The organism is Streptomyces sp. NPDC003943, assembly GCF_053605265.1.
Window position 1 is genome coordinate 1 of the sequence record NZ_JBSGIW010000028.1, and the last position, 56526, is coordinate 56526.

Consider the following 56526-nt stretch of genomic DNA (forward strand, 5'->3'; position numbering starts at 1 on the left):
GGGACCGACTGGTCCCGGCGGGCCTCCGCCGTGTGTCCTCCGTGCGCGGGTCAGCGACCGCCCGCACCGGCTCCGTTCCCGGCGCCGTCCTTCTCCTTGGCGGCGGTCTCCTCGCCGGCCTCGGCGTCGTCCGTGTCGTCGGCCGTGTCCTCGGCCTCGGAGTCCTCCGGGGACCGGTCCCCGACGGCCTTGTCCTCCGCGGACTCGTCCGCCTTGCCCTCGGCACCCTTGACGCCCTCGGCGCCGTCGTCACCCTCGGCGGACTCGGCTTCGGCGGTCGCCTTCCGCGGCTCCACGACCTCCTCGCGGCCCGGGCGCAGCTTCGACGAGACGATCATGTACACCACGGCGAGCAGGCCGACGACGATCGCGGTCCACACGTTCAGGCGCAGGCCGAGGACGTGGTGCGCCTCGTCGATGCGCAGGTACTCGGTCCAGACGCGGCCGGAGCAGTACGCGGCGACGTACAGGGCGAAGGCGCGGCCGTGGCCCAGCTTGAAGCGGCGGTCGGCCCAGATCACGAGGAAGCCGACGGCGACGTTCCACAGCGACTCGTACAGGAAGGTCGGGTGGTAGAGGCCGGCTTCGCGGTTGGGGCCCTCGGTGATCTTCAGCGCCCACGGCAGGTCGGTCGGCTTGCCGTACAGCTCCTGGTTGAACCAGTTGCCCCAGCGGCCGATGGCCTGGGCGAAGGCGATGCCGGGCGCGATCGCGTCCGCGTACGCCGGGAGCGCGATGCCGCGGCGGCGGCAGCCGATCCAGGCGCCGACGGCACCGAGCGCGATGGCGCCCCAGATGCCGAGGCCGCCCTCCCAGATCTTGAAGGCGTCGACCCAGTTCTCACCCTCGCTGAAGTACAGCTGGTAGTCGGTGATCACGTGGTAGAGCCGGCCGCCGACGAGGCCGAAGGGCACCGCCCAGACGGCGATGTCGGCCACGGTGCCGGCGGTGCCGCCCCGGGCGATCCAGCGCTTGTTGCCGAGCCAGACGGCGACGAAGACACCGATGATGATGCAGAAGGCATAGCCGCGCAGCGGGATCGGTCCGAGGTGGATCACGCCGGTCGACGGGCTGGGAATGTAGGCAAGGTCCATGGCAACACCGACGCTACCCTGCCGGGCGGGCCGTGCGGCAGCCAGCCCGGCAACTTCTCCGTAACTACCTGAGGGACGTCAGTGGCGGGCGGGGGATCCGGCGGCCGGAGAGGCGGTGCCCGACTGCTTGCCCTTGTTGGCCTCGGCGACCCACTTCTTCAGGTTCTCCGGGGAGATCTGCTCGTTCCCCTTCTGCGGGAAGATCGATTCTCCGTTGAGCAGAACGGACGGGGTGCCGGTGAAGTCGCTCTTCTTGAAGGCGTCCTGCGACTTCTTCACCCAGCTGTCGTGCGTGCCGTCCTCGACGCAGGCGCGGAAGGCGGGCGTGTCGAGGCCGGGGACCTGCGCGGCGAGCTCGATGAGCTTGGCGTTCTTCGCGTAGGCGTCGTCCGTCTCCTGCGGCTGGTTCTTGTAGAGCACGTCGTGGTACGCCGTGAACTTCCCGGCGTCCTGCGCGCAGGCCCCGGCGTTGGCGGCGCGCAGCGAACCGCTGCCGCCGAGGTTGCCGTCGATCAGGGTGACCAGGTGGTACTGGGCTTTGAGGGCGCCGGACGCCTCCAGCTGGTGGATGCTGTCGCGCATGACGCTCTCGAACTGGGCGCACGCGGGGCAGCGGAAGTCCTCCCAGACGGTGAGCGTGGACGGGGCGTCCGGGCGGCCCTGCGGGATGGCGGGCTTGTCGCCGGGGATGGCGCCGGTGGGTTCGACGACGGGACCGGCCTTGTCGGAGGTGCCCTTGCCCCCGCTGTTGGCGGCGATCACGCCGACGACCGCGGCCAGGCCGAGGACACCGACGACCGCGGCCGACACGATGAGGACACGTCGCTGCTTCTCGCGGGCCTTGTCGCGCTCGCGCTGGTGCCTGAGGCGCTCCCGCGCGCTCTGGCTTCCGTCTCGGTTCTTCTCGCTCACGCCCACAGCAACGAACCGGGGAGGCACGCGCGTGCCTCCCCGGTGACGAATCCACCCGTATGGGTTACGAGGTGCGGCGCACGCCCTCGGCGAGTTCGGCCGCCAGTTCCCTTACGGCACCGAGCGCGGCGGCCTCGTCGCCGTCCGCGTCGAGCATCCGCTTGACGAAGGCGGAGCCGACGATGACGCCGTCGGCGAAGCCGGCGACCTCGCGCGCCTGGGCGGCGTTGGAGACGCCGAGGCCGACGCAGACGGGCAGCTCGCCGGCGTCGGCGTCCCGGGTGCGGCGGACCAGGTCGGCGGCCTGCTCGCCGACCGACTCGCGGGTGCCGGTGACGCCCATCAGCGAGGCGGCGTAGACGAAGCCGGAACCGGCCTCGGTGATGGTGGCCAGGCGCTCGTCCTTGCTGCTGGGCGCGACCACGAAGACCGTGGCGAGCCCGTTCCGGGTGGCGTGCTCGCGCCACACCGCGGACTCCTGGACCGGCAGGTCCGGCAGGATGCAGCCGGCGCCGCCGGCCGCGGCGAGCTCCTCGGTGAAGCGCTCGACGCCGTAGCGGTCGATGGGGTTCCAGTAGGTCATCACGAGGACCGGCTTGCCGGTGGCCTCGTGGGCCTCCTTCACCGTGCGCATGACGTCGGCGATCCGGACGCCGCCGCGCAGCGCGATGTCGTCGGCGGTCTGGATGACCGGGCCGTCGAGGACCGGGTCGCTGTGCGGCAGACCGACCTCGACGACGTCGGCGCCGCCGTCGAAGACGGCCTTGATGGCGGCGATGCCGCCGTCGACGGTCGGGAAGCCGGCCGGGAGGTAGGCGATGAGCGCGGCCCGGTTCTCGGCCTTCGCCTTGGCCAGGGTGTCGCTCAGGAGCTGGATGTTGCCCCTGGTGGATGCAGCGCCGGTCACTTCGCGTCCCCCTCGATCTCGGCGATGTCGGCGGCGTCCGCGGCCACCTCTGCGTCGGTGTCGTACAGCCCGAAATAGCGGGCGGCGGTGTCCATGTCCTTGTCGCCACGCCCGGAGAGGTTGACGACGATCAGCCCGTCAGGGCCGAGCTCCTTGCCGACCTCCAGGGCGCCGGCGAGGGCGTGCGCCGACTCGATGGCCGGGATGATGCCCTCCGTACGGGAGAGCAGGCGCAGCGCCTGCATGGCGGCGTCGTCGGTGACGGCGCGGTACTCGCCGCGGCCGCTGTCCTTGAGGTAGGAGTGCTCCGGGCCGATGCCCGGGTAGTCGAGGCCCGCGGAGATCGAGTACGGCTCGGTGATCTGGCCCTCGTCGTCCTGCAGGACGTAACTGCGGGAGCCGTGCAGGATGCCCGGCTCGCCGGCCGTGAGGGTGGCCGCGTGCTCACCGGTCTCGACGCCGTGGCCGGCCGGCTCGCAGCCGATCAGGCGGACGGAGGCGTCCGGGATGAACGCGTGGAACAGGCCGATGGCGTTGGAACCGCCGCCGACGCAGGCGACGGCCGCGTCGGGCAGCCGGCCCGCGCGCTCCAGGATCTGGCGGCGGGCCTCCACACCGATCACCCGGTGGAAGTCGCGGACCATGGCGGGGAACGGGTGCGGGCCCGCGACCGTGCCGAACAGGTAGTGGGTGCGGTCCACGTTCGCGACCCAGTCGCGGAACGCCTCGTTGATGGCGTCCTTCAGCGTGCGGCTGCCGGACTTCACCGCGACGACCTCGGCGCCGAGCATGCGCATGCGGGCGACGTTGAGGGCCTGGCGCTGGGTGTCGATCTCGCCCATGTAGATGGTGCAGTCGAGGCCGAAGAGGGCGCAGGCGGTGGCCGTGGCGACGCCGTGCTGGCCGGCGCCGGTCTCCGCGATCACCCGGGTCTTGCCCATGCGCTTGGTGAGCAGCGCCTGGCCGAGCACGTTGTTGATCTTGTGCGAGCCGGTGTGGTTCAGGTCCTCGCGCTTCAGGAACACGCGGGCGCCGCCGGCGTGCTCGGCGAACCGCGGCACCTCGGTGAGGGCGCTCGGGCGGCCCGTGTAGTTGACCATCAGGTCGTTGAGCTCGCGCGCGAACTCCGGGTCGTTCTTGGCCTTCTCGTACTCGACGGCGACCTCGTCGACGGCGGCGACGAGGGCCTCCGGGATGAACTTGCCGCCGTAGGCGCCGAAGTAGCCCTCGGCGGTGGGGATCTGACCCTCCGGGTCGGGAATGAAGAACTCGCTGGACATGCGGATGCGCTCCTCGCGGGGCGGGTGCCCCGGGTGACGTGGGTTGATGGTCACGGTATGCGCGCGTGCCACTCACGTACGGCAGCCGCCACCTGGGCGTGCCCGCGCCGAGCCCGGGCGACGCGCCCGACCCGTCGGGACCTCCGCCAGGCGAGCCGGCCCGCCTGGCCGGTCGCGCGGTGGGCCGCGCGGGGCTTCGCCACCCCCGTCGTGGGCAATCGTCCCGCAGGGCAGGACGGGTGGACACAACGGGACGACGCCCCGTGCCGGGCCCAGGCTCCTCGCGCGTTGACGCCCGCCCCGACGGCCACGCGGTCGTGGTGCGGGTCCAGGCACAAGGGGCGGAGGCGCCGCCGAGCGCGCCGTCCCGTGTGCCCACCCGTTCCGCCCCAGCGGAACGAATGCCCACACGGAGGGGCGAAAGGCGCGGGACGGCGGGCGAGGCATGCACGTGGGCGTCGCCCCCATAGGGGCGGCGGCTCAGGCTTGGGTGCTGTACGTGAGAGTGCGCGCTCGGCGCGCGCGCCATCGCATGCCGTTGACCTGGCCCGGCTCGTCGCCGATCACATAGCGCACCCGGCGGCCGTGGACGCGGCGGGCGGGCGCGCGGCAGCCGCGCGGGCGGCAGCCGCGGGCGAGCGGGGCGTGGCGGCGGTCGCCTCCGTCGGCGCGCACGTCCGCGGCGCACCGGGCGCTGGGGCCCGGTACGTGCGGCGTGTCGTGACGGAGGCGGAGGTACATGCCGGGTCAGCCCCGCCCGTGGCGCAGGGCCGGGTGGGCGCCGGCGGCGACCAGGTCGGCGACGGCGGCCTTGGGGTCGCGGCCGGTGACCAGGGACTCGCCGACCAGGACCGCGTCGGCGCCGGCGTTGGCGTACGCGATCAGGTCGTGCGGGCCACGGATGCCGGACTCGGCGACCTTGACGATGCCGGCCGGGATCTCCGGGGCGACGCGCTCGAAGGTGGAGCGGTCGACCTTGAGGGTCTTCAGGTTGCGGGCGTTGACGCCGATGATGCGGGCGCCGGCGTCGACGGCCCGCTCGACCTCCTCCTCGTCGTGGACCTCGACGAGCGGGGTGAGCCCGATGGACTCGGCGCGCTCGATGAGGGAGACGAGGGCCTCCTGCTCCAGGGCCGCGACGATGAGCAGCGCGAGGTCCGCGCCGTACGCCCGGGCCTCCCAGAGCTGGTAGGCGGTGACGATGAAGTCCTTGCGCAGGACCGGGATGTCGACCCGGGCCCGTACGGCTTCGAGGTCGGCCAGCGAGCCGCCGAAGCGGCGCTGCTCGGTGAGGACGGAGATGACGGCGGCACCGCCCGCCTCGTAGTCGGCGGCGAGACCGGCCGGGTCGGCGATGGCGGCGAGTGCGCCCTTGGACGGGCTGGAGCGCTTGACCTCGCAGATCACCTTGACGCCGTCGCCGCGCAGCGCGGCGACACCGTCCTTGGCCTGCGGCGCCTTTGCGGCGCGCTCCTTGAGCTCGTCGAGGGAGACCCGCGCCTGCCGCTCTGCGAGGTCGGCGCGCACGCCTTCGATGATCTCGTCGAGCACACTCACGCGAGAGGCCCCCTTCCGGGATTCGATGAACACGGTTCAGCCAGGTCGATGGTATCCGCAGGTGGGCCCCGGACCCGCATCGATTGGAGCCGCGTCCCATTTGCTGGGACTTCCCGCGCTGGTCAGGGGGCGAGCGCGGAGCCGAAGGGGAGGTTTCGTACGAGGGTGAATGCCCCCAGAACCGCACCGATCGCCCACCACCAGGCCGGGGAGATCGCGAGTCGCATGGGAATGCCCCGGATGGCACGAATCAGCCACAGGGACATGACGACGGCGAAGACCCCGTAGCCGACGACGGCGAGGGCGTTGTAGCCGAGGGCGGCGCCGAGGTCTCCGTGAACGAAGGCGTGGGCGCTGCGCAGGCCGCCGCAGCCGGGGCAGTAGATGCCGGTGAAGCGGAGCAGCGGGCAGACCGGGTAGTGCCCCGGTTCGCCCGGGTCGACGGTGCCGACGTACGCGAAGGCCGCGGCGACCCCGGCGAGCACGCCGAGCGGCGCGAGCAGCCGCCGGGCCGTCGGCCTGGGCGGCGAAGGGAGGCCGTAGGGCGCGTGCGGCGGATACGGCGCGTGCGCTGCGTAGGGCGGCGCGTACGCCGCGGACGGCGCGTGTGTTGCGTGCGCCCCGTGCTGAGCCTGCGCGGCGTGCGCCGCGTGAGCCGCCACGTCTTGCGCGTGCGCCTCGTACGCCCCGTGCGCCGGGTACGACTCGTACGCGGGGCCTACGGGCTCGGGTACGGCCGCCGCCGTCGGGTTCGGGTCCACCCGGTGATTGTCGCCGTAGACGCGCGAAGGCGCAGCCCCGCGTCGCGGGACTGCGCCTTCCGAGCGATCCGGTGCCTCAGGCGCGGCTCTGCTCCAGGACGCGGGCGGTCGCGGCCTCGCGGGCGGCGACGACGGCGGCGGACTCCTTCGGCATGCCGAGGCCCGCGATCTTCATCGCGCCACCGACGACACCGCCGAGGAGGATGACACCGATGCCGGCCCAGAAACCCGGACCGTTCGCCGCCACCATGAAGACTCCGGCGACGCAGAAGCCGATGAAGGAGATGATGACACCGGTCCAGGCGGCCGGGGTGTGTCCGTGGGCGCTGCCCGCCATGAGTTGCTCCTCGTTGATGTTGCTCGGTGGTGACGTCTCAGTGACGTCTCATTGTTCCGCACATGCGGCCGCGGCGGTGAATCGGGGTGCCCGAACGATCACGCGTCGCACCGAAGGAGCTGCCTCCGTCGTCGCACCTAGTCGCCGTGCGTCGGGTCCTCGCCGCGGTCGAGGGCCTTCCACAGATCCTCGGGGCGCTCGGGGTCGACGGCGGCGGCCCGGCCGCGGCGGGCGGGGCGCGGGGCGCCGGAACGCTCGTAGCGGCCGCCCATCGCGGGCCAGGACTTGCCGAAGCGCAGCGCGAAGAGCCCGGCGACCAGGATGAGCAGGGCGCCGGCGGCGGCGACGTACGGCCAGACGGTGTGGCTGAGGCCGCCGACGGCGGCCGCGGTGTTGCCGCTGACCCTGGCCGCCTCCGCGTTCAGCGCGTCGCTGTCGGAGGCGCCGAGGACGGCGGCGAGGGCCGCGCCCGCGCCGCTCAGGGCGAGCAGGGCGGCGACCAGGGTGCGGCCGGCCCGGCGGACGGCGAAGACGGCGACGAGCGCGGCCAGGCCGACGATCGCGAGGGCGGTCGGCACGCCGGTGACGGCGCCGCCGTCGGCCGTGACGGGGACGGAGCCGCCGCCGACGGCCGCGGTGCCCTCGGCCCACTTCTGGCCGGCGGAGAGCAGTACGACGGTGGCTCCGAGGGCGCCGAGCAGCAGGGCCACGGCCAGGCTGCGGCGGGCGCCGGAGGAGGCGGCGCCGCCCGGACGGGCGGCTCGGGGCTGGGGTACGGGTACGGCACTCACATACCCCACTATCCCCTACCGACCCGGCGGCGACTCATCCGGTCGCGGTCAACCCGTGGTGACGTTCGCCGTCATCCGGTTGGCGGTGTGGACGGCGCGGAGCACCGCCGCCGCCTTGTTGCGGCACTCGTTGTCCTCGGCGACCGGGTTCGAGTCGGCGACGACACCGGCTCCGGCCTGCACGTACGCCGTTCCGTCGCGCAGCAGGGCGGTACGGATGGCGATGGCCGTGTCGGAGTCGCCGGCGAAGTCGAGATAGCCGACGCAGCCGCCGTACAGGCCGCGCCGGGACGGCTCGAGCTCCTCGATGATCTGCATCGCGCGCGGCTTGGGCGCCCCGGAGAGGGTGCCGGCCGGGAAGCACGCGGTGAGGACGTCGAAGGCGGTCCTCCCCTCGGCGACCTTGCCGGTCACGGTGGAGACGATGTGCATGACGTGCGAGTAGCGCTCGACCGACATGAAGTCGACGACCTCGACGGAGCCGGGCTCGCAGACCCGGCCCAGGTCGTTGCGGCCGAGGTCGACGAGCATGAGGTGCTCGGCGCGCTCCTTGGGGTCGGCGAGCAGCTCCTCGGCGAGGTCGTGGTCCTCCTGCGGCGTGGCGCCGCGGTGCCGGGTGCCGGCGATGGGGTGGACCATCGCGCGGCCGTCCTCGACCTTGACCAGGGCCTCGGGCGACGAGCCGACGACGTCGAAGCCGTTCTCGAAGCGGAAGAGGTACATGTACGGGGACGGGTTGGTGGCCCGCAGCACCCGGTAGACGTCGAGCGCGGAGGCCGTGCAGGGCGTCTCGAAGCGCTGCGAGGGCACCACCTGGAAGGCCTCGCCGGCCCGGATGCGCTCCTTGATGTCCTCGACGGCGTCCTGGTAGGCCGGGCCGCCCCAGAGCGCGGAGAACTCGGGCAGGGCGGACTCCGGCAGCGCGACCGGGGTGGAGGCGACGGGGCGGGCCAGGTCGGCCTCCATCGCGTCGAGGCGGGCGACGGCGTGCGCGTACGCCTCGTCGACGCCGGTCTCCAGGTCGTTGTGGTTGATCGCGTTGGCGATCAGGAGCACCGAGCCGTCCCAGTGGTCGAGGACGGCCAGGTCGCTGGTGAGCAGCATGGTGAGCTCGGGCAGCTTCAGGTCGTCGGTGCCGTGCTCGCCGATGCGCTCCAGGCGGCGCACGATGTCGTAGCCGAGGTAGCCGACCATGCCGCCGGTGAACGGGGGCATCCCGGACGAGAGGTCGCGCGGGGTGTGCAGGGTCTCCACGGTGGCGCGCAGGGCGGCGAGCGGGTCGCCGGCGACGGGGACGCCGACCGGCGGGGTGCCGAGCCAGTGCGCCTCGCCGTCCCTGACGGTGAGGGTGGCGTCGCTGCGGACGCCGATGAAGGAGTAGCGGGACCAGCTGCGGCCGTTCTCCGCGGATTCGAGCAGGAAGGTGCCGGGGCGTTCGGCGGCGAGCTTGCGGTAGAGCCCGACCGGAGTGTCGCCGTCAGCGAGGAGCCTGCGGCTGACGGGGATGACGCGGCGGTCGGCCGCCAGCTTGCGGAAGGTCTCGAGATCCATGGCGCCAGACCCTACTCGGCCGCGAGGAGCACGTCGGTGTCGAAGCAGGTGCGCGTGCCGGTGTGGCAGGCGGCGCCGACCTGGTCGACCTTGACGAGCAGCGTGTCGGCGTCGCAGTCGAGGGCGACGGCCTTGACGTGCTGGACGTGGCCCGAGGTGTCGCCCTTGACCCAGTACTCCTGACGGCTGCGGGACCAGTAGGTGGCGCGGCCGGTGGTGAGGGTGCGGTGCAGCGCCTCGTCGTCCATCCAGCCGAGCATGAGCACCTCGCCGGTGTCGTGCTGCTGGGCGATGGCGGGGACCAGGCCGTCGGCGCTGCGCTTGAGGCGCTCGGCGATGGCCGGGTCGAGGTCGCTGGAGGTCCGGGGCGGCGTGCTGCTGCTCATTTCGCCATTGTGCGTGACCGTGGGTGTTGTCCGGGGGTGCGTCCACAGGACGGACCGGTAGGTCCGGTCGGCGGTCGGTCGCGGGCGGACGGCGACCGGTGCCGGCGCGGCCGTGGGGCGGACGACGGGGCGGTGCCCGCTGGGCGGACCGGCCGCACGGGTCGTACGCTGGCGGTCATGTCGACCCATGCCAAGCGTGAACGGCTTCTGCTCGCCGACCTGTTGGAGGCGGCCGGACCCGACGCGCCGACGCTCTGCGAGGGGTGGCGGACCCGGGACCTGGCGGCGCACGTGGTGGTGCGGGAGCGCCGGCCGGACGCGGCGGCGGGCGCGGTGGTGCCGTTGCCGGCGCTGAAGGCGCGGCTCGACCGGGTGCAGGCGGAGTTCGCCGAGAAGCCGTACGAGGAGCTGGTCCAGCTCATCCGTACGGGTCCGCCGAAGCTGTCCCCGTTCACGATCAAGCAGGTGGACGAGGGCGCGAACGTCGTCGAGTTCTACGTCCACGCCGAGGACGTGCGCCGGGCGCAGCCGGACTGGTCGGCGCGCCCGCTCGACCCGGTGTTCGCGGACGCCCTGTGGTCGCGCCTGGAGAAGTCGGCGCGGCTGCTCGGCCGGAAGGCGCCGGTGGGCCTGGTGCTGCGCCGCCCGGACGGGCAGACGGTGGTGGCGCACCGCGGCGCGCCGGTGGTGACGGTGTCCGGGGAGCCGGGCGAGCTGACCATGTTCCTGTTCGGGCGGCAGGACGCGGCGAAGGTGGAGCTGGACGGCGAGCCGGAGGCCGTGGAGCGGCTGCACTCGACGAAGCAGCTGGGGATCTGAGCCAGGGCCTGTCCGACCCTGATCCGCCGGACAGGCCCTACGTCCTGGGCAGTTCGGCCTTGCGCAGGGCCGGGACCAGCAGGGCGTACACGCCGCTCAGCGCGCAGATCGCGGCGCTGGCGGTGAAGACCGGCCCGGGGCCCCAGAGGCCGATGGCGGCGCCGGTGAGCGGGAAGCTCAGCGGGGCGAGACCGAGCGAGCAGAGGCTGGACACGGCGGAGACCCGGCCGAGGTACGCGGGATCGCATTCGGTCTGGACGAGGGCGTTGCACAGCGCCCCGGAGAGGCCGGCGAGCAGGCCGATGGACAGGGCGACGCCGACGGCCACCGGCAGCAGGGGTACGTAGGCGAGGGCGCCGATCGAGGCCGCGCCGAGCACCATGGTCCAGCCGCTGACGGCTCCGGCCCGCGGGACCCGCCCCCACACGGTCAGGAGCAGCGAGGCGGCGCCCGCGCCCGCACCGAAGCCGAAGAGCACCCAGCCGATGCCGGAGGCGCCCCAGCCGCGCTGTTCGGCGAGGATGGCGAGGCCGACGTTGAGCGGGCCGACGAAGCCGAGGTCGCTGAGGAGTACGACGACCATCAGGTGGCCGAGGACGCGGTGGCCGCGCAGATAGCGGAGCCCGTCGGCGAGGTCGCGCAGGGCGGTGCCTTCGGCCGTGGCGCCCTCGGAGGGCAGCGCGCGGAGCTGCAGCGCGCACAGCAGGGGCAGGGAGAGCGCGAAGAGCAGGCCGGCGACCGTGAAGGCGCCGGCGGAGCCGCCGAGAGCGACGGCGAGGCCGCCGAGCGGGGCGCCGAGGACGGCGCCCATGCGGTACGCGATCCCGCGCATGCCCTGCACGCGGGCGAGCTGGTCGCGGGCGGCGATCCGGGGCGGCAGGGCGCCGACGGCCGGCAGGAAGAGGGCGTCGACGGCGCCGAAGACGAGGGCGACGGCGGCCAGGAGCCACAGGCCGGGGGCGGCGAGGAACAGGGCCGCGGCGAGGCCGAGGGCGACCAGGCAGCGGACGGTGTCGGAGCCGATGACGACCCGGCGCGGGCCGAGCCGGTCGGCGAGCACTCCCCCGAACAGCATGAGCAGGGCGCGCGGGACGGCGGAGACGGTCATGACGAGGCCGGCCTGGGCGGGGGTGCCGTTGCTGACGGCGGCCCAGGAGAGGGCGAGGTAGTAGACGCTGTCGCCGAGGGTGGAGGCGGTGAAGGCGCCGAGCCAGCGCAGGACCTGGGGGTCGCGATGGGCGGGGCGGGCGGCGAGGGTGGCCGCCGGGGCGGTCGTGGTCATCGTGCTCAGCCCCGGTAGGGGAAGCCGTGGAGGTGGACGGCGACGTTCTCGCGGCCCTCGGTGTCGCCTGCGGCCTCGGCGGCGCGGGCCGCCTGGTCGTACTTCCTCAGCAGCGCGTCGAGCTCCTTGCCGAGGGCGGCGAGCTCGGCGGCGGTGAGGCGCGGCAGCCACTCGGAGCTGACGGCGGCGGAGCGCCACTCCTCGGACCAGGTGAGGCGCTCGTCGAGGAAGCGGCGGTGCATCTCGGTGCGCTGCTCGGCGACGGTGCGGCCGAAGGCGGCGCCGGCGGCGGCGAGTTCGGGGGCGCCCTGGATGTCCTCCTCGTGGATGGTGAAGCCGTACGAGCTGGGCTGCCACCAGCGCTCCCGCCCGTCCGCGGACTGCGCCTCGGCCTCCTCGATGAGGCCGTGCTCGGCGAGCTTGCGCAGGTGGTAGCTGACGAGCGACACGGCCTCGTCGACCTGCTCGGCGAGCTGCGAGGCGGTGGCGGTACGGGCGACGAAGAGGGCGCGGTAGAGGCGCATGCGCAGCGGGTGCGCGATGGCCTTGAGGGTGCCCAGGTCGTCGATGCGGCGGTGTTCCTGCGAGGTCATGTCCACGACCGTAGATGCGAAAGAAAACTTGCGCAATTGAAATTGCACAAATAAAGCTGTGCATCCGGGGAAGGAGAAGGGCCCCCGAGAGGGCCCTTCATCGAACTGCAGAAAAGCGGAACGACGGTCAGCGGACCTCGTGGCCCGTCTCCCGCAGCGTCTGCTTCACCTCGCCGATGCGCAGATCGCCGAAGTGGAAGACGGAGGCGGCCAGCACCGCGTCCGCGCCCGCGTCGATGGCCGGCGGGAAGTCGGACAGCTTGCCGGCGCCGCCGGAGGCGATGACCGGCACGGTGACGTGCTTGCGCACGGCCGCGATCATCTCGATGTCGTAGCCGTCCTTGGTGCCGTCCGCGTCCATCGAGTTGAGCAGGATCTCGCCGGCGCCCAGGTCGGCGGCCCGGTGCGCCCACTCGACGGCGTCGATGCCGGTGCCCTTGCGGCCGCCGTGCGTCGTCACCTCGAACGAGCCGGAGGCCGTACGGCGGGCGTCGACCGAGAGCACCAGGACCTGGCGGCCGAAGCGCTCGGCGATCTCGCGGATCAGCTCGGGGCGCGCGATGGCGGCCGTGTTGACGCCCACCTTGTCGGCGCCGGCCCGCAGCAGCTTGTCGACGTCCTCGGCGGAGCGGACGCCGCCGCCCACGGTGAGCGGGATGAAGACCTGCTCGGCGGTGCGGCGCACCACGTCGTAGGTCGTCTCCCGGTTGCCGGAGGAGGCGGTGATGTCGAGGAAGGTCAGCTCGTCGGCGCCCTCGGCGTCGTACAGCTTGGCCATCTCGACGGGATCGCCGGCGTCCCGCAGGTTCTGGAAGTTGACTCCCTTGACGACCCGGCCGTTGTCCACGTCCAGGCAGGGGATCACGCGTACGGCGAGGCTCATGCCGCACCTCCCTCGGTGAAGTCCGGTCGGTACGCCTCGACCTCGACCTCGACGACGAGGCGCGGGTCGACGAAGCCGGAGACGATGATCATCGACGCGGCGGGGCGGACGGCGTCGAACAGCTCCTTGTGGGCGCGGCCGACCTCCTCCACGTCCCGGGCGTGGGTGATGTACATCCGGGTCCGCACGACGTGCTCGGGGCCCAGGTCCAGCTGCTTCAGGGCGTCGAAGGCCACGTTGAAGGAGTTCATGGCCTGCTCGTACGGGCCGCCGTCGGCGATGGCGCCGCCGACGACCGACGTGCAGCCGGACACGAGCACCGTGCCGTTCGGCAGTTCCACCGCGCGGGAGTAGCCGAACTGCTCTTCCCAGGGAGCGCCCGTCACCACCTTCCTCAGCGCGTCGCTCATGCGGAAGCCACCGCCTCCAGCGCCTCCTCGAGGGTGAACGCCTTCGCGTACAGCGCCTTGCCGACGATCGCGCCCTCGACGCCCAGCGGCACGAGGCCGGCGAGCGCGCGCAGGTCGTCCAGGGAGGAGACGCCGCCGGAGGCCACGACGGGCTTGTCGGTGGCGGCGCAGACGTTGCGCAGCAGCTCCAGGTTGGGGCCCTGGAGGGTGCCGTCCTTGGCGATGTCGGTGACGACGTAGCGGGCGCAGCCCTCGGCGTCGAGGCGGGCCAGCGTCTCGTAGAGGTCGCCGCCGTCGCGGGTCCAGCCGCGGCCCTTGAGCGTGGTGCCGCGCACGTCGAGGCCGACGGCGATCTTGTCGCCGTGCTCGGCGATGACCTTGGCGACCCACTCGGGGGTCTCCAGGGCGGCGGTGCCCAGGTTGACGCGGGTGCAGCCGGTGGCGAGGGCCGCGGCGAGCGAGGCGTCGTCGCGGATGCCGCCGGAGAGCTCCACCTTGATGTCCATGGCCTCGGTGACCTGGCGGACCAGGTCCCGGTTGTCGCCGGTGCCGAAGGCGGCGTCCAGGTCGACCAGGTGCAGCCACTCGGCGCCGGCGCGCTGCCACGCGAGGGCGGCCTCCAGCGGGGAGCCGTAGGAGGTCTCGGTGCCGGACTCGCCGTGGACGAGGCGGACCGCCTGGCCGTCGCGGACGTCGACGGCGGGGAGGAGTTCGAGCAGGCTTGTGGGCGACACGGTCACAGGGTTCCGATCCAGTTGGTGAGGAGCTGGGCGCCGGCGTCGCCGGACTTCTCGGGGTGGAACTGGGTCGCCCAGAGGGCGCCGTTCTCCACCGCGGCGACGAAGGGCTCGCCATGGGTGGCCCAGGTGACCTTCGGGGGGCGCATGGTGGTGTTGCCGATCTCCAGGGTCCAGTCGCGGACCGCGTAGGAGTGCACGAAGTAGAACCGGGCGTCGGCGTCCAGACCGGCGAAGAGCTCGCTGCCGGCGGGCGCGTCGACGGTGTTCCAGCCCATGTGGGGCACGACGGGCGCGTTCAGCGGCTCGACCGTGCCGGGCCACTCGTCGAGGCCCTCGGTCTCGACGCCGTGCTCGATGCCGCGGGCGAAGAGGATCTGCATGCCGACGCAGATGCCCATGACGGGCCGTCCGCCGGAGAGCCGGCGGCCGACGATCCAGTCGCCGCGGGCCTCCTTGAGGCCCTGCATGCAGGCGGAGAAGGCGCCCACGCCGGGGACGAGCAGTCCGTCGGCGTTCATGGCCCGGTCGTAGTCGCGGGTGATCTCGACGTCGGCGCCGACCCGGGCGAGGGCCCGCTCGGCGGAGCGGACGTTGCCGAAGCCGTAGTCGAAGACCACGACCTTCTTGGAGGTTCCGGTCGTCGTCATGACCACACGTCCAGGCGCAGGAGACCGGCCGCGAGGCACATCGCGGAGCCGAAGGCGAGCACGCCGACGAGGCTCTTGGACTGCTTCTGCTTGACGAAGGAGTAGACGCCGCCGAGGAGGAAGAGGCCGACGACGATGAGGACGGTGGAGAGGCCGTTCACGGTTACAGCGCGCCCTTCGTGGAGGGGAGGATGCCGGCGGCGCGCGGGTCGCGCTCGGAGGCGTAGCGGAGCGCCCGGGCGAGCGCCTTGAACTGGCACTCGACGATGTGGTGCGCGTTGCGACCGTACGGGACGTGGACGTGCAGGGCGATCTGCGCCTGGGCGACGAAGGACTCCAGGATGTGCCGGGTCATCGTCGTGTCGTAGGAGCCGATCATCGGCGCCATGTTCTCGGGCTCGGTGTGCACCAGGTAGGGGCGGCCGGAGAGGTCGACGGTGACCTGGGCGAGCGACTCGTCCAGCGGGACGGTGCAGTTGCCGAAGCGGTAGATGCCGACCTTGTCGCCGAGGGCCTGCTTGAAGGCGGCGCCGAGGGCGAGGGCGGTGTCCTCGATGGTGTGGTGCGTGTCGATGTGCAGGTCGCCGTCGGTCTTCACGGTCAGGTCGAACAGACCGTGCCGGCCGAGCTGGTCGAGCATGTGGTCGTAGAAGCCGACCCCGGTCGACACGTCGACCTTGCCGGTGCCGTCGAGGTCGATCTCGACGACGACGGAGGTCTCCTTGGTGGTGCGCTCAACGCGGCCTACGCGGCTCATGCGTTCTGCTCCTTCTTCAGCTCACGAACCGCGTCGAGGAACGCGTCGTTCTCTTCGGGGGTGCCGGCGGTGACCCGCAGCCAGCCCGGTACGCCGTTGTCCCGGACCAGGACGCCCCGGTCGAGGATCTTCCGCCAGGCCGTGTGGGAGCCCTCGGCTCCGTCGAAGCGGCCGAACTGGACGAAGTTGGCGTCGGACTCGGTGACCTCGTAGCCGGTCGCGCGCAGCTCGGCGACCAGCCGGTCGCGCTCGGCCTTGAGCTGCTCGACGTACCCGAGGAGGGTGTCGGTGTGCTCCAGGGCGGCGAGCGCGGTGGCCTGGGTGACGGCGGAGAGGTGGTACGGCAGGCGGACCAGCTGGACGGCGTCGACCACGGCGGGGTGGGCGGCGAGATAGCCGAGGCGCAGGCCCGCGGCGCCGAACGCCTTGGACATGGTCCGGGAGACCACCAGGTTCGGGCGGCCCTCGATGAGGGGCAGCAGCGAGTCCCGGTGGCTGAACTCCACGTACGCCTCGTCGACGACGACGAGGGCTCCGGCTCCGGGCCTGGCGGCCTGGGCGGCCTCGTAGAGGGCGAGGACGGTCGCGGCCTCGACGGCGGTGCCGGTGGGGTTGTTGGGGGAGGTGACGAAGACGACGTCCGGCGCGTTCTCGGCGATCGCGCTGACGGCCGCCGCCACGTCGATGGTGAAGTCGTCCTTGCGCGGACCGGAGATCCAGCCGGTGCCGGTGCCGCGGGCGATCAGGGCGTGCATCGAGTACGAGGGCTCGAAGCCGATCGCGGTGCGGCCGGGGCCGCCGAAGGTCTGCAGCAGCTGCTGGAGGACCTCGTTGGAGCCGTTGGCGGCCCAGACGTTCTCCAGGGAGACCGGGTGCTTGCCGGTACGGGTGAGGTAGCGGGCCAGCTCGGTGCGGAGCTCGACGGCGTCCCGGTCGGGATAGCGGTTGAGGCCGCGGGCGGCCTCGGCGACCCGCTCCGCGATCCGGGCCACGAGCGGCTCGGGCAGCGGGTAGGGGTTCTCGTTGGTGTTCAGCTGGACGGGCACGTCGAGCTGCGGCGCGCCGTACGGGGACTTGCCGCGCAGCTCGTCGCGGATCGGCAGGTCGTCGATCCCGATGGTGCTGTCGTTCTTGTCGGTCACTTGCTGTCCGGCACCTTCCAACCGAAGCGGGCCTTGATGGCGGCGCCGTGCGCGGGCAGGTCCTCCGCCTCGGCGAGGGTCACCACGTGGTGGGCGACCTCGGCGAGGGCGTCGCGGGTGTAGTCCACGATGTGGACGCCGCGGAGGAAGGACTGCACGGACAGGCCCGAGGAGTGGCAGGCGCAGCCGCCGGTGGGCAGCACGTGGTTGGAGCCCGCGCAGTAGTCGCCGAGGGAGACCGGCGCCCAGGGGCCGACGAAGATCGCGCCCGCGTTGCGGACCCGGTCGGCGACGGCGGCGGCGTCGGCGGTCTGGATCTCCAGGTGCTCGGCGCCGTAGGCGTCGACGACCTTGAGTCCGTCCGCCAGGTCGCGGACGAGGACGATCGCGGACTGCCGGCCCGCCAGGGCGGGGACGATCCGGTCGTCGACGTGCTTGGAGGCGGCGACCTGGGTCTTCAGCTCGGCCTCGGTGGCCTCGGCGAGCTCCTCGGAGTCGGTGACGAGGACGGAGGCGGCCATCGGGTCGTGCTCGGCCTGGCTGATCAGGTCGGCGGCGACGTGCACCGGGTCGGCGGTGGCGTCCGCGAGGACCGCGATCTCCGTCGGGCCGGCCTCGGCGTCGATGCCGATGCGGCCCTTGAGGAGGCGCTTGGCGGCGGCGACGTAGATGTTGCCGGGGCCGGTGACCAGGTTGACCGGGGCGCAGCCGGGCTCGTCGGCGGTGCCTTCGGTGCCGTACGCGAACATGGCGACGGCCTGGGCGCCGCCGGCCGCGTACACCTCGTCGACGCCGAGGAGGGCGCAGGCGGCGAGGATCGTCGGGTGCGGCAGGCCGCCGAACTCGCGCTGCGGCGGCGAGGAGACGGCGATGCCCTCGACGCCGGCCTCCTGGGCCGGGACGACGTTCATCACGACGGAGGACGGGTAGACGGAGCGGCCGCCCGGCACGTACAGGCCGACGCGCTCGACCGGGATCCACTTCTCGGTGACCGTGCCGCCGGGCACGACCTGGGTGGTGTGGGTGGTGCGGCGCTGCTCGCGGTGGACCATGCGGGCGCGCCGGATGGACTCTTCGAGGGCGGCGCGGACGGCCGGGTCGAGCTCGTCGAGGGCACGGGCGATGGCCTCGGCCGGAACGCGCAGGCCCGCGACGCGGACGCCGTCGAATTTCTCCCCGTAGTCGATCACCGCCGCCGCGCCATGATGCCGTACGTCCTCGCAGATGGGCCGCACCTTCTCCAGGGCGGCTTCCACGTCGAACTCGGCACGGGGCAGCAGGTCGCGCAGGGCGGAACCCTCGGGGAGGGCGTCGCCACGCAGATCGATTCGAGAAATCACGGGTCAATTCTCTCAGACGGCCCTCAGGGCCGGACTCCCGTATCACTGGCTGATACGAACCGCTCTGCCGTCTGATACGCACCACTGGCGTCTTGTCGCCACAGCTGACCGTTAGCGTTCAGTCCGTCACACAGCGGGAAGAACGGCTGTACGAATCCGGGAAAGCGGAATCGTGGAAAGCGAGGGGGCGGCAGTGACCGAGCCGCGCGAGGACGACGGGATGCCGGAGGACCTGACCGGGCCCGAGCGCGTGATGTGGAGCGCGTTCCGGGTGGGCAGGACATGCGATCTGCGGGAGGGGGTCGCGGAGCGGGACGATCCGTTCGCGGTGCGGGAGGTGTGGGGCGAGGAGCGCAGCGTGCGGGCGGACGTGGTGGCGCTGCTGCTGCTCGACGGCCCGCCGGCGCGGGCCGGGCGGGTCGCCGCGCTGAAGCTGCGCGGGGTGCGGATCACCGGGGTGCTCAATCTGGCGGGCGGCGAGATAGGGCCGTACGTGGAGCTGAACGGCTGCCGCTTCGACCACGAGGTGGTGCTGCCGGAGGCCAAGTTCGGCACGCTGCGGATGGTCGAGTGCGCGATACCCCGGCTGGAGGCGGCCCGGCTGCACACGGCGGGCGATCTGCATCTGCCGCGCTGCCGGGTCGAGCGGGGCATCCGGCTCACGGACGCCCAGATCGGCACGGACCTGCTGATCAACCAGATCCGGGTGTGGCCGGACCGGCGCGGCCGCGCCATCACGGCGGACGGCATGGTGGTCGCCCAGGACTTCCAGGCCGAGCTGATCGAGACGTACGGGGAGCTGAGCCTGCGCGGGGCGCGGGTCGGCGTCTCGCTGAGCCTGCGCGGCAGCGTGCTGCGCGGCGCCCAGCAGCGCCGCGCGCTGAACGCGCCGCAGCTGACGGTGGAGCGCACGCTCTATCTGAACGCGGCATGGGTGTACGAGAGCTCGGGGAACTCGACGGCCACGCCGCCGTACGGGGTCACGCCGGCGCAGGGCGCCCGGCGCAAACCGGTCGAGTGCCACGGCGGGGTGCGGCTGGACGACGGCCGCTTCGGCGACTCGGTCGACCTGCACTACGCCCGCTTCCTGCTCGACGGCTCGCGCCGCGAGGAGCTGTCGCTGCGCCGGATAGTGACACCGGAGCTGCGGTTCAACGGGGAGCGCCCCGAGGAGGGCCGGGTGGTGCTCAACGGGGCGAAGGTGGTGACGCTGATCGACCTGTCCAGCAGCTGGCCGGGCCCGGGCGGGCTCGCGATGGGCGGCTTCGTCTACGAGACGCTGGTGCCGTACGGGCACTTCCCGCTGGCCCGGCGCCTGGAGTGGGTCGCGGCGGCCACTCCGGAGTACGCGCCGGAGCCGTACGAGCGGCTGGCGGCCGTGCTGCGCAACAGCGGCGAGGACGCGGACGCGCGCGAGGTGCTGCTCGCCAAGCAGCGGCGGCGCCGGGAGACGCTGCCGGTGGGCGCGAAGCTGTGGGGCTATGTGCAGGACCTGGCCGTGGCCTACGGCTACCGGCCGGGACGCGCGGCGCTGTGGATGGCGGTGCTGTGGGCGGCGGGCACGTTCGCCTTCTCGCACTACACGCCCGTGCCGCTGAAGGCGGACGAGGCGCCGCACTGGAGCGCGGCGCTGTACGCGCTGGACCTGCTGCTGCCGGTGATCGATCTGGGCGAGGTCGGCGCCTGGCGCCTCCAGGGCTTCTGGCAGTGGGCGTCGACGGCGCTGGTCCTGGCCGGCTGGGTGCTCGCGACGACGGTGGCGGCGGGGGCCTCGCGGCTGCTCAGGAGGGGGTGACACCGGGGCGGTGCCCAGCGGGGTGCCGGCGGGCGGTGCCCCGCGGAGTGCGGCGGGGGTGCCCAGCGGGGTGCGGCGGGTGGCGCTCGGGCGGTGCGGCGAGGTGGTGCCCAGGGGACGCGGCATGGTGCCAGGGGGCGTGGCGGGTGGTGCCCAGGGGGCGTGGCGGGCAAACCGAGGGGGTCGCATGAGCACCGGTTCGCCCCGATCTTTACGCTGTCTTGACTCCTGTCAGCACAACCTTCCCGCCGCCACCAAAGCTTCACAGGCCGCCACTGGCGCCGCCCTCACCTGCGGTTTTCAATGTTTCGCACAATGTCCTTGCTCCGCGCCCTGATCGGCACCTCCAAACTGGTCCGGCACTCCCCGCGGCTCGCCGCCGGGCTCCCGCCGGACGACGACGTGCTGCTCGACGCGCCGGACGGGCGGCTCGGACCGGCGCTGGTCGCCGCCGCGCTCGCCGACCCCGAGCCGGCCGCCAAGCTCCTCGCCACCACCCGGGACGCCGAGGAGTGGGAGGACCGGGACCGCTACGTGGCCCGGCTGAGCGCCTTCGCCTACCGCCGGGACGGCTGGCTGGAGCACTGGCTGGCGGTCGCGCCGGAGGATCCGGACGCGCTGCTCGTCAAGGCGCAGCTAGCGGTGCGCCGGGCCTGGGACTGCCCCGCCCGGGCGGAGCGGCTGCGCGAGCTCGGCCCGCTGATCGAGGCGGCGGCCGACGCGACGCCGCGCGATCCGGTGCCGTGGCGGCTGGCCCTGGACCACGCGCGCGGCGCGCACGCGGGGCACGCGGCCTTCGAGGCGCTGTGGGAGCAGGCGCTGCGCCGCGCCCCGCGCCACTACGGCAGCCATGTCGCCGCGCTGAAGTACCTGTCGGCGCAGTGGTACGGCTCGCACCGCGAGTGCTTCGACTTCGCCGAGGACGCCGCGGAGGACGCGCTGCCCGGCTCGCTCGTCCAGGCGCTGCCGGTGCGGGCGGCGTTCGCGCAGCTGATCGCGGGGGCCGACGCGGGGCACGGGGTGGCGGGTGACCGGATCGACGCGGCGGCCGACCGGGCGCTCGCGCTGTCGGCGGAGTATCCGGCGGGCGATCTGTGGCCGGCCGAGGTGCGCAACCTGCTCGTGCACGTCCTGGTGGAGCGGGGCCGCTGGCACGACGCGCTGGCCGAGTTCGGGCGGATCGGGCCGCAGGCGACCTCGTTCCCCTGGACCCTGGTCGCCGACGATCCGCTGCGGGGCTTCCTGGAGGCCAGGACCGGCGCCGTACGGGAGGTGGCCCGGCGCACTCCGCTGCGCGCGGGCAGGAGGGCGCGAACGAGCGCGGGAACGAGCGCGGATACGGGGCCGGGCACCGGAACCGGGGACCGGACCGGGGACGCGACCGGGCACCGGAGCGGGACGTTCCCCGGGTGGGACGGACGGGATGCGGGACGGGCCGGTCGGGGCGGCTCCGGCGGCCATTACGCTTGACCGCTGTGACCACCGCTCGTCTGCCTCTCTTTCCGCTCAACGCGGTGCTGTTCCCGGGCCTCGTGCTGCCCCTGAACGTCTTCGAGGAGCGCTATCGCGCGATGATGCGCGAGCTGCTCAAGACGGACGAGTCCGAGCCGCGGCGCTTCGCCGTCGTCGCCATCCGCGACGGCCGCGAGGTCGCTCCGACCGCGCCCGGCATGCCGGACCAGACGGCGCTGCCGGAGAAGGGCCCGGCGGCCGGCTTCGGCCCCGATCCCGTCCAGGCGTTCCACCGCGTCGGCTGCGTGGCCGACGCGGCGTCGATCCGGGAGCGCGCGGACGGCGGCTTCGAGGTGATGTGCACCGGCACCAGCCGGGTGAAGCTGCTGTCGGTCGACGCGAGCGGCCCGTTCCTGACCGCCGAGGTCGAGCAGATCCCGGAGGAGCAGGGCGAGGACGCCGAGGAGCTCGCGGAGGGCGTGCTGCGCGCCTTCCGCGCGTACCAGAAGCGGCTCGCGGGCGCCCGGGAGCGCTCGCTGACCACGAGCGAGCTGCCGGACGACCCGTCGGTGGTGTCGTATCTGGTGGCCGCCGCGACCGTGCTCGACACCCCGGCGAAGCAGCGGCTGCTCCAGGCGCCGGACACGGCGACGCGGCTGCGCGAGGAGCTGGCGCTGCTGCGCGCGGAGACGGCGGTGCTGCGCCACCTCCCGTCGCTGCCGGCCGTGGAGCTGACCCGCGCGCCGACCAGCCCCAACTGAGCCCGATACCCGAGTCCTGCGAGGAGAGCCCGGCGTGGCGAAGAAGCAGAAGAAGAACGCCGGGGGCACCCCGGCGACGGTGGCCCTGGCGGCGGCCGGCACGGCGTACACCCTGCACGCCTACGACCACGATCCGGCGGCCCCCTCGTACGGCGAGGAGGCGGCGGAGGCGCTCGGTGTCACTCCGGACCGGGTGTTCAAGACGCTGGTCGCGGACGTCGACGGCGAGCTGACCGTCGCGGTCGTCCCGGTGGCCGGCCAGCTCGACCTGAAGGCCCTCGCCTCCGCCGTCGGCGGCAAGCGGGCGGCGATGGCCGACCCGGCGGCGGCCGAGCGCACCACGGGCTACGTCCGCGGCGGCATCTCCCCGCTGGGCCAGCGCAAGCGGCTGCGTACGGTCCTGGACACGTCCGCCTCGGACCACGCCACGATCTGCATCTCGGCCGGCCGCCGCGGCCTGGAGGTCGAGCTCGCCCCCCAGGACCTGGCGGCCCTCACCGGCGCCGTCCTGGCGCCCATCGGCCGCGGCTGAGCCCGGCGGCCGTCAGCCCTGCGGTGCCTGCGGCTCGTGGGGTGCCTGCGGGTTCGGCGGCGGCCAGGCGCCGTCCTCGGGCTCCGGGTCGCGGGGGCCGAAGAGGGCGGTGAGCGCGAGGTGGACGATCATCGCGGCGATCGGCCAGGCGAGCATCGCCGCGAAGCCCATGCCGAGTTCGAGCGGCGCGTCGAAGGGGACCTTGGGGCCGACGGCCTTGGCGTGGGCGACGACGTCGCGCTCCCCGCCGAACCAGACGCCCACGCCCCACGCGAGCAGCGAGCCGAGGACTCCGCCGAGCGCGAGGCCGAGCACCAGGGCGACGCCGCCGCGCCGGTGCACCAGGAAGACGAGGGCCGCGGCGACGGCCCCGAAGCCGAGCGCGAGCAGGACGAACGTTCCGTCCGCGCCGATCGCCGACTCCGCCTCGCTGTTGCGCAGGAAGACCGCCTTGCCGTCGGAGATCAGCGAGACCCGCGGCGCGAGCCACACCCACAGCAGCCCGAGCAGCGCGCCGAGCACGCCGGACACGGCCGCCACCACGGCGGCCTGCCGGATCTCGGTCGCCGTCCCGGGCCCGTCCTCGGCGGGCGGCACGGGTGAGGGCGGCGGCCAGGCGGAGTCGTGCGGCGGCTGGTGCGGCGGAGTCAGAGGTGCGGTCACGACGCCATCGTGCCAGGTGCGGCTGTGAGTCGCCTCAGCGGATCATCGGATCGCACGGCGCTGCGCCGAAGAGCGCGGCGGGGGAACGGTCCCGAGCGCGTCACGAACCGAGCCGCAGAACGAGCCACGGGCGAACCGAGCCGCAAAAGAGAGCGTCAGCGCACCGCGGCTCGGCGGTACGCCCATGTCGCCACCGCCAGCGAGCCCACTCCCACCGCCGCGCACACCGCGAGGTCCAGGCAGACCGCCGTCCAGTCCGGGTGCGCGTCGAAGGTGCGGGCGAGGGCCTCGACGCCGTACGTGGAGGGCAGCAGGTCGCGGGCCCAGGCGATCGGGGCGGGCATGCGGTCGGCCGGCAGCACGCCGAGCAGCAGGGCCGCGGACATGCCGAGCTGGCCGAGGAGGGTGGCGAGCTCCTGCCGGGGGGCGAGCAGGCCGAGGGCCGCGCCGAGGCCGGCCAGGGCCGCGCCGGACAGCGGGACGACCGCCGCCAGGATCCACAGGTGGCCGAGCGGGAGCCCGAAGAGCACGGATCCGGCGACCGCGGTCACCACCGTGCCGGGCACGGTGAAGGAGGCGTACGCGCCGGCCGCGCCGAGCACCACGGCCGCGGGCGGCACGGGCAGCGTGGCGTAGTGGTCGAGGCCGCCGCCGGCCCGCAGCTGCCCGAAGTACTGGGCGAGCAGGTTGAGCGCGACGAAGGCGACGACGAGCACGGCGGAGCCAGCCACCACGGACCGGGCCTCCGAGCCGCCGTCGACGACCCCGCGCATCAGGATCATGATGCCGATGGACTGGAAGGTCGCCACGAAGAGCAGCGGGATGCGGGCGACCCGGGCACGGCTGAGCTGTGCCTTGTAGACGGCGCCGAGCGCGGGCAGCAGCCGGGCGCGCGGGGCGAGCGGCGCGGCGGGCGCCTCGGGGGCGTCGCGGACCACCTCGACGGGAACTGTGCCGGCCGTCAGGGCCTCGGCGGGCAGGGTGCTCAACTCGTCCAGCTCCTGACGGTCGACGGGTGGTACGTCACGCCTTCACCAGCCCCCGCGTCTCGCCGCCGAGCGCCAGGTACACGTCCTCCAGGCTCGGCGTCGCCAGGGTGAAGTCGTCGAGGGCCGCGAAGGCCGCGCCGCCGGTCACCGCGGCGACCGCGGCCCGCGCCTCGTCGGGGCCGAGCCGCAGCACCCAGCGGCGGCCGGACTCCTGCGCCGAGACGCGCAGCGCGGCGACCTCGGGGACGTCGAGCGGGGCGCGCTCGCGCCAGACGAGTTCGACCCGCACCTCGCCCGCGACGCGTTCCTTGAGGCCGGCGGGGGTGTCGCAGGCGATGACCCGGCCGCGGTCTATGACGGCGACCCGGTCGAGGACGGTCTCGGCCTCGATGACGTTGTGGGTGACGAGCAGCACGGTGGCGCCGTGTTCGGCGCGGCGCCGGTCGACGGCGGCCCAGACGGCGCGGCGGGCGACCGGGTCCATGCCGGTGGTCGGCTCGTCGAGGACGAGGAGGGGGCGCTCGCCGACGAGGGCGGCGGCGAAGCAGGCGAGCCGGCGCTGGCCGCCGGAGAGCTTCTTGAGGGGGCGGCCGGCGATCTCGCCGAGGCCGAGTTCGTCGAGGACGGCGTCGCGGGCGGCACGGGCCTCGCGGGCGCCGAGCCCGCGCAGCCGGCCGGTGGTCTCGGCGGCGAGGGCGACGGTCAGCTCGTCGAGGGCGGTGGACTCCTGGCCGAGGTAGGCGAGGAGGCGGGCGGCGCGCTCGGGGTGGCGCACGATGTCGTGGCCGAGGATCCGGACACTGCCGGAATCGGGGCGCATCAGGCCGGTGAGCTGGCGGACGAGGGTGGACTTGCCGGCACCGTTGGGTCCGAGCAGGCCGAAGATCTCACCGCCGCGCACATCGAGGCTGATCCCGTCGGTGGCCCGCACCTCGGGGGTCGCGGGCGCGCCGCGTCTGCCGCGTGTGGCGGGGTACGTCCTGACCAGATCCCGCACCACGCACACCGTACTCACGAGGGATGAGCCTAAGGGGTGCCGCGGCTCTCCTCGGGCGCGGGGGCGTGTTGGGCGGCGGCGTGCACGTCGATCTCGCGCCAGAATCCGGCCCGGATCGCATAGCGGTCGTGCTCGTCGATCTGGTCGTCCTTGTGGGCGAGCAGTCCGAAGCGGGCGGCGTAGCGGAGCAGTTCGCCGTCGATGCGGTGCGGGATGCGCGGGTACATGGTGGCGAGTTTCGGTACGTGGCCGGGCTCGGGCAGCCGGTCGAGCCAGCGGCGCGCGAAGACCTGGCCGACCTCGTAGGGGTCGCCGCCGACGGTGGTGATGTCCTCCTCACGGTCGGCCCAGCGCTGCTCGGCGCTGGTGAGCTGGGCGAGGGTGGGCAGGGAGGCGGTCTCGGCCGGTTCGCCGAGCGACGGGGCGGGGCGGTCGATCCAGCCCTTGTCGGAGGACCAGCGGAGGGTGGCGCCGGTGGGGTGCGGGGCGGCCGGCGGGGTGGGGCCGCGCAGGCCGGCGAGGTCCTTGGGGGTGGGCACGCTCCGGCCGGTGGCGGGCGCGGGGACGCCGGAGCCGTTGACGGAGCCGTTCACGCGGTCGTCGGCGCCGGGGGCCAGGTCGGTCCGGGTGTCGTCCCGGCGCCCGGCGGCGGGCCTGTCGTGCGAGGCGGCCGCCGCTGCCGCCGCGGCGGCCCGTTCGGCGGAGGCGGCGAGGGCGGACTCGGGCAGCGGCGCGGAGAGGATCGCGGCGATCTCGGGGCGGGGCACCGGCGGCGGGGCGCACACTCCGGTGAGGTCCTTGGCGCGGATGGCGCGGGTGATCCAGGTCCGGTCGAGGACCCGGCGTTCGTCGGCCTCGGCGACCAGGTCCTCGGACTGGTTGTAGTCGCCGTCGGCGGCCTGGACGGCCCACAGGTGGACGGCGACGCCGTGTTCCTTGGCGGACATCAGGCCGGGCAGCAGGTCGCCGTCGCCGGTGACGAGGACGATGTCGGAGCAGGCGCGGTTGCGGGAGAGCTCGGTGAGCTCGGCGTGCATGGCCGCGTCGACGCCCTTCTGGGCCCAGCGCCCGTCGCTGCGGGTCAGGGCGCCGAGCCGGACGGTGACCCGGGGCAGCACGCGGAGTCGGCGGTGTTCGGGCTGGGGCACCCGGTCGGGCGCTCCGTCGAACCAGTAGATGCGCAGCAGGGGCAGCTGGGTGTCGGCCTCGGCGCGGTCGCGCAGCTGCTGGATGAGCGCGGCGTGGTCGACGGTGATCCGTGAGCGGGCCGGTTCCCCGGCGAGCAGGCTGGCGGCGGCGCCCAGCAGATAGCCGGCGTCCACCAGGACGACGCATCGGTCCACGTGTTCCACCCTCTTTCGCCGAACCTGCTCGGGAACCTCGGGATCGGAAGTGCTCCGGGTTCCTTCGAGTCTGCCCGACCGGGGTGGCGTTGACGTCCGGAACTGGATCATCGGCGTGGCGGATCTCACTCGGATTCCACTCGGGAACGACGCCTACTGTCCGTAATGATCCAAAATGCGACGCTTTCTGCCATGTGTGAGTCTGGCAGCGGCCCTGGCCCCCACACCCCCTTGAGGAGGCATCATCACCATGGCCAAGAACCGCAAGCAGGATCGCAGTCAGCAGCCGCCGCAGCGCGGCTCGCAGGCCGAGCGCGGCCAGCAGCAGGCCGAGCGCTCGTCGATGGAGTCGCAGTCGGAGCAGCGCATGAGTCAGGTCACGCCTGGCGACATGGCCCGCAAGGGCCGGCAGAAGCGTTTCGGCCACAACTGACGGCCGGCGGCCCGAAGAGGCCGGTGCACGAGGATGAACGAAGGGGCGCGCCCGTGACGACGGGCGCGCCCCTCGCGCGTATCGCGGACCCGAGCGTCCCCGGGGCCTGTCCGGCGGATCAGGCTGGCAGAGCCTGTGCGGGTCCGCAGACTGACCGATCAGGAAGGACAGAAGCTGCAGCAGATCGTCCGCCGGGGCAGCACCAGCTCGGTGCGCTACCGGCGGGCAATGATGTTGTTGGCGTCCGCCGGCGGGAACCGGGTGCCGGTTATCGCCCGGTTGGTCCACGCCGACGAGGACACTGTGCGGGATGTGATCCACCGGTTCAACGAGATCGGTCTGGCCTGCCTGGACCCTCGATGGACGGGAGGCCGTCCCCGCCTGCTCACCCCTGACGACGAGGACTTCGTCGTCCAGACGGCCACCACCCGCCCCGCCAAGCTCAGCCAGCCCTTCACCCGCTGGTCGGTACGCAAACTCGCCGACTACCTGCGGAAAGTACACGGACGCATCATCCGTCTCGGCCGGGAGGCCTTACGCTGCCTGCTCCGGCGCCGCGGCATCACCTTCCAGCGCACCAAGACCTGGAAGGAGTCCCCCGACCCCGACCGCAACGCCAAGCTCGACCGGATCGAGCATGTTGTGGAACGCTTCCCGGACCGGGTCTTTGCCTTCGACGAGTTCGGACCCCTGGGGATCCGGCCCACCGCGGGCTCCTGCTGCGCGAAGCAGGGCAGGCCCGACCGGGCTGCCGGCGACCTTCCGCCGCACCCACGGCATCACCTACTCCCACGGCTGCTACTCCGTGGGCGACGACACGCTGTGGGGCGTCAACCGCCGCCGCAAGGGCACCACCAACAGCCTGGCCGCACTGAAGTCGATCCGCGCCGCCCGGCCCGACGGCGCCCCGATCTACATCATTCTGGACAACCTCTCCGCCCACACCGGCGCGGACATCCGCCGCTGGGCGAAGAAGAACAAGGTCGAACTGTGCTTCACCCCGACCTACGCCTCCTGGGCCAACCCGATCGAGGCCCACTTCGCACACGGTCCAGACCCGGGCCCTGCATGCCTACCTCCGCTGGCGCAACGCCAACGCCCTAGCGCTGACTGGGCATCGGCTCGGCAACCTCCGAGAAGGCGCCTGATAGGTGGTCCCGGTCAGCCAAAGTGACCTATCCATAGGGTATTTTGACTGGCCTTCTATCTCGAACCGACTATCCAGGACGAATGAAAGGAGAGCACCATGAGCATCACCAGGACCGCACGTAGGACGCGGGCCAAGATGACCGTGTCCATCGCGGCCCTGGCCGCGGGCTCACTCATACTCACCGCCTGCAGCGGAAGCAGCGACAGCGCCAGCAAGCTCGACGGTACCTACTACGTCAAGGACGTCAACGGCACGTCCGACCTCGGCCAGCTGGTCGTCAAGGGCAACAGTGTCTCGCATCATGAGTACAGCTGCGACGGTGTCTACGAGAAGCCGGGCGTGACCAGCACCGGCGAGTTCAACGAGGATCACTCCCAGATCATCTGGACGGTCGCCGGAGACGACAGCCGCAACGAGCGGACCGGCAGCGAGTCGATCTCAACCAGCACCACCTCGATCAGCATCAGCGGTAGCGCGTACGTGCGGGACAACTCCGATGCGGGCAAAGCTCTGTTGGACGGCTTCAAGACCAAGTGCGGGAAGTAGCGTCGACGTCCCGCTCGGCCGGCCAAGCAGCGCAGAACCCTGTGGGCATCGCGTCCACGGGGTTCTGTCCTTCCTTGGCTGGTCAAGCCTCTGACGTCTGCTCCTGAAGCTGCAGCGCCCGGTATTCCTCGATCGTCTCCGGCGGCTGGCCGTATTTCGGGGCATGCCGCTCGACGAAATCGAGTTCGGCCCATGCCTCTGGCCTCCGCATCCTCGACTGGGCCACCACGACGAACATCACGGCGCTGACGCCGATGTTGGACAGACACCACCCCGTCAGCAGCACCATCAGCACCACAGGCAGATCATTCTCGATCTCCATGGTGCCCAAAACACCCAAGCCTGCGCCGTTGACCAGAAGGCCCGCCACCAGACGCGCCAGGATCCTCGGCTCGTCACGATGCCGCACGGCGCGCACCATCTCGCCGACGAACACTACGGTAGCCACAGCCGCCGCAGTACTCAGTGCCAGCTCACGGATCCCGGTGACCCACCCCCCTCCTCCTCGCGCTCCTCAAAGGACGACGCACCGGGTGAGGGTGATCGTTCTCATCGGGTGCGTCAGACCTCCGCGCTCGCCGTCGATCGGACGATCAGTCTCCCTCGCGCCGGCCTCGGCGGAGGCCACCGGCTGGCTGCTGCTGCGGCTTTGGGGGCCAACTCCCACCACCCCAACCATACGGTCCAGACCCGGGCCCTGCATGCCTACCTCCGCTGGCGCAACGCCAACGCCCGCCACCGCGACGTCCTGGCCGCCGAACGTAAGGAACGCGCTCGCATCCGCAGCGAGAGAGGCATCCGCTGGGGCGGACGCCCACTCGCCACTGCGGCCCGAGCGAACCGGTGAACCTATGCGGTCAGAGCACTAGCCGGCCAGGCAGGACGGGCCGAGGAGCACCTTCAGGTCGCCGAAGAGCGCCGGGTCGGGCTGCACCCGGTGCCGGTCGAGCCGCAGCACCGTGGTCTTCCGGGGGCCCTGGAGCTTGATCCGGACCTCGGTGTTGCCCTTGTGGTGCCCCAGGATCTCGCCGAGGCGGCTGATCATCGGCGGCGTCACCTTCACCGTCGGGATGGTGAGGACGACCGGCGCGTTGGTACCCGCGTTCGACAGGTCGGGGACCATCAGCTCCATCGCGACCAGCCGCGGGATGTCCTCGCGCTTGTCGAGCCGGCCCTTGACGAAGACGACCGCGTCCTCGACCAGCTGGGTGGAGACCAGCTGGTAGGTGGCCGGGAAGAACATGCACTCGATGGAGCCGGCCAGGTCCTCGACGGTGGCGATGGCCCAGGCGTTGCCCTGCTTGGTCATCTTCCGCTGGAGGCCGGAGATGATGCCGCCGATGGTGACGACCGCGCCGTCCGCGTGCTCACCTCCGGTGAGCTGGGAGATGCCGGCGTCGGTCTTGTCCGACAGGACGTGCTCCAGACCGAAGAGCGGGTGGTCGGAGACGTACAGACCGAGCATCTCCCGCTCCTGGGCGAGCAGGTACGACTTCTCCCACTCGACGTCGGAGAACTCGACGTCGAGGCCGAAGCCCGGCTCGCTGCTGTCCTCGTCGCCCATGCCGCCGAAGAGGTCGAACTGTCCCTCGGCCTCCTTGCGCTTGACCGCCACCACGGTGTCGATCATCGGCTCGTGCTGGGCGACCAGGCCCTTGCGGGTGTGGCCCATGGTGTCGAAGGCGCCGGCCTTGATCAGCGACTCGACCGTGCGCTTGTTGCAGACCACGGCCTCGACCTTGTCGAGGAAGTCGGGGAAGGAGCTGTACTTCCCCTTGCTCTTGCGCGTCTTGATGATCGACTCGACGACGTTGGAGCCGACGTTGCGGACGGCGGTGAGGCCGAAGAGGATCACGTCGTCGCCCTGGGCGGCGAAGTTCGCCTCGGACTCGTTGACGTTCGGCGGGAGCACCTTGATGCCCATGCGACGGCACTCGTTCAGGTAGACGGCGGACTTGTCCTTGTCGTCCTTGACCGAGGTGAGCAGTCCGGCCATGTACTCGGCCGGGTGGTTGGCCTTGAGGTAGGCGGTCCAGTAGGAGACCAGGCCGTACGCGGCGGAGTGCGCCTTGTTGAAGGCGTAGCCGGCGAAGGGGACCAGGACGTCCCACAGGGCCTGGATGGCCTCGTCGCTGTAGCCGTTCTTCTTGGCGCCGGCCTGGAAGATGGTGAAGTTCTTCGCCAGCTCGTCGGGCTTCTTCTTGCCCATGACGCGGCGGAGGATGTCGGCCTCGCCGAGCGAGTAGCCCGCGATGATCTGGGCGGCCTTCTGCACCTGCTCCTGGTACACGATCAGGCCGTAGGTGACGTCGAGAACCTCCTTGAGGGGCTCCTCCAGCTCCGGGTGGATCGGAGTGATCTCCTGCTGCTTGTTCTTGCGCAGGGCGTAGTTCGTGTGCGAGTTCATGCCCATCGGGCCCGGGCGGTAGAGCGCGGACACGGCGGAGATGTCTTCGAAGTTGTCCGGCTTCATCAGCCGGAGCAGGGAGCGCATGGGACCGCCGTCGAACTGGAAGACGCCGAGCGTGTCGCCGCGCTGGAGCAGTTCGAAGGTCTTGGGGTCGTCGAGCGGGAGGGCGAGCAGGTCGAGGTCGATGCCCTTGTTCGCCTTCACCATCTTGACGGCGTCGTCCATGATGGTGAGGTTGCGCAGGCCGAGGAAGTCCATCTTCAGCAGGCCGAGCGACTCGCACTGCGGGTAGTCCCACTGCGTGATGGTGACGCCGTCGGTGTGCCGGACCCAGATCGGGGCGTGGTCGACGATCGGCTCGCTGGACATGATCACGCCGGCGGCGTGCACGCCCATCTGGCGGACCAGGCCCTCGACGCCCTTGGCGGTGTCGATGACCTTCTTCACGTCCGGCTCGTTCTCGTACATCGCCCGGATCTCGCCCGCCTCGCTGTAGCGCGGGTGGCTGGGGTTGGTGATGCCGTCGAGGTCGATGCCCTTGCCGAGGACGTCGGCGGGCATGGCCTTGGTGAGGCGGTCGCCCATCGCGTACGGGTAGCCGAGGACCCGGGCGGAGTCCTTGATCGCGTTCTTGGCCTTGATCTTGCCGTACGTGCCGATCATGGCGACCTTGTCGGCGCCGTACTTCTCGGTCACGTACCGGATCACCTCGACGCGCCTGCGCTCGTCGAAGTCGATGTCGACATCGGGCATCGAGATGCGCTCGGGGTTGAGGAAGCGCTCGAAGATCAGGCCGTGCGGGATGGGGTCGAGGTCGGTGATGCCCATGGCGTACGCGACGATCGAGCCGGCCGCGGAGCCTCGGCCGGGGCCCACGGCGATGCCCTGGCTCTTCGCCCACATGATGAAGTCGGCGACGACGAGGAAGTAGCCCGGGAAGCCCATCGAGATGATGGTGTCCATCTCGTACTCGACCTGCTTCATGCGGTCTTCGGGGATCCCGTTCGGGAAGCGCCGGTGCATGCCCCGCATGGTCTCCTCGCGGAACCAGGTGACCTCGGTGTACCCCTCGGGGATGTCGAACTTCGGCATGAGGTTCTTGGCCTCGAACATGCCGGTGGTGTCGATCTGCTCGGCCACCAGGAGGGTGTTGGCGCAGCCCTGCTGCCAGGCGTCCGAGGAGTCGATGGCGTACATCTCGTCCGTGGACTTCAGGTAGTAGCCGGTGCCGTCGAACTTGAAGCGGTCCGGGTCCGAGAGGTTCTTGCCGGTCTGGATGCACAGCAGGGCGTCGTGGGCGGTGGCCTCGTGCGCGTAGGTGTAGTGCGAGTCGTTGGTGACCAGCGGCGGGATGCCGAGCTTCTTGCCGATCTCCAGGAGCCCGTCGCGGACCCGGCGCTCGATCTCGATGCCGTGGTCCATCAGCTCCAGGAAGTAGCGGTCCTTGCCGAAGATGTCCTGGTACTCGGAGGCGGACTTCAGGGCCTCGTCGAACTGGCCGAGGCGCAGCCGGGTCTGCAGCTCGCCGGAGGGGCAGCCGGTGGAGGCGATCAGGCCCTCCGACCACTGGGAGATGGTCTCCTTGTCCATCCGGGGCCACTTCTGGAGCCAGCCCTCGGCGTAGGCGTCGGAGGAGAGCTTGAAGAGGTTGTGCAGACCGGTGGCGTTGGCCGCCCAGATCGTCTTGTGGGTGTAACCGCCCGAACCGGAGACGTCGTCCTTCTTCTGGTGCGGCTGGCCCCACTGGATCTTGCGCTTGTTGCGGCGGGACTCGGGCGCCACGTACGCCTCGATGCCGATGATCGGGGTCACGCCGGCCTTCTTGGCCGAATGGAAGAAGTCGTAGGCCCCGTGCAGGTTGCCGTGGTCGGACATGGCGATATGGGTCATGCCCATCTCGTTGCACGCGTTGAACATGTCCTTCAGCCGCGCGGCACCGTCCAGCAGGGAGTACTGGGTGTGGACGTGGAGGTGCGTGAAGGGCGGCCTGGTCACGGTGGGGATGCCTCCATACGAATTTCTGGGGGGACAGCGTGGAAGTCTACGTCGGCCGACTGACACCGGCCGGGCACTGGGCGGTACGGTCGCGCGTTGGGAGACAGGGAACACCTGTCCCCATTTGTCACGCACCATTTTCGGCCACTCTTCGTGCCGGATCGCCCACCAGGAGGCACCTTCGATGTCGGTTCCGCAGCCCACCGCCGCCGAGCGCGGTGAGCAGATCCTCGCCGTCTTCGACACCGCCTTCGGCGAGCTGCTCGCCGCCGACCCCGCCGCCTTCAAGGTCAAGTTCCGGAAGATGGCCGGCTCCGCCTTCGCCTTCTACCGGGGCACGGCCTGCCTCTTCTACAAGGACCTGGAGCGGGAGGCGCACGGCGGGCCGTTCCTGGACGAGCGGACCGGCCGGGTGTGGATCCACGGCGACCTGCACGCCGAGAACTTCGGCACCTACATGGACGCCAACGGGCGGCTGATCTTCAACGTCAACGACTTCGACGAGGCGTACGTCGGCCCCTTCACCTGGGACCTCAAGCGGCTCGCCGCCTCGCTGGCCCTGATCGGCTACGCGAAGGCGCTCAGCGACGCGCAGATCACCGAGCTGGTGACGGTGTACGCCGCCGCCTACCGGGAGCGGATCCACGCGCTCGCGACCGGCGCCAAGAACGACGAGATCCCGCCCTTCACGCTGGACACCGCCCAGGGCCCGCTGCTCGACGCGCTGCGCGAGGCCCGCGCGCTGACCCGCTTCGGGCTGCTCGACTCGATGACCGAGATCCGCGAGTTCGAGCGCCGCTTCACGGCCGGCGGCGGCTCCATCGAGCTGGACGCGGCGACCCGCTACAAGGTGCTCGCCGCCTTCGACGGCTATCTGGAGACGCTGCCCGAGTCCAGCCTGGCCCGCCCCGACTCGTACCGGGTCAAGGACGTCGTCGGCCGCCGCGGCATCGGCATCGGTTCGGCCGGCCTTCCCTCGTACAACATCCTCCTGGAGGGCAACAGCGACGCACTGGAGAACGACGTCGTCATCTACATGAAGCAGGCGCAGACCCCGGCGGTCTCCCGGCACGTCACGGACGCGGCGGTACGGGGCTACTTCCACCACGAGGGCCACCGCACCGTGATCTCGCAGCGGGCGCTCCAGGCGCACGCGGACCCGTGGCTCGGCTGGACGGAGCTGGACGGGGCCGGGCAGCTGGTCGCGGAGGTGTCGCCGTACGCCGTCGACCTGGACTGGTCGGACATCGACGACCCGGAGGAGATCGCGGCGACCGTCGCCGACCTCGGCCGGGCGACCGCGGCGATGCACGCGGCGGCGGACGACTCCAGCGGCCACTCGCTGGTGCCGTTCTCGACGGAGCGGGCCATCGACGCGGCGATCGCGGCCGACGAGGAGGGCTTCCCGGCGCTCCTGGTGGACTTCGCCCACGCGTACGGCGCCCGGGCGCGGGCCGACCACCAGATCTTCGTCGACCTGTTCCGCAACGGCCGGATCCCCGGCCTGTAGGAAGCACGGCTCACAGCCCGGCCTTAGGGACCCCTTATGGCCGGGCATGGGAGAATTCCTCGCGATGGACATGGCAGGAATCCAGTTGAGAGCCCTCCGGGCGGCGTTCTTCACGGCACTGGTCGTGACGCTGTCCGTGGCCTCGCACGTCCTGCTGTCGGGGGTGCCGCTGCCGCTCGGCACGGTCGTCCCGGTCGCGGTGGCGGTCTTCGGCGTGGCCTTCGCACTGGCCGGCCGCGAGCGCGGCCTCGGCCCGATCGCCGGGCTCCTCGTCCCGCTGGAGCTGGCCGCCGACACGCTGTTCACCAGCGGCCAGGTGGCCTGTTACGGTCCCGCCGGCGGCCCGGTCGCCGGGTCGCTGCGCTCGGTCGGCCTCGACGTGGACTCGCTGTGCGGCGGCGCCGTCGGCACCCCGCTGCCCGGGGTCGCGGCGCCCGGCTCCGAGGGTGTGACCGCCCTGCTCTCCTCCCCCGACCCGGCCGTGCCCTGGCTGCTGCTCGCCGCCCACGTGGCGGTCGGGCTGACCGCGGCCTCCTGGCTGCGCGGCGGGGAGCGGGCCCTGGCCCGGCTGCTGCGCGCGGCCGTGGCCTTCGCCTTCCGGCCGCTGCTGCTCGTGGTGGCCTTGGCCCGCACGGCCGGGCCCGGCCCGCGGCGCGCCGGGCGTCCGGTGGAGCGGCCGCGCCGCTCCCGCACCCGGCTCTGGGCGCACTCCGTGGGGCGGCGGGGACCGCCGTGCCTCGTCCTCGCCTGACTCCCCGAGTCGGCGCAGGGACACAGCACGCGATTCCCCGTTCCTCCTCCCTTTCACGGAGTGCCTCACCATGAGCAAGCGCAACAGCCAGGAGAACAAGGCCGCCGCCCGCGAGCGGCTGCGCGCCGAGCGCGAGAAGCAGGCCAAGAAGGACAAGGCCCGCCGGCAGCTGATCGTGGCCGGGTCGGCGGTCGCCGTCCTCGCCGTCGCCGGCGGCATCGGCTTCGCCGTCGTCCAGGCCAACAAGCCCTCCCAGTGGGAGGCGGCCGCGGACGCGAAGAGCGTCACGGCGCCGAAGAACACCGAGGGCACCGACGGGACCACGGTCGTCATCGGCAAGCCCGAGGCGAAGAAGACCCTGGAGGTGTACGAGGACTCGCGCTGCCCGGTCTGCGCGACCTTCGAGCAGGGCGTGGGCGGCACCGTGGAGAAGGACGTCGCCGACGGCAAGTACAAGATCAAGTACATCGGCGCCACCTTCATCGACAACTCCGACCAGGGCCAGGGCTCCAAGAACGCCCTGTCGGCGCTGGGCGCGGCGCTCGACGTGAGCCCCGAGGCGTTCCTGAAGTACAAGGCGGCGCTCTACTCGACCCAGTTCCACCCGGACGAGCGCGACGACAAGTTCGCCAAGGACTCCTACCTGCTGAAGGTGGCGGACTCGGTGCCGGCCCTGAAGGGCAACGCCGAGTTCCAGAGGAACGTCGAGGAGGGCACCTTCGACGCCTGGGCGATGAAGATGTCGAAGGCCTTCGACAAGAGCGGGGTCACGGGCACGCCGACGCTGAAGATGGACGGCAAGGCCCTGACCGTCGCGGGCAGCAAGAACCCGCCGCTGACGGTGGACCAGTTCAACACGGCCCTGACGCAGGCCCTCAAGGGCTGACGCCCCTCCCCCCTTCCTCTTCTTCGCCGGAGCCGCCGGAGCCGCCGGAATCGCGAAGTCGCCGGAGTCGCCCGGAGCCGCCGGAGCGGGGAAGAGGAAGGGGACGGTCCGGCGAATGCTGGACGAACATTCGTGCAGACCCCTGCCCGTTCGCCCTACCCGGCGGTAATCTGACGGGCCGTGACCAGTCGTAACCTCATATCCGCCCCCAGCCGCCGCACCGTGGTGAAGGCCGCCGCCGTCACCGCCGCCGTCGCGCCGGCCCTGGTGGGCGCCGCCTCGACCGCGCTCGCCGCCTCCGGGGCTCCCGCGTTCCTGCACGGTGTCGCCTCGGGCGACCCGCTGCCCGACGGCATCCTGCTCTGGACGCGCGTCACGCCCACGCCCGACGCCGTGCCCGGTTCGGGCCAGGGCCCCGATGTCACGGTCGGCTGGGAGCTCGCCGAGGACCGCGGCTTCACCCGGATCGTGGCCGGGGGCACCACCGTCGCCTCCGCCGGCTCCGACCACACGGTGAAGGCCGACGTCCGCGGACTGCGGCCGGCCACCGCGTACTTCTACCGCTTCACCGCGGGCGGGACCGTCTCCCCCGTGGGCCGCACCCGCACCGCCCCGGCCGCCGACGCGGCCGACGGCATCCGCTTCGGCGTGGTGTCCTGCGCCAACTGGGAGGCCGGCTACTTCTCGCCGTACCGGCACCTGGCCGCCCGGACCGACCTGGACGCGGTCCTCCATCTCGGCGACTACATCTACGAGTACGCGACCGGCGCCTACCCGGAGGCGAAGTACGTCGTACGGCAGCACCGGCCGGCGCACGAGATCCTCTCGCTCGCCGACTACCGCGTCCGGCACGCCACCTACAAGACGGACGCCGACCTCCAGGCGCTGCACGCGGTGCACCCGATCGTGGCGATCTGGGACGACCACGAGTTCGCCAACGACGCCTGGTCGGGCGGGGCCGAGAACCACACTCCGGGCACCGAGGGCGTCTGGGCGGACCGGGTGGCGGCGGCCAAGCGGGCGTACTTCGAGTGGATGCCGGTGCGCACCTCCACGGAGGGCACGGTCTACCGCCGGCTGCGCTTCGGCCGGCTCGCCGATCTGCACCTGCTCGACCTGCGCTCGTTCCGTTCCCAGCAGGCGGGCGTGGGCAGCGGCAAGGTGGACGACCCGGAGCGCTCCATCACCGGCCGGGCACAGCTGGACTGGCTGAAGTCCGGTCTGGTGGCCTCGGACGCGACCTGGCAGCTGGTGGGCACCTCGGTGATGATCTCGCCGGTCGCCTTCGGCGCGCTGCCGGCCGATCTGCTCGGCCCCCTCGCCGAGCTGCTCGGGCTGCCCAAGGAGGGCATCGCGGTCAACGTCGACCAGTGGGACGGCTACACGGACGACCGCAAGGAACTGCTGCAGCACCTGGTGGACCGCTCGATCCGCAACACGGTCTTCCTGACCGGCGACATCCACATGGCGTGGGCCAACGACGTGCCGCTGAAGGCCGCGACGTACCCGCTGTCGGCGTCGGCGGCGACGGAGTTCGTGGTGACCTCGGTGACCTCGGACAACCTGGACGACATCCTGCACGTGGCGCCGGGCACGGTGTCGCTGGTGGCCGCGGCCGCGGTGAAGACCGCCAACCGCCATGTGAAGTGGGTGGACATGGACCACCACGGCTACGGCGTGCTCGACGTGACGGCCGACCGCTCGCAGATGGACTACTACACGGTGTCCGACAAGGCGGACCGCGACGCGACGGCCTCGTGGGCGCGTTCGTACCGCACGCTCAACGGAACGCAGCGTGTCGAGCGGGTGTACCAGCCGGTACGCTGACCGATCACTTTGAGCCATGATCCGCTTTGTTAACGGAAGATCACATGGCTACGGCGGGTGGTGAGTCCGGAGCTTCGAACCCGGACACATCACCCGCCTTTGGCGCTCCTTCCGTTACGTCCACGTCTCAAACTCCGGAAACGGCGCAAGTTTTTCTTCCCGTTGACCCTATTTGCCCGACGAATGATTGGGCTTGATCAACCCTCAGTGGCATATGGCATGGACGCGTAATCTCCCCGCCGTGGCGAGGAAGTACCTCTCCACAACCCCCCGCGAGGAGTCCCCCCGTGCGCGCTCTTGCCCGTATATCGCCGCGTATGTCGCGTCGTCTGCTCGGCACCGCCATCATGGCCGGAACCCTGGCCCTGGCGCCGCTGTCCGCCCCGGCGGCCGCCCCGGCCGGCGGCACCACCACCCTGGCCTCGGCCGAGAAGTGCGCCGACGGTGTCGCCGCCCTCTCCGGCGCCCGCAAGGCCAAGGGCAGCGCCACCCAGGCCGAGCCCAACGAGCTCACCGCCGCCCAGGCCAAGGCCCTGGACGCCGACCTGGCGAAGAAGGTCTCCGCCGCCCGCGCCGAGGGCCGGGTCTCCTCCGCCGCCGGTCTCGCCGCGGCCACGACCATCCCGGTCTACTTCCACGTCATCCACAGCGGCACCGCGGGCAACCTCAGCTCGCAGGACATCAACAACCAGATCAGCGTCCTCAACGCCGCCTACGGCGGCCAGGGCACCGGCAACGTGGACTCGGGCTTCCAGTTCTCGCTGGCCGGCACCGACTACACGGACAACGCGACCTGGTACAACCTGTCCTCCGGCTCCCAGGCCGAGAAGGACATGAAGACCGCCCTGCGCAAGGGTGGCGCGGGCGCGCTGAACATCTACACCGCCAACCTCGGCGGCGGCCTGCTCGGCTGGGCGACCTTCCCGTCCTCGTACAACTCCAGCCCGAACATGGACGGCGTCGTCATCCTCGACGCCTCGCTCCCGGGCGGCTCGGCCGCCAACTACAACGAGGGCGACACCGCCACCCACGAGGTCGGCCACTGGATGGGCCTCTACCACACCTTCCAGGGCGGCTGTAACGGCAACGGCGACTACGTCTCCGACACCCCGGCCGAGAAGAGCGCCGCGTACCAGTGCCCGACCGGCCGTGACTCGTGCACCTCGAAGCCGGGCGTGGACCCGATCCACAACTTCATGGACTACACGTACGACTCCTGCATGTACCAGTTCACCGCCGGCCAGGTGGCCCGCATGAACGACGCGTGGACCGCGTACCGCGCCTGACGGGCCTTCACGCACGACGGCGGCCCCGGGGACTCCCCGGGGCCGCCGCCCTTCTCCTCGCCTACAGGCTGTCCAGGAAGGACAGCCCCACCGCCCAGGTCCGCTCCGCCGCCTCCGCGTCCCAGTCCGGCGACTCCGGGTCGGTGTAGAGGTGCCCGGCGCCCCGGTAGCGGTAGATCTCCACGTCCGCACCGGCCTTGCGCATCTGCAGGTACCAGGCCGACAGCCAGTCGTCCGTCTCGAACGGGTCCGGCTCGGCCACGTGCAGCTGCACCGGCAGGTCGTCCACCGAAGCCGACTCGGCGATGTCCGAGGTGCCGTGGAGGAGCAGCAGCCCGCGCGCCTTCTCGTCGCCGAGCGCGAGCGTCTGCGCCACCGAGGCACCGAAGTCCAGGCCCATGTAGACCAGGCCGCGCTCCGAGTACGGGGCCGCCGCCAGGACCGCCCGCTTCAGCAGCTCGTCCTTGCCGATCTCGTCCCGCAGCGCCATGCCCTCCTCGGCGGTCCCGGCCGTCCGTCCGTCGAAGAGGTCCGGCGTCCAGACCTGGTGTCCGGCTGCCCGGAGCCGCTCGGCGGCGGCCTGCACGGAGGCGTCGAGTCCGTGGACGGAGTGGAAGAGCATGATGTCCATGCGCCCCATCCTGCCATCCGGCCGCACCCCCGCAGGTCAGCGCATGCTGCGCACGTCCAGCTGCCGCAGCACCCGGTCCACCACCTCCGGGTCGGCGCCCGGCTCGCTGCGAGCCGAGAGCACCGCGTGCCGGGCGGCCGACATCATCTCCCGCTGGATCCGGTGGATCGACTTCAGCCGGTCCACGCGCTGGGTGAGCGCCGCCCGCCGCTCCTCGTCCACCATGTCCACGCTGATCCGCGCCCCGATGTCGAAGGCCCCGCGGAGCAGCCGCTCGGCCACCTCCTCGGGAAGCTCCTCGACCTCCTCGATCTCCTTGAGCCGCGCCTTGGCCGCCTTCGCCGCGCGGATCGCCAGGTCCCGCTCGAAGGCCCGCTCGGCGTCCGTGTCGGCCTTCACGCCGAGCAGCTTCACCAGCCGGGGCAGCGTGAGGCCCTGCACCACCAGGGTCGAGATGATCACGCAGAAGGCGATGAAGATCAGCTCGTCCCGGCCGGGGAAGGGCGAGCCGTCGTCGGTCCGCAGCGGGATGGCGAGCGCGAGCGCGACCGAGGCCACCCCGCGCATCCCGGCCCACCACATGACGACGCTCTCCCGCCAGCTCATCGGGATGTCCTCGGCGTAGTCCCGCCGGTCGTGCAGCTTCTTCGCCACCCAGGCGGCCGGCAGCAGCCAGAGCAGCCGGACCACGACCACCACGCCGACGACGGCCGCGCCCCAGCCGAGCATCTGCCGGCCGCGGCCCTCGGCGACGCCGAAGACGTGCACCAGCTCCAGCCCGATCAGGCCGAAGGCGATGCCGGTCACGAGGGTGTCGACGACCTCCCAGAAGGTCTGCCCGGCGAGCCGCCCCATCACGTCGTCGGCGTCGCTCGCGTATTCGGCCAGGAAGAGCGCGGTGACCAGGACGGCGAGGACCCCGGAGCCGTGCAGTTCCTCGGCGAGCACGTACGACACGAAGGGCACGAGGAGGGTGAGCCCGGTCTGCAGCGTGGGGTCGCCGAGGACGCCGATCAGCTTGTTGGTGATCCAGCCGAGCGTGATGCCGACCGCGACGGCGACGACGGCCGACAGGACCAGCTCGGCGAGCGCCCGCGGCCAGGAGAAGCTGCCGCTGACGACCGCGGAGATCGCCACGTGGTAGAGCACGATCGCGGTGACGTCGTTGAAGAGCCCCTCGCCCTCCAGGATCGACACCAGGCGCCGGGGCAGCCCGAGGGAGCCGGCCACGGCCGTGGCCGCGACCGGGTCGGGCGGCGCCACCAGGGCGCCGAGGGCGAGCGCGGCGGCCAGCGGGATGCCGGGCACCAGCGCGTCCGCGACCGCGCCGACGGCGGCCGTGGTCACGAAGACAAGGGCCACCGCGAGCAGGAAGATCGGGCGCCTGTTGGCCGCGAACTGCCGCCAGGAGGTGCGCTGCGCGGAGGCGTAGAGCAGCGGCGGCAGCACCAGCGGCAGGATGAACTCGGGCGGGATGTCCACGTTCGGCACGAAGGGCAGGTACGCCAGCACGATCCCGACGAGGGTCATCAGGACGGGTGCGGGCAGTCCGAGCCGGTCTCCGAGGGGCACGGTCAGCACGGCGCCGAGCAGCAGCAGGAACAGCAGGGCGAGCTGGTCCACGGAGGTCCCCTTCAGCGCGACGAAGATCAGGCGCCTATCATAAAAGGGACATTCCGACCACTCGCCAGGAGGATGTCATGTTGAGACAGCACATAGGGCGCAAGGCGGCAGCCGTGCTGCTGGCCGTCGCCGGCATTCTGGGCGCCGGTTCGGCCGCGATGGCGAACCCGAGCCCGCCCACCAACGGCGGAAACGGCGGGGGCCACAGCGGCCAGTGCACCGGATCCGTCTACGACCGTCCGGCCGGGTGCCACACCTACAAGTAGCGGTCACCCGCACGTCAGCGATCACCACGTCCGGGCCGGGAACACCGTCCCCCGGACGTATGCCGACAGGGCCTGTCCTACCCGGACCAGGCCCTCAGTCATGCCGCTCCCCCGGCCCGGCCGGCCGACGGACGGCCAGGCCGGTCCACCGGCGCGACGGGAGCCCGGCCACTGGACCGGACCACCAGGCCGGACCACAAGACCGGCTACAAGGACCTTCGCATGGCGCGGTGCGGCATCCCCGCGTCCGGGAACTCCGGCCCGTACGCCGCGTAGCCCAGGCGCTCGTAGAAGCCCAGCGCGTGCGTCTGCGCGTGCAGGTCGACGGCCGCGAGCCCGCGCTCGCGGGCCGCGTCCTCGATGGCCCGCACCAGGGCCGCGCCGATCCCGAGGCCGCGCGCCGCCTTCGACACCGCCAGCCGCCCCAGCGAGCCCACCGAGGCGTCCGCGCCGGTCTTGCCCACCGCGTCCGCCCCGAGGAGCAGCCGCCCGGTGCCCAGCGGCACGCCGTCCGCGCGGACCGCGAGGACGTGCACGGCCGTCTCGTCGTACGTGTCGTACTCGATCTCCTGCGGGACGCCCTGCTCGTCGACGAAGACCTCGCGGCGCACGGCGAAGCAGGCGTCACGGTCGTCGCGCTTCACGGCCTCACGGACCGCGTACGCGGCGGGCTCCTCCGGCCGGACCTCGGCGGCGGGAACCGGCTCCGCGGTCACCGGCTCTCCGACGCGATCCGGTCGAGGGCGGTCTGCAGGTCGGCCGGGTAGGTGCTCTCGAACTCGACCCACTGCCCGTCGCCGGGGTGCTCGAAGCCGAGCCGGACGGCGTGCAGCCACTGCCGGGTCAGGCCGAGGCGCTTGGCCATGGTCGGGTCGGCGCCGTAGGTGAGGTCGCCGACACAGGGGTGGCGGTGCGCGGACATGTGCACCCGGATCTGGTGGGTGCGGCCCGTCTCCAGCTTGATGTCGAGCAGCGACGCGGCCCGGTACGCCTCGATCAGGTCGTAGTGCGTCACGGACGCCTTGCCGTCGGCGGTCACGGCCCACTTGTAGTCGTGGTTCGGGTGCCGGCCGATGGGCGCGTCGATGGTGCCGCTCAGCGGGTCCGGGTGCCCCTGCACCAGGGCGTGGTAGCGCTTGTCGACCACGCGCTCCTTGAACTGGCGCTTCAGCGAGGTGTACGCGTACTCCGACTTGGCCACCACCATCAGGCCGGAGGTGCCGACGTCGAGGCGGTGCACGATGCCCTGGCGCTCGGCGGCGCCGGAGGTGGAGATCCGGTAGCCGGCGGCGGCCAGGCCGCCGATCACGGTGGTGCCGGTCCAGCCGGGGCTGGGGTGCGCGGCCACGCCGACCGGCTTCATGATCACGACGATGTCGTCGTCGTCGTGGACGATCTCCATGCCCTCGACGGGCTCGGCGACGATCTGCACCGGGGAGGGCGCGCCGGGCATCTCGACCTCGAGCCACGCGCCACCGCTGACCCGCTCGGACTTGCCGACGACGCTGCCGTCGACGAGGACCTTGCCTGCGGCGGCCAGCTCCGCCGCCTTCGTACGGGAGAACCCGAACATACGGGCGATGGCGGCGTCGACGCGCTCGCCCTCCAGGCCGTCGGGTACGGGCAGCGTGCGGATCTCGGGACTCGTGCTCACCCTGTCGAGTATGCCTTGCCCCGGGACATGGCCCGGCACTCAGTCCTTGTGGACGGTGCCGTCCGGGTCCAGACCGCGGAAGGACAGCAGGACGATCAGGATGCCGCCGCACACGATCGCCGAGTCGGCGAGGTTGAAGACGGCGAAGTGCGCGGGCGCGATGAAGTCGACGACCGCGCCCTCGAAGACGCCGGGCGAACGGAAGATCCGGTCGGTGAGGTTGCCGAGCGCGCCGCCGAGCAGCAGGCCGAGGGCGATCGCCCAGGGCAGGCTGTAGAGCTTGCGCGCCAGCCGGACGATCACCACGATCACGACGGCCGCGATCACCGTGAAGATGATCGTGAACGCCTCGCCCATGCCGAAGGCGGCACCGGGGTTGCGGATGGCCTCCAGGCGCAGCAGGTCACCGATCACCTTGATCGGCTCGTGCCCCTCCAGCCTCTCGACCACGAGCATCTTGCTGCCGAGGTCGAGCAGGTAGGCGAGGACGGCCACCACGAAGAGCGCGGCGATCTTCCGCTTGCCCTTCGGCCGCTCCTCGACCTCGGGAGCCGTGGTCTCGTCGGCGCCTGCCGATTCCGGAGTACCGATGACGCTCTCCCCGATGACGCTGTCCGCCTCTGCCATGCCCACGAGGGTACGACACACACCTCCGGCAGCGTCAGCCGCGCCGCTCCTGCTTCTGCTTGTCCTCCACGCACAGCGTGGCGCGGGGGAAGGCCTGCATCCTGGCCTTGCCGATGGGCTTGCCGCAGACCTCGCACAGCCCGTACGTGCCCGCGTCGAGCCGCTCCAGGGCGTGCTCCGTCTGCTCCAGCATCTCGCGGGCGTTCGCGGCCAGGGCCAGCTCGTGCTCGCGCGTGATGTTCTTCGTACCGGTGTCGGCCTGGTCGTCGCCGGCCCCGTCGCCGGAGTCGCGCATCAGGCCGGTCAGCTCCTCCTTGGAGTGGACGAGCTCGTTGCGCAGCCGCAGCGCCTCGGCCTGCAGCTCGCTGCGGGCCTCGGCGACCTCCTCGGGGGTCCACGGCTCCTCGCCGGGGCGTACGGCGAGCTCGCCGGCCCTGGCCTGGGGCACCGCGGCGTCGTCGCCGGCCGTCGTGACGCCACCCGCGGTCTTCTTCGCTGCCACCGTCCTGGCTCCTGTCTTCTCGGTCGCGGCCTTCCCGGCCGGGGCCTTCTTCGCCGGCGTCTTCTTCGCCGGGGTCTTCTTTGCGGAGGTCTTCTGCTCGGGGGCCGTGAGCGCGGCGGCCGGAGTGTCGTCGACGACCGCCCGACTCGCGGCCGTCTTCTTCGCCGTCGCGTTCTTCGCCGTCGCCTTCTTCGCGGCCGCCTTCTTGACGGCCGCCTTCTTCACGGCCGTCTTCTTCGCCGTCGCCTTCTTCGCGGCCGGGGCCTTCTTCGCCGCCGTCCTGACCGCCGTCTTGACCGCCTTCTCCGTCGTCTTCGTCGTCTTTCCGGCCGCCGCTTTCGTGGCCGCCGTCTTCTCCGCGGCGGTCTTCTTCGCCACCATGTCGCGGCCCCTTCACATTTTGTGATCTTGCTCGCGAATCGTGCTGGGACGATAAATCGGCCCAAGGTCCGCGGCAACGGGGCACGCCGCCCATTCCGCCCGCCCCGGCGCCGTGCCGGTCGGGTCTGACTCGGTTGTGCCCAGCTCCACGGCGGGTTATCCGCGCCACCGCTCCCCCACTTGGCCGCGGCGCAAGTCCGCGCCGAGCCGTGTGGCCATTCGGGTCACGGGGAGTCCCGCCGGAATACGGTCGGCCGGTGTCCGCTCCGCCCCGTACACTGGGCTGAGCGAAAGGCTTGGATGGGGACGAGTAGCGTCGTACGCAGCCATGAGCGACCCGGGGACGGTGCGAGCCCGGGGGCGTGCCCGATGTGAAGCATCACCCCGGAGCTGCCGGAAGAAAGCCGCCGGACCGTGAGGACCGTGCGGCGACTAGACCCGGCGTCGCGACCCCAATGAGGGGGCTCAGGGCGTCCGCGCCCGGGGCCAAGGAGGGTGGTACCGCGGGAGCACTGCTCTCGTCCCTCCGGACGGAAACGTGGCACATCCGCCGGAGGAAGATCGATGTCTTCGCAGTACCGCCAGGTACCCGCCCAGGTAGACCTGCCCGCGCTCGAGCACGCCGTGCTCGACTTCTGGCGCGAGAACAAGGTCTTCGCCAAGAGCCTCGAGCAGTCCGAGGGACGCCCCGAGTGGGTGTTCTACGAGGGCCCGCCGACGGCCAACGGCATGCCGGGCGCGCACCACATCGAGGCCCGCGTCTTCAAGGACGTCTTCCCGCGCTTCCGCACCATGCGCGGCTACCACGTGGCCCGCAAGGCCGGCTGGGACTGCCACGGCCTGCCGGTCGAGCTCGCCGTCGAGAAGGAGCTCGGCTTCTCCGGCAAGAAGGACATCGAGGCGTACGGCATCGCCGAGTTCAACGCCAAGTGCCGCGAGTCGGTGACCCGCCACACCGACGCCTTCGCCGAGCTGACGACCCGCATGGGCTACTGGGTCGACATGGACGACGCGTACCGCACCATGGACCCCTCGTACATCGAGTCGGTCTGGTGGTCGCTCAAGCAGATCTTCGACAAGGGCCTGCTCGTCCAGGACCACCGCGTCGCCCCCTGGTGCCCGCGCTGCGGCACCGGCCTGTCGGACCACGAGCTGGCGCAGGGCTACGAGACGGTCGTCGACCCGTCCGTCTTCGTCCGCTTCCCGCTGACCTCCGGCCCGCTCGCCGGCAAGGCCGCGCTCCTCGTCTGGACGACCACCCCGTGGACCCTGGTGTCCAACACGGCCGTCGCCGCCCACCCCGAGGTGACCTACGTCGTCGCCACCGACGGCGACGAGCGGCTGGTCGTCGCCGAGCCGCTGCTCGACAAGGCGCTCGGCGAGGGCTGGGTGACCACCGGCGAGTCCTTCACCGGCAAGGACATGGAGCGCTGGACGTACCAGCGCCCGTTCGAGCTGGTGGAGTTCCCCGACACCGCCCACTACGTCGTCAACGCCGAGTACGTGACGACCGAGGACGGCACGGGTCTGGTCCACCAGTCCCCCGCCTTCGGTGAGGACGACCTCAAGGTCTGCCGCGCCTACGGCCTGCCGGTCGTGAACCCGGTGCGCCCCGACGGCACCTTCGAGGAGGACGTGCCGCTGGTCGGCGGCGTCTTCTTCAAGAAGGCCGACGAGGCGCTCACCGCCGACCTGGACGCGCGCGGCCTGCTCTTCAAGCACATCGCGTACGAGCACAGCTACCCGCACTGCTGGCGCTGTCACACCGCGCTGCTCTACTACGCGCAGCCGTCCTGGTACATCCGCACGACCGCCGTGAAGGACCGTCTCCTCGAAGAGAACGAGAAGACGAACTGGTTCCCGGACTCGGTCAAGCACGGCCGCTTCGGCGACTGGCTGAACAACAACATCGACTGGGCGCTCTCCCGCAACCGCTACTGGGGCACCCCGCTGCCGATCTGGCGCTGCGCGGACGACCACCTGACGTGCGTGGGTTCGCGCGCCGAGCTCTCCGAGCTGACCGGCGCGGACCAGTCGGGCCTCGACCCGCACCGCCCGTTCATCGACGACGTCACCTTCACCTGCTCCGCCGCGGGCTGCTCCCTTGAGGCCGTCCGCGTCCCGGAGGTCATCGACGCCTGGTACGACTCGGGCTCGATGCCGTTCGCGCAGTACGGCTACCCGTATCAGAACAAGGAGCTGTTCGAGCAGCGCTACCCGGCGCAGTTCATCTCCGAGGCGATCGACCAGACCCGCGGCTGGTTCTACACGCTGATGGCCGTCGGCACGCTGGTCTTCGACAAGTCCTCGTACGAGAACGTGGTCTGCCTGGGCCACATCCTCGCCGAGGACGGCCGCAAGATGTCCAAGCACCTCGGCAACATCCTGCAGCCGATCCCGCTGATGGACCAGCACGGCGCCGACGCGGTCCGCTGGTTCATGGCGGCCGGCGGCTCGCCCTGGGCGGCGCGCCGCGTCGGCCACGGCACGATCCAGGAGGTCGTACGGAAGACCCTCCTCACCTACTGGAACACCGTCGCCTTCCAGGCGCTCTACGCCCGCACGTCCGGCTGGGCGCCGTCCGCCGCCGACCCGGCGCCGGCCGACCGCAGCGTCCTCGACAAGTGGCTGCTGTCCGAGCTGAACACGCTCGTCGCCGGCGTCACCGAGGCGATGGAGGCGTACGACACCCAGCGCGCCGGCAAGCTGCTCTCGGCGTTCGTCGACGACCTCTCCAACTGGTACGTGCGCCGCTCGCGCCGCCGCTTCTGGCAGGGCGACGCCTCCGCGCTCCGCACGCTGCACGACGTCGTCGAGACGGTCACGCGGCTGATGGCCCCGCTCACCCCGTTCATCACCGAGCGGGTGTGGCAGGACCTGGTGGTCCCGGTGACCCCCGAGGCCCCCGAGTCCGTCCACCTGTCCTCGTGGCCGGAGTCGGACGCCGCCCTGATCGACCCGGTCCTCTCCGAGCAGATGATCCTGGTCCGCCGCCTCGTCGAGCTCGGCCGCGCCACCCGCGCCGAGTCCGGCGTGAAGACCCGCCAGCCGCTGTCGCGCGCGCTGGTGGCGGCGACGGGCTTCGCGGACCTGAACGAGGAGCTCCAGGCGCAGATCACCGAGGAGCTGAACGTCTCCTCCCTGGCGTCCCTGTCGGAGGTCGGCGGCTCACTCGTCGACACGACGGCCAAGGCGAACTTCCGCGCCCTGGGCAAGCGTTTCGGCAAGGGCGTCCAGGACGTGGCGAAGGCGGTGGCGGCGGCCGACGCCGCGGCCCTCTCCCTCGCCCTCCGCTCCGGCGAGGCGTCCCTGGAGGTGAACGGCGAGACGATCGTCCTCACCCCCGAGGAGGTCATCATCACCGAGACCCCGCGCGAGGGCTGGTCGGTCGCCTCCGACTCCGGCGCCACGGTCGCCCTCGACCTGGAGATCACCCCGGAGCTCCGCAAGGCGGGCCTGGCCCGTGACGCGATCCGCCTGATCCAGGAGGCCCGCAAGAACAGCGGCCTCGACGTCGCGGACCGCATCGCGCTGCGCTGGACGTCCACGTCGGACGAGACGGTGGAGGCCCTGACGGCCCACGCCGCCCTCATCGCCGACGAGGTCCTGGCGACGGACCACGCCCAGGGCCCGGCCGACGACACGTACGGCACCCCCTTCGAGGACGAGGGCCTGTCCCTCACCTTCCGCCTCCGCAAGGCGTAGCGGCTACGACGAAGGGCCCGGCCTCCCGCGTGGGGGGCCGGGCCCTTCGCCGTACCCACAGAGCGAGGCCCCGTGCGTGGCGGGGGCTACACCGCACCGCCCATGACCGGGCGCCGCCCCCGCGGGTTGTGCCCACCCGTCCCGCCCTGCGGGACAAATGCCCACAACGGTACGAGAAGAGGCCCTCGGCACCGGTGCTACGGCCTGCGACGCAAAGCGGCCGCCCCTCGCCCCCGTGGCGCAAAGCCACCGCGCCTCCGGGGGCCGGGGGCCACCCCGCGACGCGAAGCCGCCGCCCCTTCCGAACCCGCGGCGCAAGGCCGCCGCGCCCCCGGGGGCCGTGGACTACCCCGCGGCGCGAAGCCCGCGCCTCCAGGGCCGGGGTCAAACCCCGCGGCGCGAAGCCGACCGCACCCCCGGAGCCGGGGCCACGACCCCGCGGCGCGAAGCTGCCGCCCTCGGGGGTTCGGGGCGCAGCCCCGGTTTCGGGAAGGGGCGGGGTGGGGGAAGGAGCTCGCCGCAGGCGCAGCCCGCCCGTGCCCGACGCAACGGCCCGGCGCGAAGCCACCGCACGCCGAAGGGCCGGGCCCCGGGGAAACCCGGGGCCCGGCCCTTCAGGACTGCCGACGACGGCTCACGCGCTCACCACGCGTAGACCCGCCCCCTCAGTTGTCGTCCTCGTCGATCAGGAACCCGCGCATCGGCGCCGGCGCCTGCTGCATCGGCTGCGGGGCCTGGGGACGGACCGGGGCCATGGGCTGGGTCATGGCCGGGGTCATCTGCTGCTGGCCGCCGTAGGACGGGGCGCCGCCCATCGTCGCGTTGCCACCGTAGGACGGGGCACCGGCGCCGGCCGGGGCCATCGACGGGGACGGCGGCAGGGACGCGGTCGCCGGGGTCCGCGGCGGGGCCAGCGAGTCGTCCGCCTGGGAGTCCAGCTGACGCAGCTGGGACTCCAGGTAGGACTTCAGGCGGGTCCGGTACTCACGCTCGAAGCCCCGCAGGTCCTCGACCTTGCGCTCGAGGGTGGCGCGAGCGGACTCGAGCGAGCCCATCGCGACGCGGTGCTTCTCCTGCGCGTCCCGCTCCAGCGCGTCGGCCTTGGCGCGGGCGTCCCGCTCCAGGCCCTCGGCGCGCGAGCGCGCCTCGCCGACGATCTTGTTGGCCTCGGAACGGGCCTCCGCGATCGCCTGGTCGGCGGTCTGCTGCGCGAGCGAGAGGACGCGCGCGGCGCTGTCGCCACCGGGGGCCTGCGGCGCCTGCGGCTGCATCGGCTGCTGCTGCGGGTGACCCATGGGGCCGCCCTGCATGGGGCCACCCTGCATCGGGCCGGGGCCCATCGGGCCGCCCTGCATCGGGCCGGGGCCCATCGGGCCGCCCTGCATGGGGCCACCCTGCATGGGGCCGGCGGGCAGCGCGGGCGCACCGGACGGCAGCTGCGGCGGGCCCATCTGCGGCTGCTGCTGGGCCGGCGGTCCGGATATGGCGGCGGGCACGGGAGCGCCGGGTCCGACGGGACGGTCCTGCGGCTCCGGCGGCTTGCGCATGCCCTGCTGCTGGTTCTGCGCGGCGGCACGGGTCGCCGCGGCCAGCTTGGCGCGCAGGTCCTCGTTCTCGCGGAGCAGTCGGGTCAGTTCGGCTTCGACCTCGTCGAGGAAGGCATCGACCTCGTCCTCGTCATAGCCTTCTCGAAGGCGGACGGTCGTGAACTGCTTGTTCCGCACGTCCTCGGGGGTCAGCGGCATCTCTTCTTCACCTCTACGTAGTCGTCGGCAGTCGGCAAGACCGTATCGTCCACATTCACCTCACTCACCCCGCGAAACCGCGCACGACGGAGATCAGGATGTAGACGATGATCATCAGAACGAAGAAGGACAGGTCGAGTGCCACGCCCCCGAGGCGCAGCGGCGGGATGAGCCGCCGCAGCAGCTTGAGCGGTGGATCGGTGACAGTGTAGGTGGCCTCAAGGACGACCACCATCGCCTTCCCGGGTTGCCACGACCGGGCGAACTGGAAGACGTAGTCCATGACCAGCCGGAAGATCAGGAGGACGAGGAAGCACATCAGCGCGATGTAGACCACCTGCAGTGCGACGCCCATCCCGCGGTTCCCTCTCCCCTGGCTCTCGTGCTCTCACTTGTCCGGCCGCCCTCTGCGGCCGGGCCTTCTCGGTCTCGTTCTTTCAGCTCTGGTTGAAGAATCCGCCCTCAGCAATGCGGGCCTTGTCCTCCGCCGTGACATCGACGTTAGCAGGCGACAACAGGAACACCTTCTGCGTCACGCGCTCAATGCTGCCATGGAGACCGAAGACGAGTCCGGCGGCAAAGTCGACAAGTCGCTTCGCGTCGGTGTCGTCCATCTCCGTGAGATTCATGATCACCGGGGTGCCCTCGCGGAAGTGTTCCCCGATGGTACGGGCCTCGTTGTAGGTCCGCGGGTGCAGCGTGGTGATGCGGTAAGGCTCCCGCTCGGACACGACCTTGGGCATGATCACCGGTGCGTTCTTCTCCAGGCTCGGGCGTTCGGGTGTGATGGATGCCACGGGGGCAATTCGGGCCGGACGCCCGCTCTCGGCGGGTACCGGGACAGAATGGGACACCGGTTCGCGGGGCGCCGGCGGCGTCACCACGCGCACCGGCTCCTCCCGCTCCACCTGCCGCGGCGGCTGGTGGTGGCGCCGGTCCCGCTCGGGCTCCGGCTCCAGCTCGGGTTCGAAGTCGTCGTCGGGGTCGAACCCCCGGCCGTCGTAGCCATCGTCCTCCACGAGGCCGAGGTAGACCGCCATCTTGCGCATCGCGCCGGCCATATCTCCGCATCCTCCGCTCTGTGGTGGATCGCCCTTACCGAATGTCGCAGTGTCACCAAGTGCCCGCGATCCACGGGTCCTCCGCCCCTCGGCGGAATGACCATATTTTCTGCTGTGGTCCGACCTGCTTCGCGACGTTACCCGAGCTTCGGGCGGACTCCGAGTACCGCCGTACCGATGCGCACGTGTGTCGCTCCGGCCGCCACGGCCTCTTCGAGGTCCGCACTCATCCCTGCTGACACCATGTTCGCAGCAGGACGGGTCGTGCGCAGGTGAGTCGACAAATCCATCAGCCGCTCGAAGGCGGCCTGTTGCCGGCCCGCGAACGGACCGGCCAGCGGTGCGACGGTCATCAGCCCGTCGCACCTCAGTCCGGGAGCGGCGTCGATCGCCGCCGCCAACTCCTCGATCCCGTCCGGGGCCACCCCGCCGCGGTCGCCGCGGTGGCCGGACTCGGCGTCGAGGGCGACCTGGACCAGGCAGCCGAGCTCGCGCTCCGCCTTCTCCGCGGCGGCGGAGAGGGCGGAAACGAGCTTCAAACGGTCCACGGACTGCACCACATCGGCATAACCCACCACGGAACGGACCTTGTTCGTCTGCAACTGGCCCACGAAGTGCCAGGTCAGATCCAGGTCCGCGCACGCGGCGGCCTTCGGGGCGGCGTCCTGGTCGCGGTTCTCCGCCACGTGCCGCACACCGAGTTCGTGCAGAAGTCTCACGTCGCTCGCCGGGTAGGTCTTGGTGACCACGATCAGGGTCACGTCCTCCCGCTCCCGCCCGGCGGCGGCGCACGCGGCGGCGATGCGCTCCTCCACCTGGGCGAGGTTCGCGGCCAGTTCCGACTTGCGGTCCGTCATCAGTTCTTTCCTGCCGGGGGTCCGGGGGTCGCCCCCCGGGTGGGCACAGTCGCCAACCAGACATATCCCGCGAGTCGCCCCGTGGTGCGGTCGCGGCGGTACGAGTAGTGGTCGCCGGACTCCAGGGTGCAGACCCCGGCGTCCGCGACGTCCGTCACCCCGAGCCGCGCCAACTGGGCGCGCACTCCGGCGGCGACGTCGACCGCGGGGGTGCCCCAGCTCGTCTCTGCGTACGCGGCCGGTTCGACCGCGGCGACCTCGGCACGCATCGCCTCGGGCACCTCGTAGCAGCGCCCGCAGACGGCGGGGCCGGTGCGGGCGGTGATCCGGGCGGGGTCGGCGCCGAGTTCGACCATCCGCTTCACCGCCGCCGGGACGACCCCGGCGACCATCCCGGGCCGCCCGGCGTGGGCGGCGGCGACGACCCCGGCGACGGGGTCGGCGAGCAGGACGGGCACGCAGTCCGCGGTGAGCACGGCGAGCGCGAGGCCCCGGCGGGTGGTGACGACGGCGTCCACGGACGGGACGGCGTCGCCGGTGCCGGACCAGGGTCCGTCGACCTCGGCGACATCGGCGCCGTGCACCTGGTTCATCCAGACGACGTGCGCCGGGTCGAGCCCGAGTTCGGCGGCGGCCCGCGCCCGGTTGGCGCGGACGGCCTCGGGGGCGTCGCCCACGGCGCCGCCGAGGTTGAGCTCCTCGTACGGAACGGCGCTCACTCCGCCCCACCGGTCGGTGAAGGCGAAGTGCGCGCCGCTCGTGTCGTAACGCTGCCCTATCAAGGCGTCACTTCAGGAAGTCCGGGACATCCAGCTCTTCGGCCTGGGTGTCCGGGTACGGGCGGGCCGGCGGCACCACCGGCGGGGCGGGCGGCAGCGGGGTCTCGCTGACCGGCGCCGGCTCGACCGGGGCGGCCGGCTCCTCGCGCGGGGTCACCGTGCCCAGGCCGCCCAGCGGGCGGGAGGTCTCGGCGAGACGGGGAGCCGGGGCGGGCTCCTCGCGCTTGGCGGAGGCCGAGCCGATGATGTTGTCGCGGCGGGCCGGCGGCTGGCCGCCGTCGAAGCCGGCCGCGATGACGGTGACCCGGACCTCGTCGCCGAGCGCGTCGTCGATGACGGCGCCGAAGATGATGTTGGCCTCCGGGTGGGCGGCCTCGCTCACCAGCTGCGCGGCCTCGTTGATCTCGAAGAGACCGAGGTCGCTGCCGCCGGAGATGGAGAGCAGCACACCGCGGGCGCCGTCGATGGACGCCTCCAGGAGCGGCGAGGAGATCGCCATCTCCGCGGCGGCCACCGCGCGGTCGTCGCCGCGGGCGGAGCCGATGCCCATGAGGGCCGAACCGGCCTCGGACATGACCGACTTGACGTCGGCGAAGTCGAGGTTGATCAGACCGGGGGTGGTGATGAGGTCGGTGATGCCCTGGACACCGCTGAGGAGCACCTGGTCGGCCGACTTGAAGGCGTCGAGCACGGAGACCTGGCGGTCCGAGATCGAGAGCAGTCGGTCGTTCGGGATGACGATGAGGGTGTCGACCTCTTCGCGGAGCTCGGCGATGCCGTCCTCCGCCTGGTTGGCGCGCCGGCGGCCCTCGAAGGTGAACGGGCGGGTGACCACACCGATCGTCAGGGCGCCGAGCGAGCGCGCGATGTTGGCGACGACGGGCGCGCCGCCGGTGCCGGTGCCGCCGCCCTCGCCGGCGGTGACGAAGACCATGTCGGCCCCCTTGAGGACCTCCTCGATCTCCTCGCGGTGGTCCTCTGCCGCCTTGCGGCCGACTGCCGGGTTGGCCCCGGCCCCGAGGCCACGGGTGAGTTCACGGCCGACGTCGAGCTTGACGTCGGCGTCGCTCATCAACAGCGCCTGCGCGTCGGTGTTGATGGCGATGAACTCGACGCCCTTGAGACCGACCTCGATCATTCGGTTGATGGCATTGACACCACCGCCGCCGACACCGATGACCTTGATGACTGCGAGGTAGTTCTGCGGTGCTGCCACGTCGAAGGCCTCTCGCCTCGAGTTACGTGTCGCCGCTTCGCGGTGGTAGCGCGTCGCGGCGACGGATGCCGATGGGGACGGTCCGAAACGCCGACCCAAACCCTAACGTTGAAGTTTAGGGTTACCAGTGTCCCTGTTCCTTGGACTCTTCCGAACAGGACACTAAGTCGACAAGTGGCGCACGTTCAACGAACACGCCGAACCTCCCGTTTTTCTTTTCACCCTATGTGATCACCCGTAGCCCTGGCCAACCAGGGGCCTGGCCTGCGCCGATGGGCGTCAACTCCGGGACGAAGCGGGCGCGGTGGGGGCACTTACATCGAAGTGCCCCGCTTTGGGAGTCGCTTTCATCAGAGCGGTGAGAACACGGGCCTTGACCGGGCCGTCCTCCCCGCTGCCCCAGAGGACGGTGCGGCCCTCGCCGAGCTCCAGGGTGATGGAGTCGAACGAGGTGATCCGGACGACACGGACGTCTTGGGCGATTTTCTCCGGGAGTTCGCCCGTCACGCCTACCGCGACCGTGAGGAGCCGCTGCGCGTCGAAGCGGCGCAGGCTCGGGGAGCCGGCGACGTCGAGGACGAGCCTGGGTACGCCGCGGGGCGGCGTGGCGACGGTGGCGAACCGCACACCGCCGGAGTCCACTTCGATGAACTTTCCGCCGTTTTCGAGGAGAAGGACCGGCCGACGTTCCGTCACTTTCAGACCGATTCCGTGCGGCCACGACCGTACGACGTCCACGCTGTCGATCCGTGGCAGCTCCCGGCGCAGCCGGGCCTCGATGCCGTCGGTGTCGACCGAGACCAGCGGCGCGCCGAGCGGTACGGCCGCGACACGCTCGACCTGTTCCGGGGTGAGCACCTCCGTACCGGAGGTGCTCACCTTCTCGACCCGGAACCAGGTGGAGCCGTACAGCGCCCAGATGCCGCCGGCGAGCAGGGCGACACCGGCGAGACCGAGCAGGAGAGCACGCGGGCCGGGCACCCGGAGGTTCCGGGCGCCCGGTCGGGACGGCTGCCGCGAGGAGCCCTCGGACCTCTTGCTCGCGCTCTTCCCTGCCACGTCTCTCCTCGCCGTGGGCACCGCTGTCGCCTAGTGGCGGGCGGCGATCGCCTCGTACACCATGCCGACGAGCAGGTCGTCGGCGTCCCGGCGGCCGAACTCGGCGGCGGCGCGGGACATCTCGTACAGCCGGTGCGGGTCGGCGAGCACGGGCAGGACGTTGGACTGCACCCACTGCGGCGACAGCTCCGCGTCGTCGACGAGGAGGCCACCGCCGGCCTTGACCACCGGCTGGGCGTTGAGCCGCTGTTCGCCGTTGCCGATGGGCAGCGGGACATAGGCGGCCGGAAGCCCGACGGCGGAGAGCTCGGCGACGGTCATCGCGCCCGCGCGGCAGAGCATCATGTCGGCGGCGGCGTACGCGAGGTCCATCCGGTCCACGTACGGTACCGGCACGTACGGCGGCATTCCGGGCATGTTGTCGACACGCGGCAGTTCGTTCTTCGGGCCGACCGCGTGCAGGATCTGGATGCCGGAGCGCTGGAGCACCGGGGCGATCTGCTGGATCACCTCGTTGAGCCGGCGTGCGCCCTGGGAGCCGCCGGAGACCAGCAGGGTCGGCAGGTTGGGGTCGAGGCCGAAGGCGGCGCGCGCCTCGGGGCGGACCCGGGCCCGGTCGAGGGTCGCGATGGAGTGCCGCAGCGGGATGCCGATGTAACGGGCGTTGCGGAGCTTGGAGTCCGGGGTCGCGACGGCGACCCCGGCCGCGTACCGCGAGCCGATCTTGTTGGCCAGGCCGGGCCGGGCGTTGGCCTCGTGGACCACGATCGGCACGCCGAGCCGCTTGGCGGCCAGATAGCCCGGCAGCGCCACGTAGCCGCCGAAGCCGACCACGCAGTCCGCCTTGGTGCGCTCCAGGACCTGCTCGGCGGCCTTGATGGTGCCGCGCAGCCGCCCGGGGACGG

The 56526-nt window shown here is 71.9% G+C and carries 55 protein-coding genes and 2 pseudogenes (1 of these 57 only partly in view); 16 read left to right on the top strand and 41 right to left on the bottom strand.

The genetic code is table 11. The annotated features are described in order from the left end of the window. Positions 1–50: 50 nt before the first annotated feature. The 11 genes from lgt to hisI form a co-directional block, all read right to left on the bottom strand. Positions 51–1094, bottom strand: a complete 1044-nt coding sequence (gene lgt / locus ACWEV0_RS14400; RefSeq protein WP_453149563.1) for a prolipoprotein diacylglyceryl transferase — start codon at positions 1092–1094, stop codon at positions 51–53. Positions 1095–1172: 78 nt separating this feature from the next. After that, the gene (locus ACWEV0_RS14405) at positions 1173–2006 is read right to left on the bottom strand and encodes a DsbA family protein (RefSeq protein WP_453149565.1); all 834 of its coding nucleotides are present in this window, start codon (positions 2004–2006) and stop codon (positions 1173–1175) included. 64 nt (positions 2007–2070) lie between these two features. Beyond that, entirely contained in the window at positions 2071–2913 is an 843-nt protein-coding gene (gene trpA / locus ACWEV0_RS14410) for a tryptophan synthase subunit alpha (protein ID WP_453149567.1), read from the bottom strand. Then, a complete protein-coding gene (gene trpB / locus ACWEV0_RS14415; RefSeq protein WP_453149569.1) occupies positions 2910–4193 on the bottom strand; it encodes a tryptophan synthase subunit beta in 1284 nt (427 codons plus the stop codon). The genes trpA and trpB overlap by 4 nt, the downstream gene beginning before the upstream one ends. Positions 4194–4673: 480 nt before the next feature. Then, entirely contained in the window at positions 4674–4934 is a 261-nt protein-coding gene (trpM, locus tag ACWEV0_RS14420; protein ID WP_453149570.1) for a tryptophan biosynthesis modulator TrpM, read from the bottom strand. A 6-nt stretch (positions 4935–4940) separates the two neighbouring features. Next, complete coding sequence (gene trpC / locus ACWEV0_RS14425; RefSeq protein WP_451606849.1) at positions 4941–5750, bottom strand: indole-3-glycerol phosphate synthase TrpC; 810 nt, start codon at positions 5748–5750, stop codon at positions 4941–4943. A gap of 122 nt (positions 5751–5872) precedes the next feature. Beyond that, the gene (locus tag ACWEV0_RS14430) at positions 5873–6412 is read right to left on the bottom strand and encodes a DUF2752 domain-containing protein (protein ID WP_453149662.1); all 540 of its coding nucleotides are present in this window, start codon (positions 6410–6412) and stop codon (positions 5873–5875) included. 175 nt (positions 6413–6587) lie between these two features. Then, positions 6588–6848 carry an HGxxPAAW family protein gene (locus ACWEV0_RS14435; RefSeq protein ID WP_453149572.1) on the bottom strand — a complete coding sequence of 87 codons (261 nt, stop codon included), beginning with the start codon at positions 6846–6848 and terminating at the stop codon, positions 6588–6590. Between the two features lie 137 nt (positions 6849–6985). Beyond that, positions 6986–7648 (bottom strand): TIGR02234 family membrane protein, encoded by a 663-nt coding sequence (locus ACWEV0_RS14440; RefSeq protein ID WP_453149574.1) that lies wholly within the window; start codon positions 7646–7648, stop codon positions 6986–6988. Between the two features lie 39 nt (positions 7649–7687). Further along, entirely contained in the window at positions 7688–9190 is a 1503-nt protein-coding gene (locus ACWEV0_RS14445) for an anthranilate synthase component I (RefSeq protein WP_453149576.1), read from the bottom strand. Between the two features lie 11 nt (positions 9191–9201). Further along, a complete protein-coding gene (hisI, locus tag ACWEV0_RS14450; RefSeq protein ID WP_453149578.1) occupies positions 9202–9576 on the bottom strand; it encodes a phosphoribosyl-AMP cyclohydrolase in 375 nt (124 codons plus the stop codon). Positions 9577–9753: 177 nt separating this feature from the next. Here hisI and ACWEV0_RS14455 point away from each other — a divergent pair, with 177 nt between their 5' ends. Further along, positions 9754–10395: a TIGR03085 family metal-binding protein gene (locus tag ACWEV0_RS14455; protein ID WP_453149580.1), complete on the top strand. Its 642-nt coding sequence runs from the start codon at positions 9754–9756 to the stop codon at positions 10393–10395. A gap of 37 nt (positions 10396–10432) precedes the next feature. Here the strand turns inward: ACWEV0_RS14455 and ACWEV0_RS14460 are convergent, their stop codons facing one another. The 10 genes from ACWEV0_RS14460 to hisD form a co-directional block, all read right to left on the bottom strand. Beyond that, positions 10433–11677 (bottom strand): MFS transporter, encoded by a 1245-nt coding sequence (locus tag ACWEV0_RS14460; protein WP_453149582.1) that lies wholly within the window; start codon positions 11675–11677, stop codon positions 10433–10435. Between the two features lie 5 nt (positions 11678–11682). Next, complete coding sequence (locus ACWEV0_RS14465) at positions 11683–12270, bottom strand: ArsR/SmtB family transcription factor (RefSeq protein WP_453149583.1); 588 nt, start codon at positions 12268–12270, stop codon at positions 11683–11685. Positions 12271–12397: 127 nt separating this feature from the next. Next, positions 12398–13153, bottom strand: a complete 756-nt coding sequence (gene hisF, locus ACWEV0_RS14470; protein ID WP_403798194.1) for an imidazole glycerol phosphate synthase subunit HisF — start codon at positions 13151–13153, stop codon at positions 12398–12400. Continuing rightward, positions 13150–13563: a RidA family protein gene (locus tag ACWEV0_RS14475; protein ID WP_453149585.1), complete on the bottom strand. Its 414-nt coding sequence runs from the start codon at positions 13561–13563 to the stop codon at positions 13150–13152. The genes hisF and ACWEV0_RS14475 overlap by 4 nt, the downstream gene beginning before the upstream one ends. Then, positions 13560–14297, bottom strand: a complete 738-nt coding sequence (gene priA, locus ACWEV0_RS14480; RefSeq protein WP_453149587.1) for a bifunctional 1-(5-phosphoribosyl)-5-((5-phosphoribosylamino)methylideneamino)imidazole-4-carboxamide isomerase/phosphoribosylanthranilate isomerase PriA — start codon at positions 14295–14297, stop codon at positions 13560–13562. The genes ACWEV0_RS14475 and priA overlap by 4 nt, the downstream gene beginning before the upstream one ends. 2 nt (positions 14298–14299) lie before the next feature. Next, complete coding sequence (gene hisH / locus ACWEV0_RS14485) at positions 14300–14950, bottom strand: imidazole glycerol phosphate synthase subunit HisH (protein WP_453149589.1); 651 nt, start codon at positions 14948–14950, stop codon at positions 14300–14302. Further along, entirely contained in the window at positions 14947–15111 is a 165-nt protein-coding gene (locus tag ACWEV0_RS14490) for a hypothetical protein (RefSeq protein ID WP_451606860.1), read from the bottom strand. Before ACWEV0_RS14490 ends, hisH begins: the two co-directional genes overlap by 4 nt. Positions 15112–15113: 2 nt before the next feature. Further along, positions 15114–15707 (bottom strand): imidazoleglycerol-phosphate dehydratase HisB, encoded by a 594-nt coding sequence (hisB, locus tag ACWEV0_RS14495; protein ID WP_389216254.1) that lies wholly within the window; start codon positions 15705–15707, stop codon positions 15114–15116. Further along, the gene (locus tag ACWEV0_RS14500; RefSeq protein WP_453149591.1) at positions 15704–16849 is read right to left on the bottom strand and encodes a histidinol-phosphate transaminase; all 1146 of its coding nucleotides are present in this window, start codon (positions 16847–16849) and stop codon (positions 15704–15706) included. The genes hisB and ACWEV0_RS14500 overlap by 4 nt, the downstream gene beginning before the upstream one ends. Beyond that, entirely contained in the window at positions 16846–18189 is a 1344-nt protein-coding gene (gene hisD, locus ACWEV0_RS14505) for a histidinol dehydrogenase (protein WP_453149593.1), read from the bottom strand. Before hisD ends, ACWEV0_RS14500 begins: the two co-directional genes overlap by 4 nt. Before the next feature lie 193 nt (positions 18190–18382). On the opposite strand from hisD, the gene ACWEV0_RS14510 reads away from it, so the two are divergent. From ACWEV0_RS14510 to ybaK, 4 genes are all read left to right on the top strand, one after another. Continuing rightward, positions 18383–19984 carry an oxidoreductase gene (locus tag ACWEV0_RS14510; protein ID WP_453149595.1) on the top strand — a complete coding sequence of 534 codons (1602 nt, stop codon included), beginning with the start codon at positions 18383–18385 and terminating at the stop codon, positions 19982–19984. Between the two features lie 303 nt (positions 19985–20287). Beyond that, the gene (locus ACWEV0_RS14515) at positions 20288–21454 is read left to right on the top strand and encodes a hypothetical protein (RefSeq protein ID WP_453149596.1); all 1167 of its coding nucleotides are present in this window, start codon (positions 20288–20290) and stop codon (positions 21452–21454) included. Positions 21455–21459: 5 nt separating this feature from the next. Next, a complete protein-coding gene (locus tag ACWEV0_RS14520) occupies positions 21460–22197 on the top strand; it encodes an LON peptidase substrate-binding domain-containing protein (RefSeq protein ID WP_453149598.1) in 738 nt (245 codons plus the stop codon). 34 nt (positions 22198–22231) lie between these two features. Then, the gene (ybaK, locus tag ACWEV0_RS14525; protein ID WP_453149600.1) at positions 22232–22729 is read left to right on the top strand and encodes a Cys-tRNA(Pro) deacylase; all 498 of its coding nucleotides are present in this window, start codon (positions 22232–22234) and stop codon (positions 22727–22729) included. A 12-nt stretch (positions 22730–22741) separates the two neighbouring features. Here the strand turns inward: ybaK and ACWEV0_RS14530 are convergent, their stop codons facing one another. The 4 genes from ACWEV0_RS14530 to ACWEV0_RS14545 all read right to left on the bottom strand — a co-directional run bounded on the left by ACWEV0_RS14530 (position 22742) and on the right by ACWEV0_RS14545 (position 26730). Further along, positions 22742–23392, bottom strand: a complete 651-nt coding sequence (locus ACWEV0_RS14530) for a DUF2567 domain-containing protein (protein ID WP_453149602.1) — start codon at positions 23390–23392, stop codon at positions 22742–22744. 155 nt (positions 23393–23547) lie between these two features. Then, positions 23548–24381, bottom strand: coding sequence for an ABC transporter permease (locus tag ACWEV0_RS14535; protein ID WP_453149604.1), 834 nt, complete (start codon positions 24379–24381; stop codon positions 23548–23550). A 34-nt stretch (positions 24382–24415) separates the two neighbouring features. Then, a complete protein-coding gene (locus ACWEV0_RS14540; RefSeq protein ID WP_453149663.1) occupies positions 24416–25387 on the bottom strand; it encodes an ABC transporter ATP-binding protein in 972 nt (323 codons plus the stop codon). Between the two features lie 20 nt (positions 25388–25407). Beyond that, positions 25408–26730 (bottom strand): NYN domain-containing protein, encoded by a 1323-nt coding sequence (locus tag ACWEV0_RS14545; protein WP_453149606.1) that lies wholly within the window; start codon positions 26728–26730, stop codon positions 25408–25410. A 241-nt stretch (positions 26731–26971) separates the two neighbouring features. Between ACWEV0_RS14545 and ACWEV0_RS14550 the strand changes: the two genes are divergently transcribed. The 3 genes and pseudogenes from ACWEV0_RS14550 (at position 26972) to ACWEV0_RS14560 (ending at position 28850) form a co-directional block, all read left to right on the top strand. Beyond that, positions 26972–27154 carry a hypothetical protein gene (locus ACWEV0_RS14550; RefSeq protein WP_453149608.1) on the top strand — a complete coding sequence of 61 codons (183 nt, stop codon included), beginning with the start codon at positions 26972–26974 and terminating at the stop codon, positions 27152–27154. A 123-nt stretch (positions 27155–27277) separates the two neighbouring features. Continuing rightward, positions 27278–28254, top strand: a pseudogene (locus ACWEV0_RS14555) (IS630 family transposase); the annotation flags it as partial. Between the two features lie 146 nt (positions 28255–28400). Further along, a complete protein-coding gene (locus tag ACWEV0_RS14560; protein WP_453149609.1) occupies positions 28401–28850 on the top strand; it encodes a hypothetical protein in 450 nt (149 codons plus the stop codon). A gap of 82 nt (positions 28851–28932) precedes the next feature. Here ACWEV0_RS14560 and ACWEV0_RS14565 read toward each other — a convergent pair whose 3' ends face one another. Continuing rightward, positions 28933–29298 carry a hypothetical protein gene (locus ACWEV0_RS14565; protein WP_453149611.1) on the bottom strand — a complete coding sequence of 122 codons (366 nt, stop codon included), beginning with the start codon at positions 29296–29298 and terminating at the stop codon, positions 28933–28935. A gap of 207 nt (positions 29299–29505) precedes the next feature. Here ACWEV0_RS14565 and ACWEV0_RS14570 point away from each other — a divergent pair. Continuing rightward, positions 29506–29697: pseudogene (locus ACWEV0_RS14570) on the top strand (IS630 family transposase); the annotation flags it as partial. 18 nt (positions 29698–29715) lie between these two features. Here ACWEV0_RS14570 and dnaE read toward each other — a convergent pair. Beyond that, on the bottom strand, positions 29716–33255 hold the full coding sequence (dnaE, locus tag ACWEV0_RS14575) for a DNA polymerase III subunit alpha (RefSeq protein ID WP_453149613.1): 3540 nt from the start codon (positions 33253–33255) through the stop codon (positions 29716–29718). 184 nt (positions 33256–33439) lie between these two features. On the opposite strand from dnaE, the gene ACWEV0_RS14580 reads away from it, so the two are divergent. The 5 genes from ACWEV0_RS14580 to ACWEV0_RS14600 all read left to right on the top strand — a co-directional run bounded on the left by ACWEV0_RS14580 (position 33440) and on the right by ACWEV0_RS14600 (position 39515). Continuing rightward, a complete protein-coding gene (locus ACWEV0_RS14580; protein ID WP_453149615.1) occupies positions 33440–34765 on the top strand; it encodes a DUF2252 domain-containing protein in 1326 nt (441 codons plus the stop codon). A 64-nt stretch (positions 34766–34829) separates the two neighbouring features. Beyond that, complete coding sequence (locus tag ACWEV0_RS14585; protein WP_453149617.1) at positions 34830–35516, top strand: hypothetical protein; 687 nt, start codon at positions 34830–34832, stop codon at positions 35514–35516. 70 nt (positions 35517–35586) lie between these two features. Continuing rightward, positions 35587–36402: a DsbA family protein gene (locus ACWEV0_RS14590; protein WP_453149619.1), complete on the top strand. Its 816-nt coding sequence runs from the start codon at positions 35587–35589 to the stop codon at positions 36400–36402. Between the two features lie 180 nt (positions 36403–36582). Next, positions 36583–38229, top strand: coding sequence for an alkaline phosphatase D family protein (locus ACWEV0_RS14595; protein ID WP_453149621.1), 1647 nt, complete (start codon positions 36583–36585; stop codon positions 38227–38229). A 317-nt stretch (positions 38230–38546) separates the two neighbouring features. Further along, positions 38547–39515, top strand: a complete 969-nt coding sequence (locus ACWEV0_RS14600; protein WP_453149623.1) for a zinc metalloprotease — start codon at positions 38547–38549, stop codon at positions 39513–39515. Positions 39516–39576: 61 nt separating this feature from the next. On the opposite strand, the gene ACWEV0_RS14605 is transcribed toward ACWEV0_RS14600, so the two are convergent. Beyond that, entirely contained in the window at positions 39577–40155 is a 579-nt protein-coding gene (locus ACWEV0_RS14605) for a dienelactone hydrolase family protein (RefSeq protein WP_453149625.1), read from the bottom strand. 27 nt (positions 40156–40182) lie between these two features. Continuing rightward, the gene (locus ACWEV0_RS14610; RefSeq protein WP_453149627.1) at positions 40183–41769 is read right to left on the bottom strand and encodes a Na+/H+ antiporter; all 1587 of its coding nucleotides are present in this window, start codon (positions 41767–41769) and stop codon (positions 40183–40185) included. A 77-nt stretch (positions 41770–41846) separates the two neighbouring features. On the opposite strand from ACWEV0_RS14610, the gene ACWEV0_RS14615 reads away from it, so the two are divergent. Next, positions 41847–42035 carry a hypothetical protein gene (locus ACWEV0_RS14615; protein WP_453149629.1) on the top strand — a complete coding sequence of 63 codons (189 nt, stop codon included), beginning with the start codon at positions 41847–41849 and terminating at the stop codon, positions 42033–42035. A gap of 206 nt (positions 42036–42241) precedes the next feature. Here ACWEV0_RS14615 and ACWEV0_RS14620 read toward each other — a convergent pair whose 3' ends face one another. The 4 genes from ACWEV0_RS14620 to ACWEV0_RS14635 are packed head-to-tail and all read right to left on the bottom strand — an operon-like array spanning position 42242 to position 45199. Then, the gene (locus tag ACWEV0_RS14620; protein ID WP_453149631.1) at positions 42242–42751 is read right to left on the bottom strand and encodes a GNAT family N-acetyltransferase; all 510 of its coding nucleotides are present in this window, start codon (positions 42749–42751) and stop codon (positions 42242–42244) included. Then, positions 42748–43689, bottom strand: coding sequence for an RluA family pseudouridine synthase (locus ACWEV0_RS14625; protein ID WP_453149633.1), 942 nt, complete (start codon positions 43687–43689; stop codon positions 42748–42750). The genes ACWEV0_RS14620 and ACWEV0_RS14625 overlap by 4 nt, the downstream gene beginning before the upstream one ends. A gap of 39 nt (positions 43690–43728) precedes the next feature. After that, positions 43729–44316: a signal peptidase II gene (gene lspA, locus ACWEV0_RS14630; protein ID WP_453149635.1), complete on the bottom strand. Its 588-nt coding sequence runs from the start codon at positions 44314–44316 to the stop codon at positions 43729–43731. Between the two features lie 34 nt (positions 44317–44350). Further along, positions 44351–45199 carry a TraR/DksA family transcriptional regulator gene (locus ACWEV0_RS14635; protein ID WP_453149637.1) on the bottom strand — a complete coding sequence of 283 codons (849 nt, stop codon included), beginning with the start codon at positions 45197–45199 and terminating at the stop codon, positions 44351–44353. A gap of 564 nt (positions 45200–45763) precedes the next feature. On the opposite strand from ACWEV0_RS14635, the gene ileS reads away from it, so the two are divergent. Further along, positions 45764–48904 carry an isoleucine--tRNA ligase gene (ileS, locus tag ACWEV0_RS14640; protein WP_453149639.1) on the top strand — a complete coding sequence of 1047 codons (3141 nt, stop codon included), beginning with the start codon at positions 45764–45766 and terminating at the stop codon, positions 48902–48904. A 665-nt stretch (positions 48905–49569) separates the two neighbouring features. Here the strand turns inward: ileS and ACWEV0_RS14645 are convergent. From ACWEV0_RS14645 to murG, 8 genes are all read right to left on the bottom strand, one after another. Further along, positions 49570–50649, bottom strand: a complete 1080-nt coding sequence (locus tag ACWEV0_RS14645) for a DivIVA domain-containing protein (protein WP_453149640.1) — start codon at positions 50647–50649, stop codon at positions 49570–49572. A gap of 64 nt (positions 50650–50713) precedes the next feature. Then, positions 50714–51004: a YggT family protein gene (locus tag ACWEV0_RS14650; RefSeq protein WP_451608022.1), complete on the bottom strand. Its 291-nt coding sequence runs from the start codon at positions 51002–51004 to the stop codon at positions 50714–50716. Between the two features lie 82 nt (positions 51005–51086). After that, on the bottom strand, positions 51087–51710 hold the full coding sequence (locus ACWEV0_RS14655; protein WP_453149642.1) for a cell division protein SepF: 624 nt from the start codon (positions 51708–51710) through the stop codon (positions 51087–51089). A gap of 137 nt (positions 51711–51847) precedes the next feature. After that, complete coding sequence (locus ACWEV0_RS14660; RefSeq protein ID WP_453149644.1) at positions 51848–52567, bottom strand: YggS family pyridoxal phosphate-dependent enzyme; 720 nt, start codon at positions 52565–52567, stop codon at positions 51848–51850. Beyond that, complete coding sequence (gene pgeF / locus ACWEV0_RS14665) at positions 52567–53349, bottom strand: peptidoglycan editing factor PgeF (RefSeq protein WP_453149646.1); 783 nt, start codon at positions 53347–53349, stop codon at positions 52567–52569. The genes ACWEV0_RS14660 and pgeF overlap by 1 nt, the downstream gene beginning before the upstream one ends. A gap of 4 nt (positions 53350–53353) precedes the next feature. Next, positions 53354–54562, bottom strand: a complete 1209-nt coding sequence (ftsZ, locus tag ACWEV0_RS14670) for a cell division protein FtsZ (RefSeq protein ID WP_453149647.1) — start codon at positions 54560–54562, stop codon at positions 53354–53356. A gap of 279 nt (positions 54563–54841) precedes the next feature. Beyond that, on the bottom strand, positions 54842–55621 hold the full coding sequence (locus tag ACWEV0_RS14675) for a cell division protein FtsQ/DivIB (protein WP_453149648.1): 780 nt from the start codon (positions 55619–55621) through the stop codon (positions 54842–54844). Between the two features lie 30 nt (positions 55622–55651). Continuing rightward, on the bottom strand, positions 55652–56526 hold the 3' portion of the coding sequence (gene murG, locus ACWEV0_RS14680; RefSeq protein WP_453149649.1) for an undecaprenyldiphospho-muramoylpentapeptide beta-N-acetylglucosaminyltransferase. It continues 214 nt past the right edge of the window; the window shows 875 of its 1089 coding nt (coding positions 215–1089); the start codon falls outside the window, past its right edge; its stop codon occupies positions 55652–55654.

Coding starts and splice junctions, on each gene's coding strand:
- lgt (WP_453149563.1), bottom strand. CDS start 1,094: ATGGACCTTGCCTACATTCCCAGCCCGTCGACCGGCGTGATCCACCTC.
- trpB (WP_453149569.1), bottom strand. CDS start 4,193: ATGTCCAGCGAGTTCTTCATTCCCGACCCGGAGGGTCAGATCCCCACC.
- trpM (WP_453149570.1), bottom strand. CDS start 4,934: ATGTACCTCCGCCTCCGTCACGACACGCCGCACGTACCGGGCCCCAGC.
- ACWEV0_RS14435 (WP_453149572.1), bottom strand. CDS start 6,848: ATGGCGGGCAGCGCCCACGGACACACCCCGGCCGCCTGGACCGGTGTC.
- ACWEV0_RS14445 (WP_453149576.1), bottom strand. CDS start 9,190: ATGGATCTCGAGACCTTCCGCAAGCTGGCGGCCGACCGCCGCGTCATC.
- hisI (WP_453149578.1), bottom strand. CDS start 9,576: ATGAGCAGCAGCACGCCGCCCCGGACCTCCAGCGACCTCGACCCGGCC.
- ACWEV0_RS14455 (WP_453149580.1), top strand. CDS start 9,754: ATGTCGACCCATGCCAAGCGTGAACGGCTTCTGCTCGCCGACCTGTTG.
- ACWEV0_RS14460 (WP_453149582.1), bottom strand. CDS start 11,677: ATGACCACGACCGCCCCGGCGGCCACCCTCGCCGCCCGCCCCGCCCAT.
- ACWEV0_RS14465 (WP_453149583.1), bottom strand. CDS start 12,270: ATGACCTCGCAGGAACACCGCCGCATCGACGACCTGGGCACCCTCAAG.
- hisF (WP_403798194.1), bottom strand. CDS start 13,153: ATGAGCCTCGCCGTACGCGTGATCCCCTGCCTGGACGTGGACAACGGC.
- ACWEV0_RS14475 (WP_453149585.1), bottom strand. CDS start 13,563: ATGAGCGACGCGCTGAGGAAGGTGGTGACGGGCGCTCCCTGGGAAGAG.
- hisH (WP_453149589.1), bottom strand. CDS start 14,950: ATGACGACGACCGGAACCTCCAAGAAGGTCGTGGTCTTCGACTACGGC.
- hisB (WP_389216254.1), bottom strand. CDS start 15,707: ATGAGCCGCGTAGGCCGCGTTGAGCGCACCACCAAGGAGACCTCCGTC.
- ACWEV0_RS14515 (WP_453149596.1), top strand. CDS start 20,288: ATGTTTCGCACAATGTCCTTGCTCCGCGCCCTGATCGGCACCTCCAAA.
- ACWEV0_RS14550 (WP_453149608.1), top strand. CDS start 26,972: ATGGCCAAGAACCGCAAGCAGGATCGCAGTCAGCAGCCGCCGCAGCGC.
- ACWEV0_RS14560 (WP_453149609.1), top strand. CDS start 28,401: ATGAGCATCACCAGGACCGCACGTAGGACGCGGGCCAAGATGACCGTG.
- ACWEV0_RS14580 (WP_453149615.1), top strand. CDS start 33,440: ATGTCGGTTCCGCAGCCCACCGCCGCCGAGCGCGGTGAGCAGATCCTC.
- ACWEV0_RS14585 (WP_453149617.1), top strand. CDS start 34,830: ATGGACATGGCAGGAATCCAGTTGAGAGCCCTCCGGGCGGCGTTCTTC.
- ACWEV0_RS14590 (WP_453149619.1), top strand. CDS start 35,587: ATGAGCAAGCGCAACAGCCAGGAGAACAAGGCCGCCGCCCGCGAGCGG.
- ACWEV0_RS14600 (WP_453149623.1), top strand. CDS start 38,547: ATGTCGCGTCGTCTGCTCGGCACCGCCATCATGGCCGGAACCCTGGCC.
- ACWEV0_RS14605 (WP_453149625.1), bottom strand. CDS start 40,155: ATGGGGCGCATGGACATCATGCTCTTCCACTCCGTCCACGGACTCGAC.
- ACWEV0_RS14615 (WP_453149629.1), top strand. CDS start 41,847: ATGTTGAGACAGCACATAGGGCGCAAGGCGGCAGCCGTGCTGCTGGCC.
- lspA (WP_453149635.1), bottom strand. CDS start 44,316: ATGGCAGAGGCGGACAGCGTCATCGGGGAGAGCGTCATCGGTACTCCG.
- ACWEV0_RS14635 (WP_453149637.1), bottom strand. CDS start 45,199: ATGGTGGCGAAGAAGACCGCCGCGGAGAAGACGGCGGCCACGAAAGCG.
- ileS (WP_453149639.1), top strand. CDS start 45,764: ATGTCTTCGCAGTACCGCCAGGTACCCGCCCAGGTAGACCTGCCCGCG.
- ACWEV0_RS14645 (WP_453149640.1), bottom strand. CDS start 50,649: ATGCCGCTGACCCCCGAGGACGTGCGGAACAAGCAGTTCACGACCGTC.
- ACWEV0_RS14650 (WP_451608022.1), bottom strand. CDS start 51,004: ATGGGCGTCGCACTGCAGGTGGTCTACATCGCGCTGATGTGCTTCCTC.
- ACWEV0_RS14655 (WP_453149642.1), bottom strand. CDS start 51,710: ATGGCCGGCGCGATGCGCAAGATGGCGGTCTACCTCGGCCTCGTGGAG.
- ACWEV0_RS14660 (WP_453149644.1), bottom strand. CDS start 52,567: ATGACGGACCGCAAGTCGGAACTGGCCGCGAACCTCGCCCAGGTGGAG.